The sequence below is a fragment of the Sulfurivermis fontis genome (genome assembly GCF_004001245.1).
Lineage (GTDB): Bacteria > Pseudomonadota > Gammaproteobacteria > Thiohalomonadales > Thiohalomonadaceae > Sulfurivermis > Sulfurivermis fontis.
On the sequence record NZ_AP018724.1, the window covers coordinates 1,975,949 to 2,033,619 of the forward strand.

A 57,671-nucleotide genomic window follows, 5' to 3' on the forward strand; every position below is an offset into this window, starting at 1 on the left:
TCGTTGCGCCGGCTGCTCTCGCGCAGTGCCGCCTCGTTGCGGCGCCGCTCGGTGACATCACGGAAGAACACCCACAAGCCTTCCGCCGACGGATAGAGGTGGGTTTCGAAATATTTCTGCAGCGGCGGATAATAGCCCTCGAACTGCTCCTTGCTCTGCTGGCGCAACGCCTGGGCAAAGCGCTTGTAGAAACTGCTGGCCAGCTCCGGCGCCACGTCCCACAGCTCCTGTCCCAGGGCGTCCTGCCGCGGCACCTCCAGCAGACGCTCCGCCTCGGCATTGAAATAGGTGATGCGCCAGTTGCCGTCCACCGCCAGATAGGCGTCGGTGGTACTCTCCAGCAGGGAGATGATCTGGCGGCTCTTGTCCTGCAACTCCGCCTCGGCACGGCGCCGCTCGGTGGCGTCACGGCCGACGACGACCAACCCCTTGCGGCTGCCGTCATCGTTGTACAGCGGCACCTTGCCGATCTCGAACAGCAGGCTGGGGCCGTCGGGACGCGGGATCACCTCCTCGGTCCACAGCGCCTTGCCGGCCTGCCACACCGCATCGTCACTGCCGGCACAGGCCTGCAGCGCATCGCGGTAGAACGGGCTCAGTTGCGCCAGTTCCTGATCGGTGCGGCCACGATACTCGACCCCGTCCAGCCCGAAGGTACGCAGCCCGAAGCGGTTGGCCACCAGCCAGCGGCCGACACCGTCCTTGAAGCAGACGAAGTCGGGCATGGCATCGAGCAGCGTCTCCAGCCAGTACTGCTGGTTGCGCAGCGCCTCCGTGACGCGGCGTCCTTCGGTGATGTCCTGCACCGTCCCCACCATGCGCAACGGGGTCCCGTCGGCGGCGCGGAATACCTCGCCGCGCTGGCGCACCCAGCGCTCCTCGCCGTCACGGCGCACGATGCGGTGCACGATGTTGAAGGGACGCTGGTGGGTCAGCGCCTGCTCCACCGCCGCACGCACCTCGGCGCGATCGGCCTCGTGCACGAAATTGAGGAAATCCTCGAAGCTGGCCGCCGTGGCCTGGGGCGACAGCCCGAATACGTGATAGATCTCGTCCGACCAGTGGACACGATCGTTGGTGTAATGCCACTCCCAGTGGCCGAGGGAGGCGATGCGCTGCGCCTCGGCCAGCCGCATCTCGCTCAGACGCAGGGCGCGCTCCCGCTCCATGTCGAGGTGATGGGCCTGGTGCAGGCTGCGCGACATGGCATTGAAGGCGGCCACCGCCTGCGCCAGGGCATCGTTACCCTCCACCGGCAACTGATAACCATATTCGCCGCCGGCGATGCGCCGCGCCCCTTCCTTCAGACGACGCAGGTCGCGGAACAACAGCCCCATCAAGCCGAAGACGGCCGCCAGGCCGAACCCAATGAGCAGCAAGGTCCCCCCCGGGACATTGAGGCCCAGCCACTGCACATGGCCGCCGTGATCCAACGCCAGCCCGACCTCCACCCGCCCCCAGGCCTGATCACCGTCGGCGATGAGCGCGTCGGCTACCAGCGCCCGCCCCGCCGCCGGGCGCCCGGCCTCGGCGAGCAGGCCGTCGCGGCCATAGACCCGGACAAAACCCAGCCAACGCCCGTCCGCCAGGCGATGCACCAGCCGCTCCACCGCCGCGATATCACCGCTCATGACGCTCGGCCGCAGCGCCGCCGCCAGCATGTCGGCCGCCACCGTGACGTGGACCTGCTCCTCTTGCTGCAGCTCCGCGCGCTGTACCGCATATTCACGCCACAGCAACAGTGCGAAACCCAGCACCAGCGCCACCAGCACGCTGAGGGTGATCTTGTTGCGGAGCAGAAAGGATAGGCGCATCGATGTCCGGATGGCGTCTTCAGAGTCAGGGGGGATGCGAAAAGACAAATTTTCGGCACAGGTTAACATAAACGGAGACCTGACCGGCCCGCCGGCCACAGCGGGCGGGGACGCCATTTTCTCCCGGCTTCACCAAATATTCACGCGATCTTGACCGCCACTTCACCCTACCCCCATTAAGCTGCAGGGCACGTTCCCAAAGCCCCGTGGAGTCTGCCGTGGCCGTATCCCGTCCTGCCGCCCCCCTGTTCCGCCGCCTCAAGTCGGTGCCGGCCCTGCTGCTGGCCGTGCTGGCCGTGCTGCTGCCCTTCGTCCCCCTGCTCTCCCACCGCCTGGACATGCTGGCCCTGATCGCCCTGCCGCTGTCCCTCATCGCCGCCCGCATGGAACGCGACGCCGCCTGATCCCGCCGCCGCGCCTGCCATCGTGGCCTCGCGGCGGCGACGGCTGCGCCATGTGGTAGTATGCGTCACCCCCGATTTCAGCCTATCCGTAAACCCGTTCTGGTGTGACAGGAGTTTCTATGCGCGCGTTGCTGTCGTTGTCCGGTCTGTTGTCTGCCCTGCTGCTCTCCCCCGCCGCCCTGGCCAGTGAAGGGGCCCCCGCCCTGGACCTGACGGCCACCTGGTTCGGCATCGTCGCCGTCGTGGTCTTCGTGCTGGCCTACGCCCTGGTGGTGACGGAAGAATTCCTCCACCTGCGCAAGTCCAAGCCGGTCCTCGTCGCCGCCGGCATCATCTGGATCCTGGTGGGCACGGCCTATGCCATGCATGGCGACACCCACACCGCCGGCGCCGCCATCCGCCACAACCTGATGGAGTACGCCGAACTGATGCTGTTCCTGCTGGCGGCGATGACCTACATCAACACCATGGAAGAGCGGCAACTCTTCAGCGCCCTGCGCGCCTGGCTGGTGTCGCGCGGCTTTTCCCTGCGCGCGGTGTTCTGGATCACCGGCGTACTGGCCTTCTTCATCTCCCCCATCGCCGACAACCTGACCACCGCCCTGCTGATGGCCGCGGTGGTGATGGCGGTGGGTGCCGGCAACACCCAGTTCATCGTGCTGTCGTGCATCAGCATCGTGGTGGCCGCCAACGCCGGCGGTGCCTTCAGCCCCTTCGGCGACATCACCACGCTGATGGTGTGGCAGAAGGGCATCATCGAATTCAACGAGTTCTTCGCCCTGTTCATCCCCTCCCTGGCCAACTGGCTGATCCCGGCGGCGCTGATGTCCTTCGCCGTACCGCAGGGCCGGCCGCCGGCGGTGTCGGAAAAGATCGAGGTGAAATACGGCGGCTATGTGGTGGTGATACTGTTCATCGCCACCATCGCGCTGGCCGTGTCCATGCACAGCTTCCTGCACCTGCCGCCGGTGCTGGGCATGATGACCGGCCTCGGCGTGCTCAAGCTGTACGGCTACCTGCTGCGCCGCCACGAACTCAAGCACGAGAGCATCCGTGGTCCCGAGACCCTGGACCTGGGCGAGCTGGCGCCCTATGTCAAACCGAGGCACAAGCCGTTCGATATCTTCATCAGCATGAAACGCGCCGAGTGGGACACCCTGATGTTCTTCTACGGCGTGGTGTTGTGTGTCGGCGGCCTCGGCACCATAGGGTATCTGGCGCACGCCTCTGCCTGGCTGTATCAGGGTATCGGCGCCACCTGGGCCAATATCGCCATCGGCCTGCTGTCGGCGGTGGTGGACAACATCCCGGTGATGTTCGCCGTGCTGACCATGTACCCGGAGATGTCCCACGGCCAGTGGCTGCTGGTGACGCTCACCGCCGGTGTCGGTGGCTCGCTGCTGTCCATCGGCTCGGCGGCCGGCGTCGGCCTGATGGGCCAGGCGCGCGGCATCTACACCTTCTTCGCCCACCTCAAGTGGACCTGGGCCATCGCCCTCGGCTACGCCGGCAGCATCTGGCTGCACTTCCTCATCAACCACAGCGTGATGTAGCACAAAAAAAAATAGCCTCCCCGGCTGGCCGGGGAGGCTGCAGTAAATCCACAACAGCGGAGCGAAACAATCAGAGCGGCGCGGCCCTCACACCAGCGCACCAGACGCACGCTCCTGTGCTCGTCATCTCCCGCATGCAGCACATCACACCCCACCTCTTGCACGCGGGCATCGGCAGCTAAGGAAGCTCTGAATAAGTTCAGAGCTTCCGCGGCACAGGGATGTGCCGCCAATTTTCAACGACGATAACTCGTTGGAAAATGAAGCCAAGCGAAAATCACACTTTTCGATGGGCGTGGTTTTGTCCACGGATGGACTTATGGCGCGGAGCCCATGGAGGGGTGGGAGCGACCTGAAAAGTCCAGGATGGACTTATTCAGACCTTCCCTAACTAGCCGCTCCGGGCTGGTAACCGAACGACCTGCGCGAATTCTGTGGTTCGGGCTGAAGTCCGAGCCACAACAACCTGGATACCAATTCGGCACATTCCGCCTGCGAACACGCAACGGTGCCTGGTGTTCAAGCCTGCGCCTGCTGCGCCGCGCCCGGCCGCTGCGCGCATTCGTGGAAGATGCGCGTGGTGCAGCCGCGGCAGACATCGGCGTCCAGGGTCGGGATCACGCTGGACAGTGCCACGGTCTTGCCGGTGAAGATGCGGTCACGGCCGATGTCCTCGATGTAGCCGCCGCGCTCCAGCATCTCCAGCACCGACGGCTTGACACGGATCAGATACAGCCCGCCGCCGGCGGCGCGGCGGCGCTTGGCCTCCTGGGCGAGGAATTCGGCGCCGGCCACATCGATGAAATTGATACCGGTGGCGGAGATCATCAGATGCTTTTGCAGCGGGTGTCCCTCGGTGAGGCGGCGCATGGATTCGGCCACGTGGTTCACGGCACCGAAGAACAGCGAACCATCGAGGCGCAACAGCTTCAGCTGCGGACATTCCGGCAGTGTGCCGTCGGTGACGAACTCGCGACGCGGCGAGGCCGGGTTGGGCACGCGCGGCAACAGCTTGGGCTTGGAGGTGCGGTTGATGTACAGCACCAGCGACAGTATGACACCGGCGAGGATGGCGAACTCCAGTTCCAGGAACAGGGTGGCGAAGAAGGTGACCGCCAAAATCATCGTCTCCTCGCGGCTGGCCTGGATGATCTTGTGGATGTGGTGGAAATCGATCAGCCCCCAGGCCACCAGGAACAGGATCGCCGCCATCGCCGCATTGGGCAGGTAGGCGGCGAGCGGCGCCACCAGCACGATCACGCCGGCGAGCAGCGCACCGGCGAACACCGCCGACAGCGGCGTGCGCGCGCCCGCCTGGAAGTTGAGGCCGCTGCGGTTGAACGAGCCGGTGGCGACATACCCGGAGAAGAAACTGCCGGCCATGTTGGACAGGCCCTGACCGATGAATTCCTGGTTGCCGTCGATGTGCTGGTTGGCGCGGGCGCCGAGGGAACGGGCGATGGACACCGCCTCGGTCAGCGCAAACAGCGTGGTGGCCAGGGCCGCCGGTGCCAGTTGCTTGATGGTGTCCAGGCTGAAGTCGGGGGCCGACAGCGGCGGCAGGCCGCCGGGCAGCGCGCCCACGGTGCGGATGCCGGTGACGTCCTGGCCCAGCCACTGATTGAGGATCGCCGCCGCCACGCTGCCGGCCACCATCGCGGTGATCATGTAGGGAATGCGCGGCAGCCAGCGCTTGCAGGCCAGGCCCGCCAGCAGGGTGAGCACCGCTACGCCGGTGACGTACAGATTGATCTCGCCGAACTGCCGGAACAGGTACAACAGGGTTTCGTGGAAATGCAGGCCGCGCGGCATGTCGAGGCCGAAGAAATGCTTGATCTGGTTGCCGGCGATAAGCAGGGCCGCGCCGGCGGTGAAACCGATCACCACCGAGTGGGAGATGAAGTTCACCAGCGTGCCGAGACGCGCCAGCCCCATCATCAGCTCCAGTACGCCGACCATGAAGGTCAGGGTCAGCGCCAGGCGCACGTAGTCGATGCTGCCCGGTTCGGCGAAGGCCGACAGGCTGGAGAACACCACGATGGAGGCCGCCGTGGTGGGACCGGACACCAGATGCCAGGACGAACCCCACAACGCCGCGACGATGGCCGGGACGATGCCGGCATACAGACCATATTCCGGCGGCATGCCGGCGATGGTGGCGAAGGCCACGCCCTGCGGCAGCACCACCACCGCGCCGGTGAGGCCGGCCATGAAATCGGCGCGCAGGGTGTTGCGGTTGACCATCGGCCACCAGCGGATGAAGGGCAACAGGCGGGCGAGCCAGAGCGGACAGGACAGGGCACCTGCGCTACGGGACGCAGTGAGAGTCTTTGCGGACGACATACGGTTCCTCGACTGGGGCGCGACGGCCGCGCCGTGCGGTGGGGTAAATCACCCCGAGGTTACGGCGGGCGCGGTCAAGCCGCGGTCAAGGAAACGTCAAGAATCGGTCAAGGCTGTGTGCGAAAGACGAGGCGGAAGGTCGCCCCCTGCCCCGCCGCGCTGCTGACGGAGACGCGCCAGCCCTGGCGGTCGGCGATGCGCTTCACCAGCGGCAGGCCAATACCTGCACCGCGGGTGGCGCGGCGCGAATGCGCGGTGTGCTCGAACAGGCAACACAGGTCCTCCGGCGGCACGCCCGGTCCGGTATCGGCGACGGTGATATCGGTACCAGTCAGCGTGATCGCCACCTGCCCCTGCTCGGTATAGGCGAAGGCGTTGCGCACCAGATTGCCGAGGGCGATGGCCAGCAACGGCCGCTCCACCGCCACCTCCGGCCGCGCCTCGATGTGCAACTCCAGTTGCACCGGCTTGTGCTGCAGCAGGTGCTGGTGCTGCTCGATCACCTCGCGCAGCACCTCATCCACCGGGCAGGGGGTGAAGGCCGGGGCCGGGCCGGGGCGCTCGCGCGCCAGCATCAGCAGGGTGGAGGTGAGATCGGCCATGCCGCGCACGGCGCGCGCCATACGCTCGACGCGGGGACGCATCTTCGGGTCGAGCTGCGGGTCGGCCTGCAACACCTCCACCGCGCCCTGGATCACCGCCAGCGGCGTGCGCAGCTCGTGGCTGGCGTCGGCGGCAAAGGCGCGCTCGCGCTCGACGAAGGCGAGCATGCGCGCGAGGTAGCGCTCGAAGGCATGGGCCAGCTCGCCCACCTCGTCGTGCGGCAGGCCCTCGGCGAAGGGGCTCACCAGATCGGCGGCATCGCGCTCACGCACGCGCCGCGCCAGCTCGCCCACCGGCGCAATCACCCGGCCGGCCAGCCACCAGCCGCCCGCCGCCGACAGCAACGCGGTGGCGATGATGCCGAACAGTACCACGGCAATCAGACGGCGCTCGCGGTATTCCACCTGGGCACGGCTGTGCAGCATGTACAGCGTCCAGTGATCGCTGGCGGAAACCGCGACGCGATAACTGGTGCCCTCCACGTCGAGGGTGTGGTAACCGGCGCTGAGCACGCGCAGCGCCGCCGGCAGTTCGTCGGGCGATGCGCTGCGCGGCAGCAGATAACCGCGCACCGTGGCGGTGAGCGGCGGCAGCGATTGCGGATTGCGCGCCAGGCGCGCCTTGTAGTCCTCGAGTTCGGCCGCCAGCGCCTCGTCGATGAGGCGTTCTTCGAGGTCGCGCGAGGTGAAGTAGACCCAGCCGCCGAGGGCCAGGCTGACGGCCACGCACAGCAGGGCAAAACCCGTCGCCACGCGCAGCCGCAGGCTGAGGCTAAACTGCATCGGACTCGCTCAGGCGGTAACCGAAACCGCGCACGGTGTGCAGCAGCGGCACGGCGAAGGGCTTGTCGATGGCATTGCGCAGGCTGTGCAGGTGGGCGCGCAGCGCATCGCTGTCCGGCGGATTGTCGCCCCAGACGGCGCGCTCCAGTTCGGCGCGGCGCACCACCTGCGGGGAACGCTGCATCAACAGTTCCAGCAGTTTGAGCGGGATCGGCGACAGTTCGATGGGCCGACCGCCGCGGGTCACGCGGCAGGTGCCGGTGTCGAGCACCAGATCGGCGACACGCAGCTGGTGCGCACCGCTTTCACTTTCCGGACGCTGGCGCCGGCTCAGGGCCTCCAGACGCGCCTCCAGCTCCAGCAGGGCGAAGGGCTTGATCAGGTAGTCGTCGGCGCCGCTGGCGAAACCGTCCAGCTTGTCCTCCAGACTGTCGCGCGCGGTGAGCATCAGCACCGGCGTGGTGATGCCTTCACGGCGCAGCCTGGCGCACACCTCCAGGCCGTCGATGCCGGGCAGCATCAGATCGAGCACGATGGCGTCGTAGCGTTTTTCCAGTGCAAAGCCGAGCCCGGCGTAGCCGTTATAGGCCACGTCCACGCTATGACCGCGTCCGCCCAGATAGTCGATCAGATTGGCGTTGAGGTCCGGATTGTCCTCGATGACGAGGATATGCATGGGCCCACCTGCGCAAAGGAAAGGGCCATTGTACGCGCACGGGGTAACAACGGGGAGTCCGCCGCCATGGCGGCGCGGCGACCGCCTGCCGCCTCAGTGCGGCAGACGGTTGCGGCACAACGGTCAGGCGGGGTAATCGGCGATGCCGGGATTGCCGGCGACGCCCTTCAGCTTCGGCGTGTTGAACTTCTTCACCTTGGCCACCTTCTGGTCGCGCAGGTAGTCGGCCACCACGTCCCAGATCGGACGGCCCTCCGACTGCGCGCCGACGGTGGCCCAGCCGGCCACCTTGTACTTCTTGCCGGCCTCGACGGCCTTGCCGTTGTCGAGGCGCATCTCGCTGACGCGGCTGCCCATCTTCGCCGTCGGGTCGCACACGTAGTCGAGGCCGGATACGCGCACCATGTCGCCGCCCTGCTGGAAGTAGGGGTCTTCGTTGAACAGGTTGTCGAGCACGTCCTCCAGGATCAGCTTCACCTCGGCACCGTCCATCTCGCGCACGTAGGTCTCCGGGTAGGTGGTACAGGTCTGGTCCAGCACGTGCTCCATGGTGATGTCCTGGCCCGGCAGCACCGTGGTGCCCCAGCGGAAGCCCGGCGACAGGGCGATCTGCGCATCGCCCACCACGCGCTGGGCGTCGCAGATGATCTGGTCGAAGGTGCCGTTGAAGTTGCCACGGCGGTAGAGCAGCTCGCCGGCGGTGGCCAGCTTCTCGTTGAGCTGGCCCAGGTAGGGCTTGCGCACGTTGTCGATGTAGGCCTGCATCTCGGCGTCGGCCGGCAGCAGGTTGGAGAACACCGGCAGCAGGCGGTAACGGAAGTCGCGCACCTTGCCGCCGCGCACGTCCAGGTCCATCACGCCCAGATACTTGCCGTTGGAACCGGCGTTGGTGACCAGGGTCTGGCCGCCGCGGTTCTTGATGATGGACGGCGCCGGCATGCCGTCGTGGGTGTGGCCGCCGAAGATCACGTCGATGCCGGAAACGACCGAGGCCATCTTCAGGTCCACGTCCATGCCATTGTGGGAGAGGACCACCACCAGCTCGGCCTTCTCTTCGTTGCGCACCTTGTCCACCATCTCCTGCATCGCCTCGTCGCGGATGCCGAAGGTCCAGTTGGGGATGAAGCGCGCCGGATTGGCGATGGGGGTGTAGGGGAAGGCCTGGCCGATCACCGCCACCTTCACACCACCGACGTTGCGGATGGTGTAGGGCTTGAAGGCGTGGCCGGTGTTTTCGTCGAAGGACGGGAAACCGTCGAACAGCGCCTCCTCCTTCACGGTAACGTTCTGCGCCAGGAATTCGCCTTTGAGATCCTTGATGTTGTCGAGCACCTCGCGGTCCAGGTAGGTGAACTCCCAGTGGCCGGTCATGATGTCGACGCCGAGCTGGTTGCAGGCGCCGACCATGTCCTTGCCGCGGGTCCAGTAGGCGGTGCCGGAACCCTGCCAGGTGTCGCCACCGTCCAGCAGCAGGGAATTGCCGTCGCCGCGCTCGGCGCGGATCTGCTTGACCAGGGTGGCGAGGTGGGCGAAACCGCCGACCTTGCCGTACTTGCGCGCCTCTTCGGCGAAGTTCAGGTAGGTGAAGGCGTGGGCCTCGATGGAACCGGGCTTGATGCCGAAATGGGCCAGCAGCTTGTCGCCCACCAGGTGCGGCGCCTTGCCGTAGGAGCCGCCGACGCCGAGGTTGACGTTGGGTTCACGGAAGTAGATGGGCTGCAGCTGGGCATGGGTGTCGGTGATGTGCAGCAGGCTGACATTGCCGAATTTGGGCATATCGTACAGGGCGGAACCACCCTTCTTGCCGAAGGCCAGGCCCGGCGCCATGGCGGCGGCACCGGCGATACCCATCAATTGAATGAACTGACGACGCGAAATGGACATTGCAACTCCTCGGACTGATTTTGATTGGGTGACCGCTATGGCAACGGCGCATGTGCCTAGAGTGGCGCGATGGCCGTGGATTATTCCATCGCCTCGATTGTTGAGAAACGTGCTCGGTGGACGGAGTAGCCGACAAATCCCATACTGTGGCTACGGCATATAGCATGCGGCACACTCATGAACAGCTACGACAACATTCGCCACGACCTCTCCGACGCCAGTTTCTCCATCACCACTGCCATTGAACTGCTCAGCGGCATCGACGAGGACGGCGGGGAGAACAATCAAACCCTGCATGACCTCATCGCCCGCCTGGAACGACTGCGTAACGAGCTGGACGACCTGCGCGAGCAGGTGACCGTGGTGGAGAGCCAGCTCCCGGCCTGACGCCCTTTCCCTCCGTAACCCCTCGATTCAGGTTAAACTTGCGGCCCCGCCGGCGAACCAACGGCGGGTTGCTGCCGAGGACGTTTGATTTCCATGTTCGACCACACCACCTCTGCCCTGGCCGGCCTCGCCCTGGCGGCCGTCGCCTGCCAGTGGCTCGCCTGGCGTCTGCGCCTCCCCGTAATCCTGTTGCTGCTGCTGGCAGGCGTCCTGGCCGGGCCGTTCAGCGGCCTGATCCGACCCGACACCCTGTTTGGCGGCCTGCTGCCATCGCTGTTGTCCCTGACAGTGGCCATCGTCCTGTTCGAAGGCAGCCTGAGCTTCCGCCTCAACGACCTCAGCGGTCTCGGCGGCACGGTGCTCCGGCTGGTGAGCCTCGGCGCCCTGCTCAACGGCCTGCTCATCGCCGCCGCCGCCCACCTGCTGCTGGGCCTGCCCTGGCTGGTGGCCGCCCTGTTCGGCGCCATCGCCCTGATCAGCGGCAACAGCGAACTGCTGCCCCTGCTGCGCCGCGCCCGTCCCGGCGCCCGTCTCGGCACCCTGCTGCGCCAGGAGGCCGCCCTGCTCGCCCCCTTCGCCACCCTGCTCGCCGTGCTGCTGCACGCCTGGCTGATGGCCGGCGACCAACACGATCCGCTGCTGGCCTTCGCCAGTGCCCTCCTCGCCGGCGGTGCCCTGGGTATCGCCGGGGCCTACCTGCTGGCATTGCTGCTGCGCAATCACCTGCTGCCGCCGCATCTGGTCAACATCGCCACCCTGGCCCTGGTGCTGGGCAACTTCACCCTCGCCAGCACCCTGGAACAGGAGGCGGGCCTGCTCACCGTCATCGTCATGGGCATGGCCCTGGCCAACATGAAAGACCTGCCGCTGCGCGACCATGTCGGCTTCAAGGAAAGCCTCAGCGCGACACTGCTGTCCCTGCTGTTCATCGTCATCGCTGCACGGCTGGAACCCGCGCAACTCGCCCTGCCCGGCCATGAAGTCCTGCTGCTGCTCGGCATGATCCTGCTCGCCGCACGGCCGCTGGCGGTGTTGCTCGCCACCCTCGGCTCACCGCTCAACTGGCGTGAGCGGCTGCTGGCCGGCTGGCTCGCCCCGCGCGGCATCATGGCCACCGCCACCGCCGCCCTGCTCAGCCTGCAATTGCCGGACACCGCCGCACCTCTGCTCTCCCTGATTCTGCTCCTGGTGCTGGGTGCGCTGCTGCTGCAGCACCTCACCGCCTACCCGTTGGGACGGCTGCTGGGTGTGGCCGAGGCGGCACCGCGCGGCGTGTTGATCATCGGCGCCCACGGCGTGGCCCGCGCCATCGCCCGCACCCTGGAGGCCGCAGGCGTGCGCGCCGTGCTGGCCGACACCGACTGGGAGGACATCCACCAGGCACGCATGGACGGCCTTACCACCTTCCTCGGCCACCCGGTATCGGAACAGGCCGATCGCAGCCTGGATCTCATCGGCATCGGCCACCTGCTCGCCATGTCGCACCGTCCGGCCCTCAACGCCCAGGCCTGCCAGCGCTATGCCAGTGAATTCGGCGCCGGCCGCGTCTACTCCCTGCTCACCGCCGAGGAAAAGCGCTCCAGCAGCAAGAGCGCCATCGGCCGCCACTATGCCGCCACCCGCCTGTGCGGTGGTGAATACACCCTCACCCAACTCGGCGGCATACTGACCCGCGGCGGCCGCCTCGCCGTGCTCAACCCGGCGGAGGCGGAACAGCAGCCACGCCATATCCCGCTGTTCGTGCTCACGGCCGGCGGCGCACTGGAGGTCGTCACCGGCGGCGATATTGCGTTGCATGACGGTGATCGCCTCATCGCCCTGCTGCCGGCAGCGGAGGAGCAGCTTCCCCTGCGCGCCGATTCTGCCGTCACCGGCGCCGCCCTGGCCTGAACCGCAGGAATATCACCATGAAATGCTTCATCTACAAAAGCAGCAAAAAAGATCAGCTCTATCTCTACCTGCCCAGGCAGGACGACTTCAAGGACGTGCCGCCGATCCTGATGGACACCATGGGCCAACCCGTATTCGTCATGGAGCTGGAACTGAATCCGGAGCGCAAACTGGCCCGCGCCAATGTCGCCGAGGTGCTCGCCGGCCTGGCGGACAGGGGCTTTTATCTGCAGATGCCGCCCAAGGACCCGCTCGCCGACATGCGTGTCGGTTCATAAACACGTTGCGGCTGTCACAAACCTCAACAGCGCAGCATCGCAACCCGAAACTGCAACGACAATAACCGACAGGAAAGAGCCATGCCCCTGATTCGCCCCTTCGCCGGTCTGTGCCCCGCCCCCAACCGCGCCGCCGAGGTAGCCGCCCCGCCCTACGACGTGCTCGACAGCAACGAGGCGCGCCAGCGGGCGGCGGACAAACCCTGGAGCTTCCTGCACATTTCCAAGCCGGAGATCGACCTGGCGCCGGACATCGATCCGTATGACCCCCGCGTCTACGCCAAGGGCAAGGAAAACTTCGAGCGCATGCTCAGGGAAGGCGTGCTGCAACAAGACCCGGCACCCTGTTATTACCTCTACCGCCTGATCATGGGCAGCCATCAGCAGATCGGCCTGGTCGCCGCCGCCCGCGTCAGCGACTACGACAACAATCGCATCCGCAAACACGAATTCACCCGTCCGGACAAGGAAGACGACCGCGTGCGCCAGATCGACAGCCTGAGCGCGCAGACCGGCCCGGTGTTCCTCACCTACAAACACAGTACCGTGATCGACGAACTGGTCGCTCACGCCGTGACCGCCGCGCCGGACATCGACATCACCGCCGACACCGGCGTGCGCCACTCCATCTGGCGCGTCACCGACAGCGCGCGCATCGATCTCATCACACGCACCTTCGACGCCATGGACTGCCTGTACATCGCCGACGGCCACCACCGCTCCGCCGCCGCCTCGCGCGTGGCCGCCGCGCGCAAGGCCGCCAATCCCAACCACAACGGCGAAGAACCCTATAACTACTTCCTGTCGGTGATCTTCCCTGACAATCAGATGCAAATCCTCGACTACAACCGCGTGATCAGGGACCTCGACGGCCAGACGCCGGACAGCTTCCTGGCCGCCGTGAGCAAGGCATTCACGGTGGAAAAGACCGGCGGACAGTGCAAACCGGCCCGGGCCGGCGAGTTCGGCATGTACCTGAAAGGCCAGTGGTATCGCCTGACCATCAAGCCGGAACTGGTCCCGCAGGATGACCCGGTGAAGCGCCTCGATGTCAGCCTGCTGCAGGACAACCTGATCGAACCGGTGCTGGGGATAGCCGACCCGCGCCGCGACAAGCGCATCGACTTCGTCGGCGGCATCCGCGGCCTCACCGAACTGGAGCGCCGCGTGAACAGCGGCGAGATGGCCGTGGCCTTCGCCCTCCACCCGACGTCGATGGCGCAGCTGATGGCCGTCGCCGATGCCGGCGAGGTGATGCCGCCCAAGTCCACCTGGTTCGAGCCCAAGCTCGCCGACGGCCTGGTATCGCACCTGCTCGACTAGGGAAGGTCTGAATAAGTCCATCCTGGACTTCTCAGGTCGCTCCCGCCCCTCCCTGGGCTGCGCGACATAAGTCCATCCGTGGACAAAACCACACATCCCTGTGCCGCGGAAGCTCTGAACTTATTCAGAGCTTCCCTAGCGCTGCTGGCGCCGCTTCGCCTCTTCCAGCTCGCGCGCCAGTTCGCGGATGTCGTCGGTGCTGCGGATGGTGAATTCGCGCTCGGGCAGCGGCACGTGGTCTGAAAGCCGCGCCGGCGGGGCCGCGGATGGACCCGGACGCAGCGGGGAGGGGGCGGCGCCGGGCGCCACCGGCGGTGTTGCCGCCGCAGGCGGTGGTGCGACGGGTACGGCGGCGGGAGCCGGTGCGTTCTCCCCCGGGACACCTGCGGCGGCAGGCTGCGCCGCCGCCTCTCCTGGCTCCGTGCGGGAGGCCTCCAGCATGCGCCGCACACTCCCCGCCACATCCAGTTCGGGGATCGCCACCCCCGCCGCGGGAATCTCCTCCTGCGCCACCGCTGCCCCGGCGGCGCACGCCACCCCACAGAACCACAGAATTTGCCAGATTTTTTTCACCACACACTCTCTGCCAGGACGGCGCACCAGCCCTTCCACTCCCCGGGCATGGCGTCCACAATGCAAACATGGACGCGCAGTATAAAGCAGACCTGAGACAGCTACTTGAGCATTTGCAGCCGCGCAGCGTGTTGTGCCTGGGAGCCCCCTGCGACAGCACCGTGCTGGAGTACGTCGCGGCCGCGCCCGGCCGTCTCGCCCAGCATCTCGCCGAACTCCCGCAGGCCCCGGGCCGTTTCGATCTGGTAATCGTGGCCGATCTGCTGGAACGGCTGGACAAGACCCGCGGCACTCGGCTGCTCGCCCGCCTGCGCGACCTGCACGGCGGCCGCTTTCTGCTCCTTCTTCCCAGCGGCCTGCAGGCGGAACGGTCCGGCCCGTGGGACAACAACGAACTACTCGCCCTCGGCCTGATCCTGGTGGGACGCTATCCCGCCGCAAACGGCGCGCATCACCTCTACCGCTTCGACCTCGACGACTACAAGACCACACCGGACTGGCTCAACTCCCGCTTCTGGGCCCATCCCGAGCGCTGGGACAAGGACTTCTGGTGACCGTCCATGGCTGCAAAACAGGACGCCATCGCGTACAGTGTTTGCACCACCGGCAAGACAACAACAACCCCATGCTTCGTCATTTCCTGCTGCTCGTCCTGCTGCTTCTCCCCTGGCCGGCCCTGGCCGCCTGCGATGACGCGCCGGCACCGGGCGTCATCTGGCGCGACTGCGACAAGAGCGGAGTGGATTTGCGTGGTGCCGACCTGCGCGGCGCGGTCCTCACCCGCAGCAAGTTCGGCGCTGCCGATCTGCGCGGGGCACGCCTGGACCGAGCCGACCTGAACTTTGCGGACCTGAGCGGCGCACACCTGGATCAGGCCCATCTGCCCGGTGCCCGCCTCACCGGCGCCAACCTGCGCCAGGCCACCCTGAGCGGCGCCCTGTTGCGCGGCGCCCGTTTCGATCGTGCAGAGATGAACGAGGCCAGCCTCAAGGGCGGCCAACTGGCCGGCGCCAGTTTCTACCAGGCCATTCTCGATAACGCCGACCTGAGCGGCGCCGATCTCAGCGGCGCCGAGCTGCGCCAGACCCGGTTGCAGCAGGCGAATCTGGAGCGTGCCAACCTGTACCGCGCCAACCTGCTGCAGGCCGATCTGGAACGGGCCAACCTGCAGGGCGCCCGATTGGAGCAGGCCCGTCTGGAGAAGAGCAATCTGCAATATGCGGATCTGCGCGCGGCCGACCTGACCCGCGCCTCGCTGGTGGACGCACGCCTGTTCGACACCCGCTTCGAACAGGCCAGTTTGGGCGGTGCCATGTGGGTGGACCGCAAGCGCTGCCGCCTGGACGCCATCGGCACCTGCCAGTAGCCGGTTTGTCACCCCCGAAATGCGAAACGGCCCTGACGGGCCGTTTCGTTTTTCCGGCAAGGGAATGACTCAGGCAGCCATCTTGCGCGCCATGAACTGCAGCCCCTCGCGCATCTGCAACACGGTGCCCAGGGCCGCCTCCGCCTGCTCCTCGGTCAGCCCCACGGCCGCCAGCAGCTCGGCGGACAGGTCGATGCCGGTGGCGTCGCCCATGCCGAAGCGCTTCAGCAGGCGGTTGGCGATGTGTACCAGGTTGGGATAGATGGCGTAGTCGCCACGGTAGTCGCCGTTGTGATGCTCGCGCACGGTTTCGACGATTTCCTTGGGCAGATTCCATGCATCCACCAGCCACAACCCCATCTCGGTGTGGGTCACGCCGACAATCTCCCGCTCCAGGTCGAGAATGGAACGATCCGGCTGCTCCGCCACCGCCTTGTTGAGGCGCTTGAACTGCTCGGGAAACAGATGTCCCAGCAGCAGGAAGCCGAAGTTGTGCAGCAGGCCGGCCATGTAGGCAATGCCGGGAGCGGGACGACGGCTGAACTCGATGGCATTGCACAACGTCTGCGTCAGTGCCGCCGTGTGCAGCGCGTCGCGCCAGAAGGCATCCAATCCCAGCGGGCCGTCCTTGGGATTGCGGAAGGACTTGCCGAGGGCGAGGCCCAGGGAGAAGTCCATCACGAAGTCCATACCCAGCACCCGCACGATGGCCTGCTCCACCGAGGTCAGCTTCCCCTGGTAGGCGTAGAACGGCGAGGCGGCATAGCGCAGCAACTGGGCGGTCAGGCTCGGATCCTGCTCGATGACCGCCGCCAGCTCGTTGGCGTTGGCGTAGGGGTTGTTGCGCAGACCGAGGATCTGGGTGGCGATGCCGGGCATCGCCGGCAGGGCATGCACCTTCTCCACCTTCTCCTTCATGCCCTCGCGCTTGCCCTCGGCCGGAGTCGCCGCCTTGCTGACCGGGTTGGAGATGCGATGGCCGCGCAGGGCCCCTTCGGTGAGGCGGGTGAAATCTTTCTGCTGGGCACGCACGAACAGGTGGCCGATGCCGGGGGTGAAGAACACCTCGTCCAGCTCGTCCACACTGCGGTCAACGATGACCTTGATACCGTAGGGCTCACCCAGCGGCGGCAGGGCCGCGACCTCGCTGTCGGCCAGCAGCGTCTTCAGTTCTTCGCTGCTGCAGGCCACGAAATTGCGACGGGAATTGCCGTTGAGCACGGTCAAATCGAGGCGATGGGTGGCCGGATAGACCGCCATCAGATAACTGGAACCATCCTTGAGCACGGCGCTGCGCACCAGCTTCTGCACCGGCACCCGCGCGGCACGCACCGCGTCGGCCAGCGACAGACCCGCTGTTGCGGCATGTACCTTGTACTGTCCGCCCTTGCGGGCGAGGTAATTACGCACAGTGGTCGGAATGTTCATTGCTCTGCTCCTTCGGGCTTTGTTGCACAGGGGAGCCCGACTTTTCTACGGACAAAGCGTAAGACACTGGCCTGGCCAGGGTTGCGATATCTATCACATATTGCAAAACAAGGAATTACCGCTGTTCAGGGCCGTTCTTGCCGGCCCCCACGCCACGCACGATACTGCCCCGGCCGTAACGCTCCGCCACCTGGTCCATCACGGCATCGAGGCGGCTCTGCCGCTCACGTCCCGCCACGGCAAACAGGTCGTCCTGGCCCGGGACGGCGGCAAAGCCGCTGACTCCGACACCGAGCAGGCGCAGCGGCGGCAGTGGGCGGGGCAGGCGCTGCTCGAACAGAGTCAATGCCACACGACGGATTTCGTCCGTGATATCCGTCGCCTGCGCCAGCGTCTGGGCCCGGGTGAGGGTGGAAAAATCCGCCAGCCGCACCTTCAGGTGCACAGTGCGCCCCTTGAGGCCATGGCGGCGCAAGCGCCACGCCACCTGGGCGGCAAGATCCTGCAGCCAGGCACGCAGCACGCCGGAGTCATCGATGTCGCGGGGAAAGGTGGTCTCCTGGGAGATGGACTTGGCCTCGCGCTCGCTCACCACTGGGCGCTCGTCCCGGCCGTGGGCCAGCTGCCACAACTGCCCGGCGGCATTGCCGAAATGTTGCCGCAGCAGGCGCGGGCTGTAGCAGCGCAACTGGCCGATGGTCGTGATACCCAGGCGCTCGAAGACCTTCGCCCCGACCTTGCCCACCCCCCATAACCGTCCTACCGGCAGGGGGTCCAGAAAGGACTGCACCTGCTCCGGGGCCACCACCACGAAACCATCCGGCTTGTCGATGTCGGAGGCGATCTTGGCGACGAACTTGCTGGGGGCCACCCCCACGGAGGCCACCAGCCCCAGCTCGGCGCGGATTTCCTCCTTGATGCGCCGGCCGATGGCCTCGCCCGGCCCGAACAGCCGCTCGCTGCCGCTGACGTCGAGAAAGGCCTCGTCCAGGGACAGGGGCTCCACCTGGGGGGTATAGCGCTCGAAAACGGCACGGATCTGCTGCGACACCTCGGCGTAGTGGTCATGCCGCGGCGGCAGCAGGACGGCCTGAGGACACAGGCGCAAGGCGGTGGCGGTCGGCATGGCGCTGTGGATGCCGTAACGGCGCGCCGCATAGCTGGCCGCCGCCACCACGCCGCGCCGCTCGGCGGCGCCACCGACGATCACCGGCTGCTGCGCCAGTTCCGGCCGCGCGCGGATCTCCACCGCCGCAAAGAAGGCGTCCATGTCCACATGGAGAATGGTGCGCTGCATGGCGATGTGACCGGATGATTCGGGCACACCAGTTTACGTCAGTCGACGAACAAGGTCTCCAGCCGCTCCAGGTCGTTCAGCACCCGCCAGGAGCCGCCGCCCGCCTCCACGCGCTGGCGCCACTGCGCCAGGCGGTCCATGTATTCGCGCGGGTCGATGTTGTCGGAGCGCAGCTTGCTGACGTTGAGCGCGATCACCTCGAAACCGTCCAGCTTGAGCGGAATGGCGTCGCGCACATAGCCGGCCGCCAGTTCCTCCTTCATGTCGGAGAAGATCAGCACCGTCTTGCGGCCGGGTGCCTTTTCATCCAGATACTCGATGGCCTGCAGCAGGCCGCCGGTGATGTCGGTGTAGGCGCTGGGCTTGACGTTGGCGATGAACTTGTCGATCGCCTCGCGGAACTGGCGTTTCTGCAGGTTGGCACGGCTGGGCTGGCCATCAAAGGTGACACGGGCAATGATGTCCTTTTCGCTGAAGCTGCCGGTCTTGATGCGCGCCACGGCGAAGGAATCGCCCGGCTGCAGCTTGGCCAGCACGAAGTTGATGATCTGCTGCGCCTTTTCCAGCTCCCTGGTATAGGTGCCGGAAGTGTCGAGCAGCATGTAGACACCGCGACTGTGAGAGGTTTCATCGCTGCAGGCGGTCAACAGCAACGCAAACGTCGCGGTCAGGACGAGAATCAGTCGCTTCATGATGCATCCTCCGCGATCTGCCCGGTCGGCGCCATCTGACGCCTTGCCAGAACCCTCTGCTCCACCCACAACGGCAGGAAGATCACCAGGTCATAGAGCCGAATCAGCATGTTGCCGCCGTGGCGGAACACATTGCCGATCAGGCGCAGCAGGAAGGACAATGCGCGCAGCAGCCCCTGCCCGAGGAGGCCGAGCACCGTGCGCGAGGAGTGCACGAAGGACTCCAGCGGAATGGCGACGAAGGTAAGTGCGAAGGGCAGGATGAAGCCCATGCCCATCTGCGCCGCGGTGGTGATCCAGACATTGGCGGCGATCGCATTCATCTCCCCCTGCCCGCCCACCAGCGAAGCCACCAGACTGGCGTCGTCCTGCGCCAGCTTCTCGCGCATGAAGGCCAGACCGGCCTCGATGCTGGCCAGCGCGAGCAGGAACAGGAAGGCCACCCAGATCATGCGCACACGCAGGCGGTCATCCAATGCCGCGATGATGGGGAACAGACGGGTGATGCGCAGCGACTCCATCAGGAACAGCCCCATCGCCACTTCCACCAGGATGATCACCAAAGCGGCGATGTTGGCGGCCTTGTACCCCATGATGTAGCTGCTGCCGCCCACCATCTCCTGCATCGGACGGGCGATGAGATGGAAGTTAATGATGGCGCCGCCGATGGCCACGGCCAGCACGGCACCGGCGATGAAGAACTGTGTCAATGACGACGACGACAGCATACGCTCGGCACGCGGGCTGCGATTGAGGATGTCCTCATAGGCCTCCATGTGTCGGTCTATGGCAGTGGAACGCTCCAGCAGCCGGTTGACGCGCTTGTCCATCTCGCCCAGCACCCGCGCCACCTTGCGCCACAGCGGCATCATGCGGCTCAGGATGCGGTGGCGCTTGCTGTTGTCGTTGCGGTACTGCTCGATGGCGGTGCGCTGGGCACGCACCATGGAATCATGGATGTCCTCCAGGATCTCGCCCACCACCGGCTCCTTGGGCGCAATCTTGGCCACGGCATCCACCACCTTGGCCCAGGCCGGCGGCTCCGGCGGCACCTCGGCACTGGCGTGATAATCCTGTTCGAGTCGCGTGATGGCCTCGCTCATCTGGCGCTGCAGGGCGGGATACTCCGCCAGGTCACGCTGCACGGAGGCATCGATACGCTCGAACTCGCGCTCGATGATGCGCTCGGCAGCCTCACGGCCGGCGGCCAGCAACACCTCGGTGTTGCGCAGCTTGAGGCGCTGCTCCGCCAGCAGCACCGAACGGGCCGCCAGCTTGCAGGCGTGGTGCAACAGGCGCGAGGCCGAAGCGATGGCCTGATGCGCGGCGGAGCGCGCCAGATATAGCAGGGCCACACCGACCACCAGCCAGATGACGCCTGACAGCAGCGGCGAACCCGGCACCAGGACAAACATTTCCCACGACATAGCCACCTCCCTAGCACGACAAGCCCTTGCAACGTTATAGGCTATCCAGGCAGTTGACTGCTATGGCAGTCACAGTTCCCAGGGCGTTCAGATTACGGGAACGGCCGTGGTCACAGGCGGCGGTACAGCTCCGCCAGACGACGCAGGCGCGGCGCCCGGTCCGCCGCCACCTGGTCCCAGCGGAAGCGCCATCGCCAGTTGCCCACGGTGGTGCCCGGAGTGTTCATGCGATGCTCACCGCCCAGTTCCAGCACGTCCTGCAACGGCACGATGGCCAGTCGCGCCACCGAGGCGTAGGCGGCTCGGATCAGCGGCCAGGGCATGGCCTCGGACGGCTGGCCCAGATACTCCAGCACGCTGTGACGCAAAGACTCGCTGCCGCTGTTCCACCAGCCCAGGGTGGTGTCATTGTCATGGGTGCCGGTATACACCACGCTGTTTTCCGTGTGGTTGTGCGGCAGATAGGGGTTGTCGGGGCCGCCCTCGAAGGCGAAGTGCAGGATGCGCATGCCAGGCAGGGCGTATTTATCGCGCAGCGCAGTGACCTCGGCGGTGATGGTGCCCAGATCCTCCGCCACCACCGGCAGCGGATCGAAACGTTCGGCCAAGGCCGCGAACAGCGCATCACCCGGTGCCTTCATCCAGCGACCGTTGATCGCCGTTTCCTCGTGGGCGGGGATCTCCCAGTAGGCCTCGAAGCCACGGAAGTGGTCGATGCGCACCAAGTCGAACAGGCGCAGTTGCCCCTCCAGGCGCTGGCGCCACCAGCCGAAACCGTCGCTCTCCATCCACTCCCAATCGTAGTGCGGGTTGCCCCAGCGCTGCCCGGTGGCGGAGAAGTAATCGGGGGGGACCCCGGCCACTACCGTGGGGCGGCCGCTTTCGTCGAGGTCGAAGCACTCACGCTGCGCCCAGACATCGGCGCTGTCGTGCGCGACGAAGATCGGCATGTCGCCGAAGATGGCGATACCCTTGCCATTGGCATGGCGCTTGAGTGCCTGCCACTGCTGGTCGAATACGAACTGTTCGAACTGCAATACTGCCAATTCGTCTGCGTATTGCTGACGCAAAGCGGCCAGCGCTGCCGGATCGCGATCACGCAGCGGCGCCGGCCACTCGGTCCAGCCGCGGCCATTTTCCAGGCGTTTGATGAGAGAAAACAGGATGTAATCATCCAGCCAGTGCGTGTTGTCTATGAATTGCTGCAGGTCCGTCCGGGCCGTCGCATCGGCCCGGGCCTGGAACCCCTGCCAGGCATGGGCCACGAGCGGTGCCTTGGCCTCACGGCGCGGATCGGGGATGACCGCCTCCAGCCATCCCTGTGCCTGCAAGGCTTCGATGCTGATCAACTGCGGATTGCCGGCGTGGGCCGACAGGCTTTGATAGGGCGACAGGTCCTCGTGGGTGGGTCCCAGCGGCAGGATCTGCCAGACCTGCTGCCCCGCCGCGGCGAGAAAATCGACGAAGTGCCATGCCTCTGCGCCGAGATCGCCGCAGTACCACGGCCCCGGCAGCGACGTTGGGTGCAACAGGACACCGGCCTGGCGTCGCTGCAGCGGGGTGTGGGCGATGTGTTGAGTCATGCAGACCTTGCTGGTGCTGTGGAGAAGCGAGAAGTCTTCATCCCTGTAATGTTCAGGTACGAGAGACAGGGTGCGAGATACGAGGGATGCATGTGCTGCGCGCACCGTCTCTCGTACCTTTCACTTCGAATCTCGTACCTATGTATTCTCCTGGCCGCGGCGCATCACACCGCCCATCTGTGGCGTACCGCCGCCGTGAAACAGAACGTGAGTGATGGACGCAGGTGGCTCCTCACCGATGAGGCGGTAGAGCTTGGCGAGTTGCATGCGAAACAGGCGATCGAAGTCGCGCACCGAATCGGCGGGATTGTAATCGCCGAACCACCAGAACCAGTCGGAACCTTCGCATACCCCCAATTGCAGCTCCGCCTCGCGCAGGCGTTCGCCGCTCAGCCGACCGGCTGCCACGGCTGCATCAAAGGCACGCTTGGCATCACCTAGCAGATCCCAGGCGTGATTTTTGTCCACCTCGCCGATCCAGGTAGAGAAGGTGCCGTAAACCCAGCTGCCGGCCACCAGTTGCGATAGCGGAGTGGGAACCAAGCCAGCATCGACACAATCGCCGAAGGTGGTGAGCTCCAGTCCGGGATGCGTGGCGAGCCGACGATACAACGCCGACAGGAAATGAAAGCCGTTTTCCGGATAATACTCCCAAGCGTTTTCACCGTCCATGATGATGGACACCACGCGGTTGGGCTCCTCGGCACAGGCGGCGGCGATGTTCTCCAGATGATGGACAAGATTGTTCACCGCATCGTCGGCATGCCAGTTGGCATAGGTAAAGCCGATCAGATCGGACAGACCGTCATCGCGGAAGAAGCAATACATGGCGGCACCGTCTACCTGATAGGGACGATGGATGCACTGGCTGCGCGGCACAGCGGCACGATGCAGGCTGTTGCGCAACACGCTTTCACCGCTCGCCGCCCAGACAAATCCCTCCTCGGCCAGCAGGCGTACGGTAGCGGTGCTGACACCGCCCTCGGAGGGCCAGCAGCCACGCGGCCGTGAACCAAAATGCTGCTCGAACACACGTATGCCCTCGCGCACATGCCAGCGCACGCGCGCCTCGCCGCCGGGATATTTTTCCAGCAGCGGCAAGCGTGCCTCAGGCATCGCCTCGCGCGCCGACTGGATATCGAGCAGCAGCGGCATGATCGGATGGGCATAGGGCGTCACCGACAGCTCGATGCGACCGTCTTGTGCCAGACGGCGGTAACGCGGCACCACGCTGTCGAGCAACTCGCCGATGAGTTGCAGCAGCAAACGGCGATCCGCCTGGGTGTAACCGGAACCACGCTCCATCAACTGCTGCACGCGACTGTCACCGCGGCGCACGGTTTCACCCATCCAGGCCAGGTGATACCAAACCAGCAGGTCGATAAGGTACTGCTCGTCGAGATAGCGCACCATGCGCGGCGCACCCTCCACGCAGCGAGCGATATCGGCCAGCAGACGGAACTGCGGGAAACGATCGATGAGACGGATCTCGTTGGCACGCAGACAGTTCTTGATCAGCAACAGGCGCTGCTCGGCATCTCCCGGCAGGGCCGGCGCCACCAGCGCCGCCAGCAACGGGTCGCGTAACGGCGCTCCCCGGTTCAGATAGTCACGCACCATCAGTGCATAGTCGTCGAGCTGTTCGAGCAGGGTGGGTGCAAAATTGATCACCGCGCGTGCGCCGGGCACCGCCTCGATGATCGCTGCCATGTCGACGTAATCCTTGATGGCGTGCAGATAGGTCCACGGCAGCTGATACTGGCCGCTTTCCAGATCGAAATACTGTGGCTGGTGCATGTGCCAGCACAGCACCACCTTGAGGCGTGGATTAGCGGACATGATGCAATTCTTGCCCCAGCATATCCGGACACACCAGCACCACACCGCCCTCGCTGACATGGAAGCGTTTGGCGTCCTGTTCCAGATTTTCGCCGATGATGGTGCCGTCAGGAATGATGCAACGCTTGTCGATCACCGCCTTGCGGATGCGGCAGCGCTCGCCGATGATGACATCCGGCAGGATCACGGAATCCTCCACTTGGCTGTAGGAGTTGACGCGCACGTTGGAGAACAGCAGCGAGTGACGCACGCTGCCGCCGGAGATGATGCAACCACCGGACACCATGGAATCCACCGCCTGGCCACGCCGATCATCGTCGTCGAACACGAACTTGGCCGGTGGCAACTGCTCCTGGTAGGTCCAGATAGGCCACTCGTTGTCGTACATGTTCAATTCCGGCGTCACGCCGATCAGCTCCATGTTGGCCGCCCAGTACGAGTCTACGGTACCCACATCACGCCAGTAGGCCTGACTGCCGGTGATGGGGTCGCGGAACGGATAGGCGTACACGCGATGGTTGTGGATCACGTTGGGGATGATGTTCTTGCCGAAATCGCGCTCGGAACCGACGCTCTCGGCATCGCGCACCAGCTGCTCGAACAGGAATTTGGTGTTGAACACATAAATGCCCATGGAGGCCAGTGCCTCCTTCGGCCGGCCGGGGATACACTCCGGCTGCGGCGGTTTCTCGGTGAAGCCGGTGACGCGCCATTCGCCATCCACTGCCATGACACCGAAGGCCTTGGCGGTTTCCAGCGGCACCTCGAAACAGCCGATGGTGAGGTCGGCCTCGTGCTCGACGTGATAGGCCAGCATCGGGCCATAGTCCATCTTGTAGATATGGTCGCCGGCGAGGATCAGCACATATTCCGGGTCGTGGGCGCGGATGATGTCCAGATTCTGGAACACCGCATCGGCGGTACCTGCATACCAGCTACCGCCGGTGCGCTGCTGGGCCGGCAGCAGTTCGACGAACTCACCCAGTTCGGTACGCTGGAAGCTCCAGCCACGCTGCACGTGACGGATCAAGGAATGGGCCTTGTACTGGGTGATCACACCAATGCGACGGATGCCGGAGTTGAAACAATTAGACAAGGGGAAATCAATGATGCGGAATTTACCGCCGAACGGCACCGCGGGCTTGGCGCGCCAATGCGTCAGCCCCTTCAGACGGGTGCCGCTGCCACCGGCAAGAATCAGCGCCAGAGTGTCGCGGGTGAGACGACTGACGAAACGCGGAGTACGGAACTCGGGCATGGGGCCTCCTTGAATTCGTTATAGTAATAGTTATGCGTCATCCTGCCGTTGCTCGACAAGTTCCCTGCGGAACGGAAACGGCAAATCATGCAGGGTGATTTTTCGCCACAACGCGGGAGAGGAACATCATGACGAAAAAACGGATGATTTACTGACTTCATACCCGATTGCCTCACCTGCCGCAAGAGCGAATCGCAATCGCGCAATAAATCGATACCACAGACCTGTCGCTGTGTTATTAATTAGCCTTTGAACAACTACTGCCGGATAAGCCGAATCTGTCATGAGCGAACTGCCCGACGCCCACCGCCGCATCCTCGAAGCACGCCATCACGACCCCTTCACCGTTCTGGGCCGGCACCAGGAAGGTGACAGCATGGTGATCCGTGCCCTGCTTCCCGGTACGGCAGAGGCAGCGGTGGAAGGCAATGACGGCCTGCTGCCGATGACGCGGCTGTACAACAGCGACCTGTTCGAGTGGCGCGGCGACGGCAACCGGGTTCCCCTGCGCTACCGCCTGCACTGGCGCGATGGCAGCGGCCATGCCCAGGCCCTGCACGACCCCTACTGTTTCCCTCCACAATTGGGTGACTTCGATCTCTATCTGTTCGGCGAGGGCCGCCACCATCACGCCTACCGCTTCCTCGGTGCCCATCCGCGCTGCATCGACGGCATCGACGGCGTGCAGTTCGCGGTCTGGGCCCCCAATGCGGAGCGCGTCAGCGTGGTCGGCGACTTCAACCGCTGGGACGGCCGCTGCCATCCCATGCGCACCCGCGGTGGCGGCGGTGTGTGGGAACTGTTCATTCCCGGCCTGCAGGCGGGTACCCTGTACAAGTTCGAACTGCGCCACCGCGATAGCGGCGCCGTGATGGTAAAGACCGACCCCTACGGCCGCCGCTTCGAGCTGCGCCCGGCCACCGCCGCCATTGTCGATGCCGAGAGCCGCTATCCCTGGCAGGACGGCGACTGGCTGCGCAACCGTGCCAACCGCGACTGGCTGCACACACCGATGACCATCTACGAGGTGCACCTGGGCTCCTGGCAGAAAGACGACAATTACCATTTCCTCAGCTACCGCGAACTGGCCCAGCGCCTGGTGGATTATGTCAAGCCCATGGGGTTCACCCACATCGAGCTGCTGCCCGTCACCGAACACCCGCTGGACGGCTCCTGGGGCTACCAGAGCACCGGCTACTACGCCGCGACCAGCCGCTTCGGCCACCCCGATGACCTGCGCTACCTCGTCGACCTGTGCCACCAGAACGGCATCGGCGTGATCCTCGACTGGGTGCCGGCCCATTTCCCGCGCGACGCCTTCGCCCTGGCCCGTTTCGATGGCAGCCCGCTGTACGAACACGAAGACCCGCGCCGCGGCGAACACCGCGACTGGGGCACATTGATCTTCAATTACGGCCGCAACGAGGTGAAGAACTTCCTCATCTCCAGCGCCGTGTACTGGTTGCAGGAGTTCCACATCGACGCCCTGCGCGTGGATGCCGTGGCCTCCATGCTCTATCTGGACTACTCGCGCCAGCCCGGCGACTGGCTGCCCAACGTCTACGGCGGGCGCGAAAACCTGGAGGCCATCGCCTTCCTGCAGGAACTGAACAGCGTGGTGCACGAGCAGTTCCCCGGCGCCCTCACCATGGCCGAGGAATCCACCGCCTGGCCCATGGTGTCGCGCCCGGTCAGCATGGGCGGCCTGGGTTTTTCGATGAAATGGAACATGGGCTGGATGAACGACACCCTGAACTACATGCACAAGGAGCCGGTGCACCGCGCCTACCACCACGACTTGCTCACCTTCGGCCTGCTCTACGCCTTCAGCGAGAACTTCATCCTGCCCTTCTCCCACGACGAGGTGGTGCACGGCAAACGCTCCATGCTGGACAAGATGCCGGGCGACGACTGGCAGCGCTTCGCCAACCTGCGCTTGCTCTACACCTACATGTACACCATGCCGGGCAAGAAGCTGCTGTTCATGGGCAACGAGTTCGGCCAGGGCAGGGAATGGGACGATGACCACGCCTTGGACTGGTATCTGCTGGAACGGCCGCAACACCAGGGCGTGCACCGCCTGGTCGGCGACCTCAACCGCCTGTACCGCGAGCAGCGCGCCCTGCACTACTACGACTTCGAGGGCCAGGGCTTCGAGTGGATCGATTGCCACGACGCTCGCGCCTCCCTGCTCAGCTACGTGCGCCGCGCCGGCGAGGAGTTGGTGGTGGTGGCGCTCAACTTCACCCCGGTGCCGCACCATCACTTCCGCCTCGGCGTACCGCGCCCCGGCAGCTACGAGGTGGTGTTCAACTCCGACTCCGGCTACTACGGCGGCAGCAACATCGGCAGCGCCGGCCCGCTCTCCAGCGAGGCCATACCGCACATGGGACGGCAGTGGTCGGTACAATTTCCGCTTCCGCCCCTGGCCGGCGTCGTACTAAGATTGAAGCCCTAGGTTTTTCCCGGCCATTACGGCCCCGCCGCCCCCGGGCGGATACCGCAGGGAAGCAGCATAACGAGATACAGGGTTCCCGTGCCGAACGGGAACCGGCAGCTACCGGACCATCGCCATGTACAATGCCCCCCGCCTGCGCCATTTCCTGTTCGGCGCCCTGCTCGCCCTCGGCAGCGCCCACGCCGACATCACCCTCGACGCCCAGATCGTCTCCGACGAGAAGGAACGCCTCATCGGCTATGTCACGGCCATCGCCGCCGGCGACAACGGCAGCTTCTATACCGCCGACAGCCGTGACGGTCTGCTGGTGCACTTCGCCGCGGAGGGACGCAGCGCCGTGGCCCTCGCCGGCAAGGAGCACGCCTTTTCCTCCAGCCGGGTGCGCGGCCTGGTGCGCCTCGGCCGCGACCGTTTCGCCGTGGCCAACGAGGGTGACGGCAAGGTCGCCATCATCGACGGCAAGGGCTCGGTAATCCAGAAATTCGGCGACAGCGGCAATGCCGAGGGCCGCCTCGGCGGCCCCGCGGGTCTGGCCTGGTCGCAGAATCGCCGCCTCTACGTGGCGGACAAGGGTGCCAACCGCATCAGCGTATTCGGCCCCGACGGCGTCTACATCCGTACCCTCGGCGGCCAGGAAGGGGCCCGGCTGGACACTCCGGAACAGGTCTATGTGGATCACCGCGAGCGGGTCTACGTCTTCGAGCGGCGCAACCGCGGCACCCTGAGCGTGTTCGCCCACGACGGCGCCCTGCTGCACCGCACCGATGGTGACACCCTCGGCAAGGCCGCCAAGGCCTCCCTGCGTCTGACCACCCTCGCGGTGGACCCGGTCACCGGCTATGTCTACCTGGGCGACAGCGAGAACGGACGTATCTACATGTACGACTGGGAGAGCGGCGCCCTGCAGTCCGGTTTCGGCACCAAAGGCCGCCAGCGCGGCCAGTTCGCCGACATTTCCGCCCTGGCACTGCTGACCGATGGCCGTCTGGCGGTGGCCGACAATGAAAACAAGAAGATAGAGATCTACCGCCTGCCGCCCAGCGACCGCACGCCGCTGCCACGGCTGCACCTGCCCACCATCACCCAGGCCGGCCACCTCACCCTGGAATGCGACCTCGCCTACCACGCCGCAGACGGCAAACACTGGTGCCTGAGCCGCCGTAGCGGCGGTGTCCTGCGCGACGGCGACGGTAACACCCTGCTCACCCTGCAGGACACCCTGGACAAACCCCGGGCCGCCAGCTTCGGCAGCGACCGCATCGCCCTCATCGACGACAGCAAACTGAAGATCTTCGCCCCGGACGGCAGCCTGCTGTTCACCTCCGGCGACAACCGCGCCCCGGCCAGCGACCCCTTCGGCACCGGCGGCGGCCAGTTCGACGCCTCCACCGACGGCAAATTCGATCGCCCCGCCGACGTCTACCTGCGCGGCGAGCGCATCTACGTCATCGACAGTTCCAACCGCCGTCTGCAAATCTTCTCCCACGACGGCCTGTACCTGGACAAGATCGCCAACCCCAAGTCGCGTCCCTGGCTGTTCGAGGAGCCGGTGACGGTGGCGGTGGACTCCCGCGGCACCCTCTATGTCGGCGATCAGGCACTCAAGCAGGTGCTGATCTTCGGCCGCAACAAGCAGCTCATCGGCCAGATCGACGGCGGTGAACTACCGGGCGAGAAGTTCAGCGAGATATTCGACCTGGAGGTCGACGCCGACGACAACCTGTATGTCCTGTGCGCCACGCCCAACAACGCATCAACCGTCCAGGTCTACCGCAACCGCCAGCTGGCCTTCACCTTCGGCGCCCGCTCCGCCGATGCCAGCGGCTTTGACGCCCCGGTCAACCTGACCCTGCCACCCAGCGCGCAGCGCGTCGTCTCCCTCTATGACCGCGCGCGCAAACAACTCATCGATTTCAACTACCAGCAGGTACCGCCGGCAGTGGCCGACATCGCCGTCAGCGGCGGCACCCAACACAGCGAGCTGCGCTGGGGCGCCCTACGCAGCAGCTACATCACCGCCTACCGCGTGTACGGCGCCGCCACCCAGGAAGGCCCCTATCGCCTGATCACCGAGGTGCAGGAACCGCGAGCCCAACTGGAACACAACGGCCACCCCCACAGCCTGTACTACCGCATTGCGGCCGTCAGCGGCTTCGGCGTGGAAGGCCCCGCCTCCGAGCCGGTGCTGGACCTGTTCCAGGCCGGCTACGGCCACTATCAGGCCAAGGCCTGGGCCGAGGCCGAGACCGCCTTCCGCCGCCAGCACGAGGAACATGCCAGCCACGCCGAAACCAACAAATACCTCGGTCTGACCCTGATGGAGCAGCAGCAGTACGCTGCCGCACGCCCGTACTTCGAGCTCCTCGCCCAGCAACCCGGCCACGAGGCCGAGGGTGCCCGTCTGTTGGTCGACGCCTGGCGCGCCGCCGGGGACGATGTCGCGGCCAAGGGCGTGATAGACCGCGTGCTGGCCCGCGGTACTGCCACCCCGGAACTGCGCCTGCTGTGCGGCGAGCTTAGTCTTGCTCTCAACGACGCCATCGGCGCGGTGCAATGCCTGGAAGAGGCACTCAAGCAGGACGGCAACAACGTCCAGGCCCGCCTGTTGATGGCCGATGCCTACATCCGCCTCGGCATCACCGAACAGGGGCAGGCCGAACTGGCCTTGGCACGGGAGCTGGCGCCGGAGAATCCGCTGGTCTGGCGCCGCAGCGCGCAGATCCAGCAGCGCCTCGGCTCCCACGCCGCAGCCATCGAGTTCTATACCAAGACCCTGGAGCTGGCGCCGGACGACCTGGACAGCCGCCTCGCCCTGGCGCGCAGCCACCGCGCCCTGGGCCAGCACGATCAGGTGCGCAACATCGCCCTCGCCCTCACCGGCCATGCCGAGACGGAAGGCGACGGTCACTACCTGCTCGGCACCCTCGCCCTGGAGGAGAAGAAATACGGTGAGGCCCTGCTGGCCCTGACCAAGGCCACCCGCGCCGCGCCGCACCACGCCGCCGCCTGGCTGGCCCTGGCCGACGCCTACGTTCCGATGAAGCAGGAGCAGATGATTCCTGCCGCACTGGAAAAGGCCATGCAGGCCGACGCCAACTCCTTCGATGCCGCCTGGCGCCTGGGCCAATACCAGCACCAGCACGGCCAGTACGCCGCCGCGGCCGCACCGCTGGCCCACGCCGTGGCCCTGCAACCCGACAATTACGACGCCAACTACCTGCTGGCCGATACCCTGCTGCGCCAAGGGGAACTGAAGGAAGCCTTCCAGCACGCCAGCGAGGCGGCGCGACTGTCCCCGGCCCGGGCCGAACCCCTGGCCCTGCTCGGTGCGATCTCGGCACGTCAGGGCAAGAATGGCGCCGCCATCAATTATCTCAAGCAGGCCCTCGCCAAACAGGCCAACGACCTCGACCTGCTGCTGCAACTCGGCGCCCTGTACGTGGACAACAACATGTTCGATCAGGCGCGCACCACCCTGGACAAGGCCGCCCTGGTCGATACCACCCGTGCCGAACCCCACGTCCTGCTTGGCAAGTTGTACATGAAGCGACGCCTGTTCGACGAGGCCATTGCAGCCCTGGACAAGGCCGTCACCCTCAATCCGTCCGACGACAACCGCCTGCTGCTCGACACCGCCTATGCCGAGAAGAACAAGGCGCTGGAGTTCAAATCCAACGCGCCGCAGATCGTGCTCAAGGACTTGCAGTTGCAGCCGGTGTTCACCGCCACCTACAAGCAGTACGCCAACGAACCCATCGGCACCATCCGCGTGCACAACACCAGCGGCATCGACTACGGCAACCTCAAGCTGACCTTCGACATCAAGGGCTACATGGACTTCCCCACCGCGAAGGATATCCCGGAGCTGAAGGCCAACAGCATCATCGACGTGCCGCTGCACGCCTCCTTCAACAACCGGGTGCTGGAGATCGACGAAGACACCGGCGTGCAGGTGGAGGTGGCGCTCAAGTTCGTGCGTGACGGCCGCGACGACGCCATCACCCTGACCCAGCCGATGACCCTGTACGGCAAGAATGCCATCCTGTGGGCGCGCAGCCACATGGCCGGCGCCTTCGTCACCCCGCGTGACGACACCCTGCGCGACTTCGTGCGCCAGGCCATCAACGAGAATCGTCCGGAGGCCGGGCCGCTGAATGCCCATCTGGTCACGGCGATGACCCTGTTCGACGTGCTCTCCGCCCACGGCATCAAGTACGTCACCGACCCCAACAGCCCCTATGCCAAGCTGGCGGCGGATCAGGTCGACTACGTGCAGTTTGCGCGCGAAACCCTCAAGCTGAAGAGCGGCGACTGCGACGATCTTTCCGTGCTGCTGGCCGCCGCGCTGGAAAACCTCGGTATCGAAACCGCCCTGCTCGATATCCCCGGCCACCTGCTGCTGATGTTCAACACCGGCCTGCCGGCGGAGGATGCGGACATTATCAGCCTGCAGGACGACCTGCTCGCCATCCGCGACGGCCAGGTGTGGATCCCCGTCGAGGCCACCATGATCGCCACCTCCTTCGCCGAGGCCTGGGCGGAAGGCGCTCGCAAGTACCGCGACAACCTCGCCGCCGGCAAGCTGAAGGTAATCCCGCTGCACCGCGCCTGGGAAGAATACGTCCCGGTCACCCTCAAGCAGGCCGATTACCGTATCGCCGTGCCGGCGCAGGAACGCGTCGCGCCGCTGGTACAGCGCGAATACAACCTGCTGCTGGAAAAGAGCCTCGACCGCCTGGTGCGCCCCTACCGCGCCATGCTCGCCACCAAGCCGGCCAACGAGCGCGCACTGACCCAGATCGCCATCATCTACGCCCGCAACGGCCTGTACGACAAGGCCTTCCAGGCATTCGACGAACTGCTGCGCAAAAATCCCGACAGCAGCGCCGCCTACAACAACCGTGGCAACATCTACTTTGCCCGCGGCGAATTCGACCGCGCGCTGCAAAGCTACAGCCAGGCCGAACTCATCGACGGCAGCGACGCCGGCATCAAGGTCAACCTGGCGATGACCCACTACAAGCTGGGCCGCCTCGATCAGGCCAAGGAAAAATATGCCGAGGCGCTGGCTTTGAACGGCGACATGAAAAACCGCTACGGCGAGTTCGCCCGCCTGCTGGCGAATTGATAGCCACCTACAAGTGAGGATGTGACATGAACAAGATCATCGCGATCATGCTGCTGGCGGTGCTGACGACGGCTATCGCCAGTGCCGAGACGCCCGCTCGGCCCGCCGCCGGCGAAACCAAGACCCAGCCGGAAAGCCGCTTTAAAGGTGCCGTATTCGATGCCCTGCGCAACCTGAGCGCCATGCTGCCGAAGCAGAACGGCCGCAACGCCGACCCGCGCCAGAGTGCCACCATGGGCATCCGCGGCGCCGAAACCACCACCACCCTGATCACGCCCTACTGGAAGGACGATCGCAGCGAAGACCCCGCCTTTCAGGCCGAGGTGCAGAGCTACGGTGCGGCGCAGCAGCTGCTCGAAGAGGGCAAGCTGAAGGAGGCCGAGGCCGCCTTCGGCAGCTTCATCCAGGCGCATGGCAACAGCGACCTGCTGCCCAATGCCCGCTTCGGCCAGGCCCTGGCCCTCGCCGCACTGGGTGACGGCAAAAAGAGCAAGGCGGCGATGGAGGCGTTCCTCAAGGATTACCCGCAGCATCCCCTCGCCGCCGATGCACAAAAGGTGGCCGCCGAGCTGAAGTGATCATGCGGCGCCGATCGGCGGCGGGCATCGCATGAAGCGCATGGCCGTCATTGTTCTGCTGTCCCTGCTGGCCAGCGATGTATTGGCTGAAACAGCCCCGCAGGCCGCCGTTGCCGGCCCATCAAAATCAGCGGGGCCCCGTTTCCAGGGTGTGCTGTTCGACGCCCTGCGCCACCTCAGCGCCCTGCTGCCGAAGCAGCACCGCAGCAGCGGCGATCCGACGCAGATCATGGCCCTGGGCATCCGCGAGCGACGCAGTCCCTCCAGCGAGCCCGGTCTTGGCGAAGATATGGCGGAAGACCTTGCCCGACAGCGTGTAATGCGGAACTACACCAGCGCACAGCGGCTGCTGGAAGAGGGCCAGCTGGAGGCAGCAGAGGCCGCCTTTGCCACCTTCGTGCAGAACCATGCGGACAGCGATCTCCTGCCCAACGCACGCTTTGGCCAGGCCCTGGCCATGGCCGCCCGGGGCGACGCCCAGCGCGGCAAGGCGGCGATGGAGGCCTTTGCCCACGACTACCCGCAACATCCGCTGGCAGGTGACGCCCGCAGGGTTGCCGCCGCGCTGCAGTAGTCTCCTGCCGGATGGTTTGCTTCCTCCTCCTGCGTGGGGTAACGTAGCCGCCCATCAACGGGGTACCGCACGTGGCCAAGAAGAGCACATCAAACAACGACACCTTCGATTTCGAGCAGGCACTGGCCGAGCTGGAGCAACTGGTCGAACGGATGGAGCAGGGCGATCTTTCCCTGGAACAGTCCCTCAAGGATTTCGAGCGCGGTATCGCGCTCACCCGCGCCTGCCAGACTGCGCTGAAGGAAGCGGAGCAAAAGGTGCAGATCCTCACCAGCCAGGGCGGCCAGGAGGAACTGGAGCCCTTCGCCGGCGACGAGTAAGCCCCGATGGACCTGCAACACTTGCTGCGGGCCCACGCCGCCCGCGCCGAGGCCGCGCTGCAACAACGCCTGCCGCCCGCTGACGAACTCCCTGCCCACCTGCATGCCGCCATGCGCTATGCCGCGCTGGATGGCGGCAAGCGCGTGCGCCCGGTGCTGGTCTACACCACCGGCGGGGTGCTCGGCGTCCCGCTGGAGCAACTGGACGGCCCGGCCTGTGCGGTGGAACTGATCCATGCCTACTCGCTGGTGCACGACGACCTGCCGGCCATGGACGACGACGACCTGCGCCGCGGCAAGCCCACCTGCCACAGGGCTTTTGATGAGGCCACCGCCATCCTCGCCGGCGACGCCCTGCAGACCCTCGCCTTCCAGGTGCTGGCGGAAGACCCGGCCATGACCGCCGAACCCGCCCAGCGCCTCGCCATGGTGCGCGAGCTGGCCCTCGCCTCCGGCTCGCGCGGCATGGCCGGCGGCCAGGCCATCGACATGGCCGCCACCGGCGGCGCGCTGACCCTGCCCGAACTGCAGCGGATGCACAGCCTCAAGACCGGCGCCCTGATCCGCGCTGCCGTGCGCCTTGGCGCCCTCAGCCGTCCCGGCCTCGCCCCGGCGCTGTTCGCCGCCCTGGACGACTACGCCGCCGCCATCGGCCTCGCCTTCCAGATCCGCGACGACATCCTCGACGTCGAGAGCAGCACCGAGCAGCTGGGCAAGCGCCAGGGCGCCGATCAGGCCCTGGCCAAGAGCACCTACGTCGCCCTGCTCGGCCTCGACGGCGCCAAGGCCAAGGCCCGTGAAGTTCATGCCGCCGCCCGCGCCGCGCTCGCCCCGCTGGGGCAGGACGCGGAGCCGCTGGCGACCATTGCCGACTTCATCGTCGAACGGGTCAGTTGACCCGCGGCGCCCGGCGTTCCATCATTAGCGGCTTTCCCGCCGCCCCAGGACCGTAATGCCCAGCTCGCGCGCCTATCCGCTGCTAGAACAGGTCGACACGCCGGAACAGCTCCGCCAGCTCGACCTCGCCCAGCTCAGACAGCTGGCGGACGAGTTGCGCGACTACATGATCCGCTCGGTCAGCCACACCGGCGGCCACCTGTCCGCCGGCCTCGGCACGGTGGAGCTGACCATTGCCCTGCATTACGTCTACGACACCCCCAACGACCGGCTGGTGTGGGACGTGGGCCACCAGAGTTATCCGCACAAAATCCTCACCGGCCGCCGCCGGCGTTTCCACACCCTGCGCCAGAAGAACGGTCTGTCCGGCTTCCCGCGCCGTGAGGAAAGCCCCTACGACACCTTCGGCGTCGGCCATTCCAGCACCTCCATCAGCGCCGCCCTCGGCATGGCCCTGGCCGCCCGGCGCGAGGCCGCCAACCGCAAGGTGGTGGCCGTCATCGGCGACGGCGCGATGACCGCCGGCATGGCCTTCGAGGCGCTGAACCATGCCGGCGACCTGGACGCCGACCTGCTGGTGGTGCTGAACGACAACGACATGTCCATCTCGCCCAACGTCGGCGGGCTGTCCAACTACCTCGGCCGCATCCTCTCCGGCAAGCTCTACTCCACCATGCGCGAGGGCTCCAAGAAGGTGCTCAAGACCATGCCCTCGCCGGTATGGGAACTGGCACGGCGCATGGAGGAGCACGCCAAGGGCATGGTGGTGCCCGGCACCCTGTTCGAGGAGCTGGGCTTCAACTACGCCGGCCCCATCGACGGCCACGACATCGAGCAGATGATCAAGGCCCTGCGGAACCTGCGCGCCCTGTCCGGCCCGCAGTTCCTGCACATCGTCACCCGCAAGGGCAAGGGCTTCGCCCCGGCGGAGGAGAACCCCTGCGCCTACCACGGCGTCACCGCCTTCGATCCCGCCACCGGTACCATGCGTGCCGCCAAACGCGCCACACCCACCTATACCGAGGTGTTCGGCCAGTGGCTGTGCGACATGGCCGGCCATGACGAGCGCCTCATCGGCATCACCCCGGCCATGCGCGAAGGCTCCGGCATGGTGGAGTTCTCGCAGCAGTTCCCGGACCGCTACTTCGACGTCGGCATCGCCGAGCAGCACGCCGTCACCCTGGCCGCCGGCCTGGCCTGCGAAGGCCTCAAGCCGGTAGTAGCCATTTACTCCACCTTTCTGCAGCGGGCCTACGACCAGCTCATCCACGACGTGGCCCTGCAGAACCTGCCGGTGCTGTTCGCCATCGACCGCGGCGGCTTGGTCGGCCCGGACGGCGCCACCCATGCCGGCAGCTTCGATCTCAGCTTCCTGCGCTGCATCCCCAACATGCTGCTGATGGCGCCGGGCGACGAGAACGAATGCCGCCAGATGCTCAGCACCGGCTTCCGCCACAACGGCCCGGCGGCCGTGCGCTACCCGCGCGGCGGCGGCCTCGGCACCGCCATCGACCCGGCGCTGACCACCCTGCCCATCGGCAAGGGCGAGCTGCGCCGCACGGGCAAGGACGTCGCCATCCTCGCCTTCGGCGCCCCGCTGGGCGCCGCCCTGACAGCGGCGGACATGCTGGACGCCACCGTGGCCAACATGCGCTTCATCCGCCCGCTGGACGCCGAACTGGTGCTGCAACTGGCCGCAAGCCACAAACTGCTGGTAACGGTGGAAGACAATGCCGTGCTGGGCGGTGCCGGCAGCGCGGTGAACGAATGCCTGGCGGCACACGGCATACAGGTGGCAGTGCTGAATCTGGGACTGCCCGATCGATTCCTGGAACAGGCCAGCCGCGAGGAACTGCTGGCGGATTGCGGGCTGGATGCCGATGGTATACTGCGGGCGATTCAGACGCGCCTGTCGGGAACGCTTGCCATCCCCCCCGCCGCTGATGTAAATTCTTAGAAAATCACTCAACTATTAAAAAGACCATGTATATCCTCAAGGTCGTCACCGACTTTGCCTCCGCCCATTCCCTGCGGGATTACCCCGGGGACTGCTGCCGGCTGCATGGTCATAACTGGAAGGTGGAAGTGGAAGTGCAGGCCAACGCCCTGGATGAGCTCGGCATGGTACTGGATTTCAAGACGATCCGTCAGGCCGCCCGCAAGGTGGGCGACGAGCTGGACCATCGTTACCTGAATGAAATCCCGCCCTTCGATCGCCTCAATCCGACGGCGGAAAACATCGCCGCGCATTTCTTCCGCCGCCTGACCGAAGAGCTCAACGACACCCGCGCCAAGGTTCACGCCGTCACCCTGTGGGAAACCGAACGCGCCTGTGTCCGCTACACAGAGGAAACCTGAGCATGACCCATGCCTGCGAGACCATCGCCGACGTCCAAAGCAGTGAGGATACGCGCCGCATTCCCATCAACAAGGTCGGCATCAAGGACATCCGCCACCCGATGCGCATCCAGGAACGCAGCGGTGGCGAACAGCACACCGTCGCCAACTTCAACATGTACGTGAACCTGCCGCACAACTTCAAGGGCACGCACATGTCCCGCTTCGTGGAGATACTGAACCGCCACGAGCGCGAGATATCGGTGAAGACCTTCAAGGAAATGCTCAAGGAGATGGTGCAGATCCTCGAGGCCGAGGCCGGCCATATCGAGATGTCCTTCCCCTACTTCGTCAACAAGGCCGCCCCGGTATCCGGCGTGCAGAGCCTGATGGACTACGAGGTCACCTTCATCGGCGAGATCAGCAACGGCGAGCCGGTGCTGACCCTCAAGGTCGTCGTGCCGGTCACCAGCCTGTGCCCCTGCTCCAAGAAGATTTCCGATCGTGGTGCCCACAACCAGCGCTCCCACGTCACCGTGGCGGCACGCCTGCGAGGCTTCATGTGGATTGAGGACATCATCGACCTGGTGGAAAAGCAGGCCTCCTGCGAACTGTACGGCCTGCTCAAGCGCCCGGACGAAAAGTTTGTCACCGAACGCGCCTACGACAATCCCAAGTTCGTGGAAGACATGGTGCGTGACGTGGCCGTGCAGCTGAACCGCGACGAGCGCATCGAGGCCTATGTGGTTGAATCGGAGAATTTCGAGTCCATCCACAACCACTCCGCCTACGCGCTGATCGAGAAGGACAAAACCAAGAAATAGTTCCCAGTTTGAGTTTCTTGTTTCAAAACCTGGAACTCGAAACTTATTTCAGTATTTCTCCCGCAGCACCATCGCCTCGTTCTCGCGCCGCATCTCCAGGCGGTTGAGGAAGGACTGGCCGAGCAACACATCCGACGGCTGCGTCCCCTCGAATACCACGGCAGTCACCTGGCGCAGGGTGATGCCGCCGAGCTGTACCCGGTCGAGGGTGACACGAAATACCGGCACCACATCCGAGGCGGTACTGGCCATGCCACGCTCACCGCGCACGCGGTAATCGATACCGAGACGACGCGCCTGCCTTGCATTCATGGCGATGTGGGTGGCTCCGGTGTCCACCAGAAAATCCACCGTCTGGCCGTTGATGCTGCCCGGCATGCGGTACATGCCGCGGGTGTCGGGCCAGACATGGACCTCGGCGCGCGGCGGCGCCTGATAGCTGCCGCTGATATGGCCGCCCAGGGCCATGCGCTGTTCCTTGCCGTCGATCTCCAGCAACGCGCTCTCGCTATCCGCCGCCAGCAGTTTCACCCCCTCCGGGCTGGTATCTCCGACCTTGAGCACCCGCCGCGCCCCGTCGATCTCCAGTACGGCGCGGCCGCTGAACAATCCGACCACCGACACCTGGTCCACCGCCAAGACAGGCAACGACAGCAGTAACAGCAACACCAGCAACGGGTATTTCATAACCGCCTCCCGCGACGACCCGACAGGATGGGCCTGCCTCACTTTGCCCATCCTACGCACTTGCCAACAGCGCCACACCCTGCAACACCAGCCAGGCCAGCGCACCGGCCAGGATATCGTCCAGCATGATGCCAAGACCGTCGTGCACATGACGATCGATCCAGCGTATCGGCCAGGGCTTGAGGATATCGAACAGGCGAAACAACACAAAACCGAGCAGCAGCCACTGCCAGCCGGAGGGCGCGGCGGTCATGGTGATGAAATAACCCACCACCTCGTCCCACACGATGGCCGGATGATCGTGTTCGCCCAGGGCCTCTGCCGTGTAGTCGCACAACCAGACGCCGAGGAAGGCGGCGGCCATCACCAGCGCCAGATACGGCGCCAGCGCCAGATCGCTGCACAGCCAGTACAGCGGCACCGCCGCCAGCGTGCCGAAGGTTCCCGGCGCCTTGGGCGCGAGTCCGCTGCCGAAACCGAAGGACAGCAGGTGGGCCAGGTTGCGCAGCATCTTTACGTTGGGACGCATGATGTCAGCCGAAGTGATCGAAGCCGTGGGGCAAGTCTTGCAGCAACGCACCGTCGGCCTGCACCAAACGCAGACCCGCTTCCGCTTCAATGCGGCCGATACAATGACAGCTGCATTCCAGTGTGGCGCACACCAGCTCCGCTGCATCACGCCGTGCCGGCGGCACGGTAAAACACAGCTCATAGTCGTCGCCGGACGCAAGCGCATAACGCCAGCGTTCCGCGGCCTCCGGCAGTACATGCTGCATCGCCGGCGAGCAAGGCAACTGCGCCAGTTCCAGCCTTGCGCCCACACCGCTGCGTTCAAGAATATGGCCGAGATCGGCGGCGAGGCCGTCGGAGATATCGATGGCGGCGGAGGCGATACCGCGCAACGCCAGTCCCGCCGCGACACGCGGCTCGGGACGGTCCAGCCGCGCACGCAAATAGTCGGCATGTGCCGCAGCAGTACTGCGTTGCCCCAAGGCGAGTTCAAGCCCGAGTCCGGCATCACCCGGCGTGCCGGTGACATAAATGAGATCGCCAGCCTTGGCGCCGTCACGACGCAGGGCCTGCCCTTGGGGAACGAAACCGTGCAACTGCAGGGAAATCACGCGCGGCCCGCGCACGGTATCGCCACCGACCAGTTGCACGCGAAAACGCCGCGCAAGGGAGAACAGGCCATCGGCGAAGCCCTGCAGCCACCCCTCATCGGCCTCGGGCAGACTGAGCGCCAGCGTCGCCCAGGCCGGCTCGGCCCCCATGGCGGCGAGATCACTCAGCCCCACGGCCAGCGCCTTGTGTCCCAACGCCGCCGCATCGGTGCCTTGGGGATAGTGGCGTCCTTCCACCAGCGCATCGATGGACACCGCCAGTTCCATGCCGGCAGGCACGCGCAGCAGGGCGCAGTCGTCGCCCACCCCGAGGACAACGTCATCGCGCCGCACGCCGCGTGCGGTGAAATAACGTTCGATGAGGTTGAACTCGGACAGGCTCATGGGAAAGTCCGGTGTATGGTGCGGCGGAACTCAGACACCTGCCACGGTGATGAATTGGTGGGCCGCTGCGCTTTGCCCACCTTACATCTAGCGCGCCTTGACTTCCACCGCGCGCACCTGGCGCGCCACCTTGTCCAGCACGCTGTTGACGTATTTGTGGCCCTGTTCGCCACCGAACATCTTGGCCAGTTCCACCGCCTCGTTGATGACCACACGGTAGGGCGTGTCGAGATGGAACTTCAGTTCATAGCAGCCCATGCGCAGGATGGCGCGCTCCACCGGGTCCACCTGCGGCAGCGGCCGATCGAGCAGCGGCGTAAGCAGGCCGTCGAGCTCGTCCAGACGGGCCGGCACCTCGTGCAGCAGCTCATGGAAAAACTCCAGATCGGCCTTGCCCATTTCGCGTTCTTCCAGGAACTGGGTTTCAATCTCGCCCAGATTCTGCGCGGTGAGCTGCCATTGATAGAGTGCCTGCACCGCCCGCTGGCGGGCACGGCTGCGCGCCTTGCTCATGGTTACTGCATCTGTCCCAGCAGGTTCACCATCTCGATGGCTGACAACGCCGCCTCGGCCCCCTTGTTGCCTGCCTTGGTGCCGGCGCGCTCGATGGCCTGATCGATGGTATCCACCGTGAGCACGCCGAAGGCCACCGGCACGCTGTGCTGCATCATCACCGCGGCCAGCCCCTTGGTGCATTCGCCGGCCACGTATTCGAAGTGCGGGGTACCGCCGCGGATCACCGCACCGAGGGCGATGATGGCGTCGTACTTGCCGGCCTGGGCCATGCGCTGCGCGGCCAGCGGGATTTCGAAGGCGCCGGGAACGCGGACGATCTCGATGTTCTTGTCCACCGCACCATGACGACGCAGGGTATCGAGCGCGCCTTCCAGCAGGCTTTCGACGATGAAACTGTTGAAGCGGCCCACCACGATGCCGAAGCGGGCATTGTTGATCACCATGCTGCCTTCGTAAGTCTTGATCTCGCTCATGATGCATTCCTTGTTGCTGGTTAATTATGTTCTTGTCTCGCCCCGCGCAGGGCTGGTCGTGTTCGCGGCAGGCAGCCCCTGGTCCGCGCCTACTCCTGCGCTATGTATTCCACCACTTCCAGCCCGAAGCCCGGCAGGCCATGCATGCGCTTGGGCGAACTCATCACCCGCATGCGGCGCACGCCGAGGTCGAGCAGGATCTGCGCGCCGATACCGTAGGTGCGCAGGTCCGCCCCCTTGCCCTCGCGCGGCAGGCTGACACCCTCGTCCTCCAACTGGTAGTCCTTGATGTGGCGCAGCAACTCGTCAGCGCTTTCCTGCTGCCGCAGCACGATGGCTATACCGCTGCCCTGCCTGGCAATGTACTCCAGGGCACTGTGCAAGGGCCAGCCACAGTCACTGCGCTGGTTGGCGAACAGGTCACACAGGGTGTTCTGCATGTGTACGCGCACCAGCGTCGGCTGTTCGGCAGAAATGTCACCCTTGACCAGGGCCAGGTGCATCTCGCGCTCGATGAGGTCGCGGTAGGCCACCAGCTTGAACTCGCCGAAGGCGGTAGGCAGTTTACACACCGCCACGCGCTCCACCGTCGGCTCGTTCTGCAGGCGGTACTGGATCAGATCGGCAATGGTACCCATCTTGAGACCGTGCTGCTGGGCGAAGATCTCCAGGTCGGGGCGGCGCGCCATGGTGCCGTCCTCATTGAGAATCTCGACGATCACCGCCGCCGGCTCCAGCCCGGCGAGGCGGGTCAGGTCGCAACCGGCCTCCGTGTGGCCGGCACGGGTCAGCACACCCCCCGGACGGGCCATCAGCGGGAAGATGTGCCCCGGCTGCACGATGTCCGCCGGCCCGGCATTGGGCGCCACTGCCGTGCGCACGGTGTGGGCCCGGTCATAGGCGGAGATACCAGTGGTCACACCATGCGCTGCCTCGATGGACAGCGTGAAGGCAGTACCGTGCTTTTCGTTGTTGTTGCTCACCATCAAGGGCAGGCGCAACTGCTCGCAGCGCTCCTTGGTGAGGGTAAGGCAGATCAGGCCGCGGCCGTAACGGGCCATGAAGTTGATGTCCTCGGGACGCACCAGCGAAGCAGCCATGATCAGATCGCCTTCGTTTTCGCGGTCCTCGTCGTCCATCAGGACCACCATCTTGCCGTGGCGGATATCCTCGATGATTTCTTCTGTCGTATTCAGTGCCATTGTCGTATTCAGTCCGGTGCTCGTTACTCAGATCGCGCTCTGCTGGCGCTGTTATTTCAGAAAGCCATACTGGGCGAGAAATTCCATGGTCATGCCGCGTGTCGGCGCTTCCGCTGCCCGCTCACCGAGCAGCAGACGCTCCAGATAACGGGCGATGACGTCCACTTCGAGATTCACGCGCCGCCCCGGCGCGAAATCGGCCAGGGTGGTTTCCTGCAAGGTGTGGGGCACGATATTCAGTTCGAACTCGGCGCCGTGCACAGCATTTACCGTCAGACTGACGCCGTCGATGGTGATGGACCCCTTGGCGGCGATGTAGCGGGCCAGTTCGGCCGGCGCCTTGAGACGAAAACGCACCGAACGGCCGTCGCTGCCGCGGCTCACCACCTCCCCCACACCGTCGACGTGGCCGCTCACCAGGTGGCCGCCGAGGCGCGAGGTCGGCAGCAGCGCCTTTTCCAGATTGACGCGACTGCCCACGCGCAATTCGGCAAAGCTGGTATGCGCCAGGGTCTCGCCGGAGACGTCGGCCCAGAAACCGTCGCCCGGCAGTTCCACCACCGTCAGGCAGACACCGTTGACGGCGATGCTGTCGCCGAGTTGCACATCGCCCAGGTCCAGCGCGCCGCTGCGGATGCGCAGGCGGTAATCGACACCCTGATGCTGCAGGGCGGCAACCTCGCCGATGGCCTGGATGATGCCGGTGAACATGATTTATGCGTTCGCCTTCTGCTCAATCTTGGCGGTGATACGCCAGTCCCGCCCCACCGCACGCAGGTCGGTGATGTTCAGTTCGATGCGCTGCGCCATACGCTCCATGCCGGGCAGACGGAACAGGCCGCGCGCGGCATCGCCCATCAAGAGCGGCGCCATATAGATGACCAGCTCATCGATGAGTCCCGCCTGCAGCATGGCGCCACTCAAGGTCGCACCGGTCTCCACCAGCACCTCATTTACTTGGCGCTCGGCCAGCAGACGCAGAGTTCCCTCCAGATCGACACGATCCAGGCCCTGGGGCAGGTACACCACCTCGGCACCGGCCCGTTCCAACCGCTGCCGCGCCGTCGTCTCGTTACAGGCCGTGATCACCAGCACACCGCCCGGCTGCTGCAACAGACGCGAACTCTCCGGCATGGACAGGCGCGGGTCCAGCACCACACGCAGCGGCTGCCGCTCACGCCCGCCCGGCAAGGGAAAGCGCACCGTCAGATTGGGATCATCGGCCAGCACGGTGCCGATACCGGTGATGATGGCACAGCTGCGTGCGCGCAGGCGCTGCACGTCTTCGCGTGCCTCACTGCCGGTAATCCATTTGCTCTCGCCCGAGGCCATCGCCGTGCGCCCGTCCAGGCTCATCGCCAGTTTGCAGCGCACATAGGGCCGCTCGTCACGCATGCGACGGATGAAGCCGGGATTGAGCGCCTCGGCCTGTACGTGCATCAGACCGGAGGCCACCGCGATACCAGCCTCGTGCAGACGCCGCAACCCGTTGCCGGCCACCAGCGGATTGGGATCCTCCATCGCCGCGACCACACGACTCACACCGGCGTTCAGCAGTGCATCGGCGCAGGGCGGCGTGCGGCCATGATGGCTGCACGGCTCCAGCGTCACGTAGGCGGTGGCGCCACGTGCGCGCTCGCCCGCCTCTGCCAGGGCATGCACCTCGGCATGAGGACCGCCGGCGAACTCGTGCCAGCCCTCACCCACCACCGTATCATCCTTGACGATGACACAGCCGACACGCGGATTCGGCGTGGTGGTATACAGGCCGCGCTCGGCCAGTTGCAGGGCACGGGCCATATAGGCGTGATCGGCAGCGGAAAACTCAGACATCCGGTTACCCTAAGAAAAACCGTTTAATCCGCAGATGAACGCCAATGGGCGCGAATCCAGGCATAGGAGCAGGGCCATCACATCGATCCGCCCGCCGGGCATGAACATTCGCGTATATTTGCGTTCATTCGCGGACTGATTAGGTTCTACTCCTTTTCGCCATCGAGCAGCGTGAGCTGGCTGCGCTTCACCTGTGCCGGCGGCTCGTTCTGCAGGCGCTCGATCTCTTCACGAAAGGCATTCACATCCTGGAAGCGGCGATACACCGAGGCAAAGCGCACGTAGGCCACCTCGTCCAGTTCGCGCAGCTCCTCCATCACCCACTCCCCTACCAGGCGCGTCGGCAGCTCGCGCTCGCCGCTGCTGCGCAGGCGGTGCAGGATGCGGCTGATGGCCGCCTCGATGGCCTCGGTGCCCACCGGACGCTTTTCCAACGCGCGCAGGAAGCCGGCACGCAGTTTGTCCTCGTTGAACGGCTCGCGTGCTCCGCTCTGCTTCACCATGCGCGGCATCACCAGCTCGGCGATCTCGAAGGTGGTGAAACGCTCGCCGCAGGTCAGGCATTCGCGCCGACGCCGCACGGCATCGCCGTCATTGGCCAGACGCGAGTCGATGACCTTGGTATCGGGGGCGTCGCAGAAGGGGCAGCGCATCGTTGAGTTCCAAGTGGCAAGTTACAAGTTGCAAGTTATTTTCTTGCCACTTGTCACTTGATACTTGTTACTTGCCGTATACAGGCAACCGCTTGCACACATCCAGCACCTTGGCCTTCACCTGTGCGATCACGGCGGCGTCGCCGCGCGCATCGATCACATCACAAATCCAGCCCGCCAGTTCGGTGGCCTCGGCTTCCTTGAAACCGCGGGTGGTGATCGCCGGGGTGCCGATGCGGATACCGCTGGTGACAAAGGGCGACTGCGGGTCATTGGGTACGGAATTCTTGTTCACGGTGATGTAGGCACTGCCCAGCCAGGCATCGACGTCCTTGCCGGTCAGGCCCTGCTTGATGAAGCTGACCAGGAACAGGTGGTTGTCGGTACCACCGGACACCACGTCGAAACCGCGCGCCAGAAAGACCTTGGCCATGGCGCGGGCGTTGACCACCACCTGCTGCTGGTAGGCCTTGAACTCCGGTTGCAGCGCCTCCTTGAAGGCCACCGCCTTGGCGGCGATGACGTGCATCAGCGGACCACCTTGGATACCGGGGAACACCAGCGAGTTGAGCTTCTTCTCCAGGTCCGGGTTGGACTTGGCCAGGATGATGCCGCCGCGCGGGCCGCGCAGGGTCTTGTGAGTGGTGGTGGTGGTGACGTCGGCGATCTGCACCGGGTTGGGATACACACCGGCGGCGACCAGTCCTGCCACATGCGCCATGTCCACGAACAGATAGGCACCCACCTTGTCGGCGATGGCGCGGAAGCGCTGCCAATCCACCACGCGGGAATAGGCGGAAAAGCCGGCAACGATCATCTTCGGCTTGTGCTCCAGGGCCAGGGCCCCGACCTGGTCGTAATCGATCTCGCCGGTCTTCTCGTTCAGCCCGTACTGCACGGAATGATAAATCTTGCCGGAGAAATTGACCTTGGCGCCGTGGGTCAGGTGGCCGCCGTGGGCCAGCGACATGCCCAGTACGGTGTCGCCCGGCTCCAGCAGCGCCATGTACACGGCGGCATTGGCCTGGGAACCGGAGTGGGGCTGCACGTTGGCGTAATCGGCGCCGAACAGCTGCTTGGCGCGGTCGATGGCCAGCTGCTCGGCCACGTCGACGTATTCACAGCCACCGTAGTAGCGCTTGCCGGGATAGCCTTCGGCGTACTTGTTGGTCAGGGAGGAGCCCTGGGCCTCCATCACGCGCGGGCTGGCATAGTTCTCGGAGGCGATGAGTTCGATGTGCTCTTCCTGACGCACCCGCTCCTGCTCCATCGCGTTCCACAGTTCGTCGTCAAACCCGGCAATGTGCATCTGCTTGGTAAACATCCGGCATCCCCTGGCAAAATCGGTAGAAGAATCAGAAATATGCACGCCGGCCCATGCACCGGCGGAAAGGGTACGCATATTACCCGATCCGGGCCGATATTGCATGGTATGCCCCGGAGAGGCGCCGCCGGCCACCCCGCCCCCGGAAATGAAAAAGCCCCGCCGAAGCGGGGCCTTGCAATGAATACCTGTCCGATGGTCAGCTTCCCTGGGCCCTGACGGGCTTCTCTTTCTCTCCTCCCCCCTTTCCGGGTTGTATTTGTCCGCCTACTCCGACGGATTGGGGAAGCTCTGAATAAGTTCAGAGCTTCCGCGGCACAGGAATGTGCCGCCATTTTCCAACGACGATAAGTCGTTGGAAAATGAAGCCAAGCGAAAATCACGCTTTTCGCTTGGCGTGGTCTGAGAAGTCCAGGATGGACTTATTCAGACCTTCCTTAGAACAGCGCCTCCTTGTAGGTATCATCCGCCACCTCGGTCAAGGCATTCTTGATCGCATCCGGGCTCTTCATGATGTTCATGAAGCTGTTGTCACCCATCATGGACAGGTCCGGGAAATTGATGGCGATACGGAAGCGGGCATACAGCGAGTACACCTTGCGATCGGAGACCAGGATTTCATAGGGCAGATGCGCGGTCGAGCGCAGCGGCTTGAAGTCGATTTCGCTCATGATGAAGGACTCGTCCATGTCCTTCTTCTTGTCATTGGGCGCCTTCATCGACACACCGAACACCACCTCGTCCTTGCCCGGGATATCGATACGGTACACCTGGGTCACGCCGGCCGTTCCCTTGGCCAGGCGCTCCGCGACCGCCTTCACCGCCTTCTCATGGCTCGGATACATGGCGTGGGTGGACGGTTCATCGAAATACTCCATGCCGAACATGTAGTGGTACTTGCGCAGCTGCTTCGGGGTCAGACCCTCGGCGGGACCGAACTCCTCCTGCTTGCCCAGCACCTGCGCCAACTGCGCGCTGACATCGGCCAGATCGCCTGCCATGCGATAGGCATGGGCCATGTAGGTGGGATTGGTATAGGCCACCTGCAATTCACCGTTGACGTCGGTCACCGATACGCGCTGCGCGGCACCATAACCACCGAACTCGGATTTGGCTGCCGTCTGCTTCAGCTGTTCATTGGTCACGGCGATGATGGTTGCAGTATCGTAGGGACGGTAGCTGCCCACCACCTCGAAACCGCCGGCGGTCAGCTTCTGCTGCACCTCGGCCGCCACCGCCGCCATGTCGCCCTTGGTCTTGTAGGCCAGAACGAACGGCTTCAGCTTGTCTTCCGCCTGCGCGGACACCGCCAGGGCCAGCAGCCCCAGCACGATTACCATCTGCTTGATGCTCTTCATGACTCCCTCTCCAATATTTTTATATTCGCTACAAAAAATACGGGGCAGCAAGTCGGTAAACCTGCTGCCCCGCAACCATCGTCCTAACTATGCAGTCCTCCAACCGGAAAAACAGCTTCCCGGATTAGAAGTTCATGCGCAGGGAAATGGTGTAGCTGGTCTGGGAGTGGGTAACTTTGTGAGTAGTACCATCCACCGGCATACCTGCAGGACCAAAACCACCCATGACAGAGGAAATGGTACCGGTATTTACCGTCTTGGTAATTTCGTCAGCAATCACCACAGCACCTTCCAGCATCATGTTCTTGCCGATGGCATAACCACCACCAAAGGTGATGTGATCTTCCACGATACCGGGGAACAGGTGATTGTTGAACATATTGACGGCTTGATTGCTGTAACCAGTCATGGTCTGCTCGCTCGGCAACACCTTGATCGGGTCTTCGCCATGGTTGTAGCCCACACCTACCCAGTAGCCATTGCCGGTGTATTTGGCACCCAGAGCGTAGACATTCTGGTCATCCCAGTTGAAGTCCTTGTAACCATCGGCAGAGCCCCACTTGATCTGCTTGTAGTCCGCCGTGAACATCCAGGCGTCCATGGCATAGGCCACACCTACCTTAATCTGGGCCGGCTGCTCCAACTTGTCAGAAGTGATGGTCTGCATGCCATTGGGGCCGATACCGAAACCATCTGCCGCCACGGTAAGCTGATCCTTATAGGTCATGCTGATGGCCGACTGGTAGGCCAAGGCCACGGTCAGCTGGCTGTTGACATCGTAGTACACACCGATGTTGTAGCCGGTGCCCAGGTCGGAGGACACGCCGTTGCCGATGGTATCGATATCACCATCACCATCAGCATCTGTCTTGTAGTTGATGTCCAGCGCACCGTACTGCAGCACCGGGGCGAAACCAAAACCGAAATTGTCCTTGTTGTAGGCCAGGGTCGGTGCAAACTTCATCAGTTGCAGGTTGGTGTAACCTTCGATGAGACCACCATTGCCGCGATAGTCCACGCCCATGCCGGCGGTGCCGTACATGCCGATGCCAAAGGTCAGGTTGTCGTTGATCCGGGTGGACATGGACACTTCCGGAATGACGCTCTGATCGGCATCGCTGGTCTTGCTAGCCAGTGCACCGGAGAAATTGGATTCAGCCTTCACATCCGGCATGAACACAGTACCGCCAAAGGCAAACTCGGTGCCCTTGGACTTGCCCAGCAGGGCGGGATTGGTCAGCGCGTTTTCAGAGCCAAAGAAAGCAGCGGTACCGGTACCACCCAGTGCGCGGGACTGGGCGCCCAGACCGATGAGCTCGTCGCCGTTGGTGGCGAAGGCCGCGACAGGAAGGGTGGAGCAGGCGGCGGCGATGGAAGCGGCGAGCAGACGCTTGGAATTCTTCATTCGGGATCTCCTTGGTTTAACTGTGGGAACGATGTTTGTTGTTTATTGTCTTGTTAGGTTTTTATGCGACGGGCACACGATATTGCCAGCGTTTATGGGGTGTCAAGAGAACGAAAGCATTTAAGCATCTGTGAATATTAATGTTTTCTTATCATCAAGATGTGACAATGAGTTAGTAACATTACATTCAATACGGTTTATTAATTTTTGCCAAAACTCAAAGTATCCATGATCAGTCCAGACAGTATGCATACAACAGCGGCCCTCCTTGCGCGCACAAAAAAACCCGCCGAAGCGGGTTTTTTTGTGGCTCGCTGCCGCAACGCTTACATGTACAGGCAGATGTCCGACTCACCGGCAAATTCAAAGAACTTGGCGGCACCGGCGTACTCCATCCCGTCGATGAAATCGCTGTGGTCGAAACCGAACAGCTCCACGGTCATCTGGCAGGCGGTAAAACGAACCTCTGCCTCCTGGCACAATTCACGCAGCTCTGCGATGGTGGCCACGCCATTGTTGGCGATGGTTTTCTTCATCAGCGCAGTGGCCAGTGACTCGAAACCGGGGATGTTGGCCTGGACGATGTTGGGGATGTTCCAGTTGATGTCGCGGAACCACTTCGGGCCGAACGGCATCTTCATCGGCATGCCGGGATTGCCCAGCGGGCTGACCTTGAGACCGCTCAGGTCCTTGCGCACCAGTTGCAGGCCGTAGAAGGTGAAGAATATCTCCACTTCATAGCCCAGGGCTGCCCCGGTGGAGGCTAGGATGAACGGCGGGTAGGCCCAGTCCAGGGTACCCTTGGTGGCGATGATCGCCAGTTTCTTCTGATCGGACATTGGGAGCCCCCTCCTCGTAAATGGATTTTTGTTTTATGCCTTCTTGATCAGGAATACGAACTTGCCGCCTTCTTCGCCGGAGGACAGCAGGGTGTTGCCGGTCTGCTTGGCAAAGGCTTCGAAATCCTTCACGGAACCCGGGTCGGTCGCCACAATCTTCAGCACCTGGCCGGAACCCATGCCACCCAGGGTCTTCTTGGCACGCAGGATGGGCAGCGGGCAGTTCAGGCCGGAAGCATCCAGTTCTTGATCGAAGTTCGCCATTGTTACTCTCCTCAGGACTTTGACGTCGGTTGAAAAAAGGGCCAAGACAGACCCAACTATAAGAATACAAGAGCGAACTTATATGACAAACCCTGGGGGTAACGCAAGTTCGGAAGCACCTACCCGAAAGGGGTAGAAGGAACCGGTGCGGAACAAAAAGCTTTGATAAATCCAGAGCTTACAGAAAAACCTGCCGCCCGGCGCCGGACGGCAGGTTCGGGGTCGGGGTTAGGCCACTGCCAGCCCGCCCTGCATCCAGGCCATAATGCCACCACGCAGATTGTAGACATTATCCTTGCCCAGGGAAGTCAAATAGGCACAGGCCTGGGCGGAACGGGCACCGGTGCGGCAGTAGATCACGATATCGGAGTCATGGGGGATCTTCTCCACACTCATGGGCAACAGGTGCAGAGGAATATTGGTGGCGCCGGGGATAATGCCGGAGGCGACCTCCATCGGGCTGCGCACATCGATGAGATGTACCCGTCGGCCCTCCCCCTCCAGCATGAGCTTGACGTCGAAGATTTCAATCTCGCGGAAATTGAACATGGTACGGTACAACCCCTAGTAAATTAGAAATTGCTTATATTCTAGGGACTCCATCCCGTGGTTTTCAATATCCCACCGAGGTAACGGGACGTTGCAGCGAACCTATTGCCCCGTCCGCCGGTCACAAAGCTGGTACGATCGCCCTTCCATCACGCGGTGCCTGACTCTTGAAATTCATTATCTATATATGCGCCTTGCTGCTGGTCTTCGCCCCGCCGGCCGGTGCCACACCGGACAGCCTGGCCCTGCCGGACATCGGCGACAGCTCCGCCACCGCCTTCACACCCGCCGACGAGGAACGTTTCGGGCGCGAAATGATGCGCGCCATCCGCCACTCCGGCCGGCTGCTCAGCGATCCAGAGGTGGAGGAATACATCCAGCAGTTGGGCTACCGTCTGGTTTCCACGAGTGCACAGTCCGCCGCCGGTTTCACTTTCTTTGTAGTCAGTGACCCCAGCATCAATGCCTTCGCCATGCCCGGCGGCTACATCGGCGTCCACACCGGCCTCATCACCGCCAGCCGCAGTGAAAGCGAACTGGCCGGAGTCATAGCCCATGAAATCGCCCATGTCACCCAACATCATCTGGCACGCAGCTTCGAGCGCGCCGGCGACATGAACCTGCCGATGACAGCCGCGGTCATTGCTGCCATTCTCCTCGGCGGCAGCAATCCCCAGATGGGTGAGGCGGCCCTCGCCGCCACCATGGCCGGCAGCGCCCAAATGCAGCTGGACTTCAGCCGCAGCAACGAGCGCGAGGCCGACCGCGTCGGTATCCAGATGCTGGCCCGCGCCGGCTTCGATCCCCAGGGCATGCCGGGATTCTTCGAACGGCTGCAGCAGGAATACCGTTACACCAGCACCGGCATACCAGAGTTTCTCAGCACCCATCCGGTCACCCTGGATCGCATTGCCGACGCCCGCAACCGCGCCGAGCAATATCCGGCGTTCTCCGCCTCCGACAACCTCAACTACCGCCTGGTGCAGACCAGGCTGCGCGTCCTCGCGGCGCGCAATCTCGACATATTGGCCCGGCAGTATCGCGACACCCTGGCGGCCAGCAACGGCAATGATGATGCTGCCGACCGTTACGGTTACGCTCTGATATTGGCCAAGCAGCATGACTATGCACAGAGCCGGAAACTGCTTGCCGCGCTACGCCGTGCCGACCCCGGCCGCATCGCCTACATGCTGGCGCTGGCACAAGTGGAAAGTGAAGACCACAGGCCGGCGGCAGCCGAACAGATCTACCGCACCGGCCTGCAACTGCATCCCAACAACAGCCTGCTGACCCTCGCCCTCGCCGAGCATCTGTTGCTGCAAGGCGCGCATGCGGAAACCACCGCCTTGTTGCGTGAACATACGCGCAACCGCAAAGTGGCGCCGCGGGCCTATGAACTCCTGGCGGAGGCGGAGACACGCAGCGGCAACAAGGGCATCGCCCACATCGCCCTGGCCGATTACTACCACAGCCTGGGCGAGACCCAGACCGCCATCGAGCAACTCAATCTGGCGCGCCGCAGTGGCGGACTGGATTTCTATTACCAGTCCCTGCTGGAAGCCAAACTGGCGCAACTGCAGGAAGAAGCCGCCGCCATGGCACGGCGCTGACGCCTGCGGTTCACTGCACAATCCCCTTAGCCTCAGCCTCCGAATTCCGCAATTTTTTCATCACGCCGGGAATAAAGCCGCGCGCTCTTTCCACTATGAGAAGTAGGCATACCGGGCATTTCCCCACGGCCACACCAGAAGCAATTCATTGTTTTCTAATATGCAGATGCTGAATTGTTTATATTTCCGGTCGGGGTTGTTCCAGGCTGCATAACGTTATATATGTAAAAAACAGCCCTGCCTGGGGCCATGAATACAACAACGCGCACCACGAGTGCATCGAAAACCAACGAGGAGGCAACAATGCGGAAGCCCGCCAAACTGATAACTGCCGCCAGTGCCGTTGCGGCAATGCTCGGTGCCCTGACCGTTTCGGCGCCGGTCCTGGCTGCCGATGCAGCGGTCATCGCCGAAGGCAAGAAGATCGTCGAGGACCGCCGTCTCGGCAATTGCCTGGCCTGCCACATGATCGAAGGCGCCGACATGCCCGGCACCATCGGTCCCCCGCTCGTCGCCATGAAGGCCCGCTTCCCGGACAAGGCCAAGCTGCGTGCACAGATTTGGGACGCCACCAAGGCCAATGCCAACTCCATGATGCCACCCTTCGGCAAGCATCGGATCCTGACCGAGGATCAGATCGACAAGGTGGTCGAATACATCTACACCCTCTAATTTCAGTGAGCGATAGGAGTCCGACAACGTGAACACCAAGCGCAGAATCTTTCTCAAGGGCACCCTGGCCGGCAGCGCCGTTGCCGTCGCCGTCGGCGCCGGCCTGCTCTCCCCCCGTCAGGTGCTGGCCGCCTGGCCCAAGGAGGCCTTCGAGGCCAAGGACATCGCTGCCAGCCTGAAGGGCGTCTACAACGCCGACATGACCACCCCCAGCAACGACATCGAGATCAAGGCCCCCGACATCGCCGAGAACGGCGCCGTGGTCCCGGTCACCGTCAATGCCAACATCAAGGGCATCGAGTCCATCAGCCTGTTCGTCGAGCAGAACGGCACTCCCCTCACCGCCGTCTTCAACCTGGCCCCCAATGCCCTCGGCACCGTCTCCACCCGCGTCAAGATGGGCAAGACCTCCAACGTGGTCGCCGTGGTCAAGGCCGGCGGCACCCTGTATGCCGGCCGCAAGGAAGTGAAGGTCACCATCGGCGGCTGCGGCGGTTAAGCCACGGCACACACTGACGAATTGATACAGAGGACTATCTAAATGGCAGATTCAATCAAGATCCGCGCCACCCTCAAGGGCGATGTCTGCACCGTCAAGGCGCTCATCAAGCATCCGATGGAGACCGGCCAGCGCAAGGACAAGAAGACCGGCCAGGTCATCCCGGCCCACTTCATCCAGGAAGTCGTCTGCACCCACAACGGCAAGAACGTGCTGACCTCCGCCTGGGGCGCCGCCATCTCCGCCAACCCCTATCTCTCCATCGAGTTCTCCGGCGCCAAGAAGGGGGACAAGATCGCCCTCGCCTGGGTCGACAACAAGGGCGAGAAGGACTCGGCTGAAACCGACATCGGCTGACGGGTGTCTCTCTATAAAAACCACTACATGCCAGATGTAAGAGGAGTCAGGACATGAAAGCATTGCTCACCACGGCAACCGCACTGGCCCTGCTGGCCGGCGTACCGCTGGCCGCCCAGGCCACGCCGCAGCAGGATCTGAAGGAGTTTCGCGAGTACTACATGAAGAAGTTCCCCGGTGTATCGCTGAACGAGTTCGGTAATGGCGTCTATGCCATCGACCCGGTATCGCGCGTCACCTGGGAAGCGCTGGAAGAAGACTTTCCGCCCTATGAGGATGACCTGAAAAAGGGCGAAAAACTGTTCAAGACGCCGTTCGCCAACGGCAAGACCTACGCCAGTTGCTTTCCCAACGGCGGCATCGGCATCAGCCAGAACTACCCCTACTTCGACGCCGCCAACAACACCGTGAAGACGCTGGAGCAGGAAGTTCAGGAGTGCCGCGTCAAGAACGGCGAAAAGCCGTTCGCTTCGGAAAAAGGTGATATCGCCGCCATCACCGCCTACATGGTGTACACCTCGCGGGGCAACAAGGTGAACGTGGTGGTACCGAACGATCCACGCGCCCTGGCTTGGTATGAGCGCGGCAAGCGCCACTTCTACATGAAGCGCGGCCAGCTCAACCTGTCCTGCGCCAACTGCCACAAGGACAGCGCCGGCCTGTATATCCGCGCGGAAATGCTCAGCCCGGCCCTCGGCCACACCACCCATTTCCCGGTGTTCCGCCAGACCTGGGGCAATCTGGGTACGCTGCATCGCCGCTATCAGGGCTGCAACGAACAGGTGCGTGCCAAGGGCTTTGGCAGCCAGAGCGACGAATACCGCGCACTGGAGTATTTCCATACCTACATGAGCAACGGTATCGAAGTGAACGGCCCCGGCAGCCGCAAGTAAGCACGGCCCGACCCAATAAAAAACCCGGCCTCGGCCGGGTTTTTTATTGGGCGGGAGCAATACTTGGCACCGACATCACCCCGCAACGTGGCCGGCACAATGGCACAGCAGGGGGGTTTTCAGTATCATGACCAACCGTCCGCGCCATACCGGCCCCCCGGCCCGCGCGAACACTATCGTTCCCGCATACTGCCTGTCCGTCCAGCGAACAGCGCGGCCCACCACTAAAACAGAAGGAGCAGGACGTTGGAAAATCTGACCCTCACCACGGAAATGATGTGGGTGATGGCGTTTCTTGCCTTTACCATTTATCTGTTCGTCTCGGAAATCGTGCGTGTCGACGTGGCCGCCGTGCTGGTGATGGTCCTGCTCGGCCTCACCACCGTCATACCCGACGCTATCGTGCCGTCGCTGGTGGACACCAAGCACCTGTTCGACGGCTTTGCCGCCAACGCGGTGATCTCCATCATCGCGGTGATGATCATCGGCGCCGGCCTGGACAAAACCGGTGTGATGACCAAGGTCGCCGCGTTCATCATGAAGATCGGCGGCTCCACCGAGCAGCGCATCATCCCGCTCATTTCCAGCACCGTGGGCTTCATTTCCAGCTTCATGCAGAACGTCGGCGCTGCCGCCCTGTTCCTGCCGGTGGTAAGCCGTATCTCCACGCGCACCGGCCTGCCCATGTCGCGCCTGCTGATGCCGATGGGCTTCTGCGCCATCCTCGGCGGCACCATGACGATGATCGGCTCCAGCCCGCTGATCCTGCTCAATGATCTGATCCTTACCTCCAACAGGTCGCTCACCGCACAAGGTTTGCCGGAGATGGAAACCTTCGAGCTGTTCGCGGTCACTCCCATCGGACTCGCCCTGGTCGCCACCGGCATCATCTACTTCGTGCTGGCCGGCCGCCTGGTACTGCCGTCCATCAAGAGTGAGGGCGGCGAAGGCATGAGCACCATGGAGTATTTCCGCAGCCAGTACGGTCTGGCCGGCGATATCTTCGAACTGGCGGTCGCGGCGGGTAGCCCCCTGGCCGACAAGACCATCGAGGAGATGGAAGCCGCTCTGGGGCACGATGTCTCCATCATCGCCCTGCGCATCGGCGATGACGTGCGCGTCGCTCCCTCGCGCGATGTGGCCGTTCCCGCCGGTGCTGTCCTGGCCCTGATGGGTACCAATGAGGCGGTGCAGCGCCAGGCCGACACCTATCGCCTGGAGCGCACCGGCGGCCTGAGCAATTTCGCCGACATGCTGACCCCGTCCCGCGCCGGCATCTCCGAGATCGTCATCCCGCCCAATTCGCGTCTGGTAGGCAAGTCGCTGCAGGATATCCGCCTGCGCAAGAGCTATGGTCTCAACGTACTGGCGGTATACCGTGGCAGTGAAGTCATTCGCGAAAATCTGCGCCAACTGGTATTGCAGTCCGGTGACACCCTGGTACAGCACAGCCGCTGGGACGATCTGGCCGCTGCCGAGAAGAACCGCCGCGACTTCCTGGTCATCACCACCGATTACCCGCATGAAGAACTGCGCCCGCACAAGGTCCAGTTTGCCCTCGGCTTCTTCCTCATCGCCCTGGGGCTGATCCTGTTCACCGACGTGCGCCTGTCCGTCGCGCTGCTGACCGGTGCGGTGGGCATGATCCTGAGCGGTGTGCTGACCATGGATGAGGCCTACGGCGCGGTAAGCTGGAAGAGCGTGTTCCTGCTCGCCAGCCTGATCCCGCTGGGGCAGGCCGTGGAATCCACCGGCACCGCCAACTGGATCGCGGTACAGACCCTACAGTTATTGGGCGGCGATGTTAACCACATCCTACTACAGGCGGTCATTGCCATCCTGGCCACCTTCTTCACCCTGGTGATGTCGAACGTGGGCGCTACCGTACTGTTGGTACCGCTGGCGGTGAACATCGCCATTCAGGCCGGCGCCAACCCGGCGGTATTCGCCCTCACCGTGGCCATCGCCACCTCCAACTCCTTCTTCCTGCCCACCCACCAGGTAAATGCCCTGCTGATGGGGCCCGGCGGCTATCGCGTCGCCGACTATATGCGCGCCGGCGGCATCATGACCGTGCTGTTCCTGATCGTGGCGCTGACCATGCTGAACGTCGTGTTCTGATGAGTCACGGAAAACGGGACGCGACAACGCGTCCCGTGCCCGGAAAAGGACAAAAAAGCCCGCTTGCGCGGGCTTTTTTGTGCTTGATTGGTGGGTCGTCAGAGATTCGAACTCTGGACCAACGGATTAAAAGTCCGCTGCTCTACCGACTGAGCTAACGACCCGGGGTAACCTTCAAGAATCCGCGAGACGAGCATTGCATCTCCTGGCGGACCATCCGGGTTGAAGAAGGCGCATATGCTACCGCACTCAGCAGAAATGGCAAGCAGCAAGCTGAACGGCGTTGCCACACAGGGCTGGTCTGGAAACTCGGCGTTGGCTACGGTGCAGAGCTTAAGGCTGCAACCGGTATGGACGGGAGCCCATACGGGCTCTCGTCACAGTCTTATACCGCC

52 protein-coding genes and 1 tRNA gene (2 of these 53 running past the window's edge) are annotated in these 57,671 nt (G+C 64.2%); 23 read left to right on the forward strand and 30 right to left on the reverse strand.

What is annotated here, in order from left to right:
- Positions 1-1,814, reverse strand: the beginning of a protein-coding gene (locus EP379_RS10025) for a PAS domain S-box protein (RefSeq protein ID WP_172600438.1). 2,071 nt of this gene lie to the left of the window's left edge; 1,814 of the gene's 3,885 nt are visible here — the first part of the coding sequence; its start codon is at positions 1,812-1,814; its stop codon lies beyond the left edge, outside the window.
- Between the two features lie 218 nt (positions 1,815-2,032).
- Between EP379_RS10025 and EP379_RS10030 the strand changes: the two genes are divergently transcribed.
- Both EP379_RS10030 and nhaD read left to right on the forward strand, forming a co-directional pair.
- The gene (locus EP379_RS10030; protein WP_127477678.1) at positions 2,033-2,218 is read left to right on the forward strand and encodes a hypothetical protein; all 186 of its coding nucleotides are present in this window, start codon (positions 2,033-2,035) and stop codon (positions 2,216-2,218) included.
- Positions 2,219-2,337: 119 nt separating this feature from the next.
- Positions 2,338-3,771: a sodium:proton antiporter NhaD gene (gene nhaD, locus EP379_RS10035; protein WP_127477679.1), complete on the forward strand. Its 1,434-nt coding sequence runs from the start codon at positions 2,338-2,340 to the stop codon at positions 3,769-3,771.
- A gap of 519 nt (positions 3,772-4,290) precedes the next feature.
- Here the strand turns inward: nhaD and EP379_RS10040 are convergent.
- The 4 genes from EP379_RS10040 to soxB all read right to left on the reverse strand — a co-directional run bounded on the left by EP379_RS10040 (position 4,291) and on the right by soxB (position 10,059).
- Entirely contained in the window at positions 4,291-6,114 is a 1,824-nt protein-coding gene (locus tag EP379_RS10040; protein ID WP_127477680.1) for a SulP family inorganic anion transporter, read from the reverse strand.
- Between the two features lie 107 nt (positions 6,115-6,221).
- Entirely contained in the window at positions 6,222-7,499 is a 1,278-nt protein-coding gene (locus EP379_RS10045) for a sensor histidine kinase (protein ID WP_127477681.1), read from the reverse strand.
- Positions 7,489-8,175: a response regulator transcription factor gene (locus tag EP379_RS10050; RefSeq protein WP_127477682.1), complete on the reverse strand. Its 687-nt coding sequence runs from the start codon at positions 8,173-8,175 to the stop codon at positions 7,489-7,491. The genes EP379_RS10045 and EP379_RS10050 overlap by 11 nt, the downstream gene beginning before the upstream one ends.
- Before the next feature lie 123 nt (positions 8,176-8,298).
- Complete coding sequence (gene soxB, locus EP379_RS10055) at positions 8,299-10,059, reverse strand: thiosulfohydrolase SoxB (protein WP_127477683.1); 1,761 nt, start codon at positions 10,057-10,059, stop codon at positions 8,299-8,301.
- A 177-nt stretch (positions 10,060-10,236) separates the two neighbouring features.
- On the opposite strand from soxB, the gene EP379_RS10060 reads away from it, so the two are divergent.
- The 4 genes from EP379_RS10060 to EP379_RS10075 all read left to right on the forward strand — a co-directional run bounded on the left by EP379_RS10060 (position 10,237) and on the right by EP379_RS10075 (position 13,937).
- Positions 10,237-10,446 (forward strand): hypothetical protein, encoded by a 210-nt coding sequence (locus tag EP379_RS10060; RefSeq protein ID WP_127477684.1) that lies wholly within the window; start codon positions 10,237-10,239, stop codon positions 10,444-10,446.
- A 93-nt stretch (positions 10,447-10,539) separates the two neighbouring features.
- Positions 10,540-12,336: a cation:proton antiporter domain-containing protein gene (locus EP379_RS10065; protein WP_127477685.1), complete on the forward strand. Its 1,797-nt coding sequence runs from the start codon at positions 10,540-10,542 to the stop codon at positions 12,334-12,336.
- 17 nt (positions 12,337-12,353) lie between these two features.
- Positions 12,354-12,614 carry a YcgL domain-containing protein gene (locus tag EP379_RS10070; protein ID WP_127477686.1) on the forward strand — a complete coding sequence of 87 codons (261 nt, stop codon included), beginning with the start codon at positions 12,354-12,356 and terminating at the stop codon, positions 12,612-12,614.
- A gap of 81 nt (positions 12,615-12,695) precedes the next feature.
- Positions 12,696-13,937, forward strand: a complete 1,242-nt coding sequence (locus tag EP379_RS10075) for a DUF1015 domain-containing protein (RefSeq protein WP_127477687.1) — start codon at positions 12,696-12,698, stop codon at positions 13,935-13,937.
- A 135-nt stretch (positions 13,938-14,072) separates the two neighbouring features.
- Here the strand turns inward: EP379_RS10075 and EP379_RS10080 are convergent, their stop codons facing one another.
- A complete protein-coding gene (locus EP379_RS10080) occupies positions 14,073-14,576 on the reverse strand; it encodes a hypothetical protein (protein WP_127477688.1) in 504 nt (167 codons plus the stop codon).
- A gap of 2 nt (positions 14,577-14,578) precedes the next feature.
- Here EP379_RS10080 and EP379_RS10085 point away from each other — a divergent pair, with 2 nt between their 5' ends.
- Together EP379_RS10085 and EP379_RS10090 are read left to right on the forward strand one after the other, a co-directional pair.
- Positions 14,579-15,064: a DUF6231 family protein gene (locus EP379_RS10085; RefSeq protein WP_145987906.1), complete on the forward strand. Its 486-nt coding sequence runs from the start codon at positions 14,579-14,581 to the stop codon at positions 15,062-15,064.
- Positions 15,065-15,135: 71 nt separating this feature from the next.
- Positions 15,136-15,876 (forward strand): pentapeptide repeat-containing protein, encoded by a 741-nt coding sequence (locus EP379_RS10090; RefSeq protein ID WP_127477690.1) that lies wholly within the window; start codon positions 15,136-15,138, stop codon positions 15,874-15,876.
- Between the two features lie 69 nt (positions 15,877-15,945).
- Here EP379_RS10090 and EP379_RS10095 read toward each other — a convergent pair whose 3' ends face one another.
- From EP379_RS10095 to glgC, 7 genes are all read right to left on the reverse strand, one after another.
- Complete coding sequence (locus tag EP379_RS10095; protein ID WP_127477691.1) at positions 15,946-17,304, reverse strand: HDOD domain-containing protein; 1,359 nt, start codon at positions 17,302-17,304, stop codon at positions 15,946-15,948.
- 115 nt (positions 17,305-17,419) lie between these two features.
- Positions 17,420-18,628, reverse strand: a complete 1,209-nt coding sequence (dinB, locus tag EP379_RS10100) for a DNA polymerase IV (RefSeq protein WP_197722771.1) — start codon at positions 18,626-18,628, stop codon at positions 17,420-17,422.
- 11 nt (positions 18,629-18,639) lie between these two features.
- Entirely contained in the window at positions 18,640-19,293 is a 654-nt protein-coding gene (locus tag EP379_RS10105; protein ID WP_172600439.1) for a VWA domain-containing protein, read from the reverse strand.
- A complete protein-coding gene (locus tag EP379_RS10110; protein WP_127477692.1) occupies positions 19,290-20,720 on the reverse strand; it encodes a class I SAM-dependent methyltransferase in 1,431 nt (476 codons plus the stop codon). The genes EP379_RS10105 and EP379_RS10110 overlap by 4 nt, the downstream gene beginning before the upstream one ends.
- A 110-nt stretch (positions 20,721-20,830) precedes the next feature.
- On the reverse strand, positions 20,831-22,303 hold the full coding sequence (malQ, locus tag EP379_RS10115) for a 4-alpha-glucanotransferase (RefSeq protein WP_127477693.1): 1,473 nt from the start codon (positions 22,301-22,303) through the stop codon (positions 20,831-20,833).
- Positions 22,304-22,441: 138 nt separating this feature from the next.
- A complete protein-coding gene (locus EP379_RS10120; protein ID WP_127477694.1) occupies positions 22,442-24,142 on the reverse strand; it encodes a glycoside hydrolase family 57 protein in 1,701 nt (566 codons plus the stop codon).
- Positions 24,132-25,400: a glucose-1-phosphate adenylyltransferase gene (glgC, locus tag EP379_RS10125; RefSeq protein WP_127477695.1), complete on the reverse strand. Its 1,269-nt coding sequence runs from the start codon at positions 25,398-25,400 to the stop codon at positions 24,132-24,134. The genes EP379_RS10120 and glgC overlap by 11 nt, the downstream gene beginning before the upstream one ends.
- Before the next feature lie 283 nt (positions 25,401-25,683).
- Here glgC and glgB point away from each other — a divergent pair, with 283 nt between their 5' ends.
- From glgB to folE2, 9 genes are all read left to right on the forward strand, one after another.
- Positions 25,684-27,858: a 1,4-alpha-glucan branching protein GlgB gene (gene glgB / locus EP379_RS10130; RefSeq protein ID WP_127477696.1), complete on the forward strand. Its 2,175-nt coding sequence runs from the start codon at positions 25,684-25,686 to the stop codon at positions 27,856-27,858.
- A gap of 115 nt (positions 27,859-27,973) precedes the next feature.
- Positions 27,974-32,986 (forward strand): tetratricopeptide repeat protein, encoded by a 5,013-nt coding sequence (locus EP379_RS10135; protein WP_127477697.1) that lies wholly within the window; start codon positions 27,974-27,976, stop codon positions 32,984-32,986.
- Positions 32,987-33,012: 26 nt separating this feature from the next.
- A complete protein-coding gene (locus EP379_RS10140; RefSeq protein ID WP_127477698.1) occupies positions 33,013-33,564 on the forward strand; it encodes a tetratricopeptide repeat protein in 552 nt (183 codons plus the stop codon).
- Positions 33,565-33,595: 31 nt separating this feature from the next.
- Complete coding sequence (locus EP379_RS10145) at positions 33,596-34,138, forward strand: tetratricopeptide repeat protein (protein WP_127477699.1); 543 nt, start codon at positions 33,596-33,598, stop codon at positions 34,136-34,138.
- Between the two features lie 71 nt (positions 34,139-34,209).
- Positions 34,210-34,458, forward strand: coding sequence for an exodeoxyribonuclease VII small subunit (locus EP379_RS10150; protein ID WP_127477700.1), 249 nt, complete (start codon positions 34,210-34,212; stop codon positions 34,456-34,458).
- 6 nt (positions 34,459-34,464) lie between these two features.
- Entirely contained in the window at positions 34,465-35,355 is an 891-nt protein-coding gene (gene ispA / locus EP379_RS10155) for a (2E,6E)-farnesyl diphosphate synthase (RefSeq protein WP_127477701.1), read from the forward strand.
- A 55-nt stretch (positions 35,356-35,410) separates the two neighbouring features.
- Positions 35,411-37,312, forward strand: coding sequence for a 1-deoxy-D-xylulose-5-phosphate synthase (gene dxs / locus EP379_RS10160; RefSeq protein WP_127477702.1), 1,902 nt, complete (start codon positions 35,411-35,413; stop codon positions 37,310-37,312).
- A 26-nt stretch (positions 37,313-37,338) separates the two neighbouring features.
- A complete protein-coding gene (gene queD, locus EP379_RS10165) occupies positions 37,339-37,713 on the forward strand; it encodes a 6-carboxytetrahydropterin synthase QueD (RefSeq protein ID WP_127477703.1) in 375 nt (124 codons plus the stop codon).
- A 2-nt stretch (positions 37,714-37,715) separates the two neighbouring features.
- Positions 37,716-38,516, forward strand: a complete 801-nt coding sequence (folE2, locus tag EP379_RS10170; RefSeq protein WP_127477704.1) for a GTP cyclohydrolase FolE2 — start codon at positions 37,716-37,718, stop codon at positions 38,514-38,516.
- Positions 38,517-38,564: 48 nt separating this feature from the next.
- On the opposite strand, the gene EP379_RS10175 is transcribed toward folE2, so the two are convergent.
- The 15 genes from EP379_RS10175 to EP379_RS10245 all read right to left on the reverse strand — a co-directional run bounded on the left by EP379_RS10175 (position 38,565) and on the right by EP379_RS10245 (position 51,124).
- Positions 38,565-39,203 (reverse strand): retropepsin-like aspartic protease family protein, encoded by a 639-nt coding sequence (locus tag EP379_RS10175; protein WP_127477705.1) that lies wholly within the window; start codon positions 39,201-39,203, stop codon positions 38,565-38,567.
- A 52-nt stretch (positions 39,204-39,255) separates the two neighbouring features.
- Entirely contained in the window at positions 39,256-39,732 is a 477-nt protein-coding gene (locus EP379_RS10180) for a phosphatidylglycerophosphatase A family protein (protein WP_127477706.1), read from the reverse strand.
- Positions 39,733-39,736: 4 nt separating this feature from the next.
- A complete protein-coding gene (gene thiL, locus EP379_RS10185) occupies positions 39,737-40,708 on the reverse strand; it encodes a thiamine-phosphate kinase (protein WP_338055792.1) in 972 nt (323 codons plus the stop codon).
- Positions 40,709-40,795: 87 nt separating this feature from the next.
- Positions 40,796-41,221, reverse strand: a complete 426-nt coding sequence (gene nusB / locus EP379_RS10190) for a transcription antitermination factor NusB (protein ID WP_127477707.1) — start codon at positions 41,219-41,221, stop codon at positions 40,796-40,798.
- A gap of 2 nt (positions 41,222-41,223) precedes the next feature.
- Positions 41,224-41,697, reverse strand: coding sequence for a 6,7-dimethyl-8-ribityllumazine synthase (ribH, locus tag EP379_RS10195; RefSeq protein WP_127477708.1), 474 nt, complete (start codon positions 41,695-41,697; stop codon positions 41,224-41,226).
- 89 nt (positions 41,698-41,786) lie between these two features.
- On the reverse strand, positions 41,787-42,899 hold the full coding sequence (gene ribBA / locus EP379_RS10200) for a bifunctional 3,4-dihydroxy-2-butanone-4-phosphate synthase/GTP cyclohydrolase II (protein ID WP_127477709.1): 1,113 nt from the start codon (positions 42,897-42,899) through the stop codon (positions 41,787-41,789).
- Positions 42,900-42,950: 51 nt separating this feature from the next.
- Positions 42,951-43,610, reverse strand: a complete 660-nt coding sequence (locus tag EP379_RS10205; protein WP_127477710.1) for a riboflavin synthase — start codon at positions 43,608-43,610, stop codon at positions 42,951-42,953.
- A 3-nt stretch (positions 43,611-43,613) separates the two neighbouring features.
- Complete coding sequence (gene ribD, locus EP379_RS10210) at positions 43,614-44,732, reverse strand: bifunctional diaminohydroxyphosphoribosylaminopyrimidine deaminase/5-amino-6-(5-phosphoribosylamino)uracil reductase RibD (protein WP_127477711.1); 1,119 nt, start codon at positions 44,730-44,732, stop codon at positions 43,614-43,616.
- A 146-nt stretch (positions 44,733-44,878) separates the two neighbouring features.
- The gene (gene nrdR, locus EP379_RS10215; protein WP_127477712.1) at positions 44,879-45,385 is read right to left on the reverse strand and encodes a transcriptional regulator NrdR; all 507 of its coding nucleotides are present in this window, start codon (positions 45,383-45,385) and stop codon (positions 44,879-44,881) included.
- Between the two features lie 67 nt (positions 45,386-45,452).
- Positions 45,453-46,709, reverse strand: coding sequence for a serine hydroxymethyltransferase (gene glyA / locus EP379_RS10220; RefSeq protein WP_127477713.1), 1,257 nt, complete (start codon positions 46,707-46,709; stop codon positions 45,453-45,455).
- 437 nt (positions 46,710-47,146) lie between these two features.
- On the reverse strand, positions 47,147-48,067 hold the full coding sequence (locus tag EP379_RS10225) for a hypothetical protein (protein WP_127477714.1): 921 nt from the start codon (positions 48,065-48,067) through the stop codon (positions 47,147-47,149).
- Positions 48,068-48,191: 124 nt separating this feature from the next.
- The gene (locus tag EP379_RS10230) at positions 48,192-49,472 is read right to left on the reverse strand and encodes an OmpP1/FadL family transporter (protein ID WP_127477715.1); all 1,281 of its coding nucleotides are present in this window, start codon (positions 49,470-49,472) and stop codon (positions 48,192-48,194) included.
- Positions 49,473-49,798: 326 nt separating this feature from the next.
- Complete coding sequence (dsrE2, locus tag EP379_RS10235) at positions 49,799-50,311, reverse strand: sulfur carrier protein DsrE2 (protein ID WP_127477716.1); 513 nt, start codon at positions 50,309-50,311, stop codon at positions 49,799-49,801.
- A gap of 33 nt (positions 50,312-50,344) precedes the next feature.
- Complete coding sequence (locus EP379_RS10240; protein ID WP_127477717.1) at positions 50,345-50,575, reverse strand: sulfurtransferase TusA family protein; 231 nt, start codon at positions 50,573-50,575, stop codon at positions 50,345-50,347.
- 228 nt (positions 50,576-50,803) lie between these two features.
- Complete coding sequence (locus tag EP379_RS10245) at positions 50,804-51,124, reverse strand: rhodanese-like domain-containing protein (RefSeq protein ID WP_127477718.1); 321 nt, start codon at positions 51,122-51,124, stop codon at positions 50,804-50,806.
- A 167-nt stretch (positions 51,125-51,291) separates the two neighbouring features.
- On the opposite strand from EP379_RS10245, the gene EP379_RS10250 reads away from it, so the two are divergent.
- The 6 genes from EP379_RS10250 to EP379_RS10275 all read left to right on the forward strand — a co-directional run bounded on the left by EP379_RS10250 (position 51,292) and on the right by EP379_RS10275 (position 57,276).
- Positions 51,292-52,734, forward strand: coding sequence for a M48 family metalloprotease (locus EP379_RS10250; RefSeq protein WP_127477719.1), 1,443 nt, complete (start codon positions 51,292-51,294; stop codon positions 52,732-52,734).
- Between the two features lie 303 nt (positions 52,735-53,037).
- Positions 53,038-53,406: a sulfur oxidation c-type cytochrome SoxX gene (gene soxX, locus EP379_RS10255; RefSeq protein WP_127477720.1), complete on the forward strand. Its 369-nt coding sequence runs from the start codon at positions 53,038-53,040 to the stop codon at positions 53,404-53,406.
- A 28-nt stretch (positions 53,407-53,434) separates the two neighbouring features.
- On the forward strand, positions 53,435-53,905 hold the full coding sequence (gene soxY / locus EP379_RS10260; RefSeq protein ID WP_127477721.1) for a thiosulfate oxidation carrier protein SoxY: 471 nt from the start codon (positions 53,435-53,437) through the stop codon (positions 53,903-53,905).
- Positions 53,906-53,947: 42 nt separating this feature from the next.
- Complete coding sequence (gene soxZ / locus EP379_RS10265; protein ID WP_127477722.1) at positions 53,948-54,262, forward strand: thiosulfate oxidation carrier complex protein SoxZ; 315 nt, start codon at positions 53,948-53,950, stop codon at positions 54,260-54,262.
- Between the two features lie 53 nt (positions 54,263-54,315).
- Complete coding sequence (gene soxA / locus EP379_RS10270) at positions 54,316-55,155, forward strand: sulfur oxidation c-type cytochrome SoxA (protein ID WP_127477723.1); 840 nt, start codon at positions 54,316-54,318, stop codon at positions 55,153-55,155.
- A 273-nt stretch (positions 55,156-55,428) separates the two neighbouring features.
- Positions 55,429-57,276, forward strand: coding sequence for an SLC13 family permease (locus EP379_RS10275; RefSeq protein ID WP_127478887.1), 1,848 nt, complete (start codon positions 55,429-55,431; stop codon positions 57,274-57,276).
- Positions 57,277-57,364: 88 nt separating this feature from the next.
- Here EP379_RS10275 and EP379_RS10280 read toward each other — a convergent pair.
- A tRNA-Lys gene (locus EP379_RS10280) sits at positions 57,365-57,440 on the reverse strand.
- 221 nt (positions 57,441-57,661) lie between these two features.
- Positions 57,662-57,671, reverse strand: partial view of a YeeE/YedE family protein gene (locus EP379_RS10285; protein WP_127477724.1) — the 3' end only. Its footprint extends 1,265 nt past the window's final position; the window shows 10 of its 1,275 coding nt (coding positions 1,266-1,275); its start codon lies off the right edge, out of view; its stop codon occupies positions 57,662-57,664.

Bases quoted from the DNA above. Each gene is read 5' to 3' on its own strand.
- nhaD (WP_127477679.1), top strand. From the start codon at position 2,338: ATGCGCGCGTTGCTGTCGTTGTCCGGTCTGTTGTCTGCCCTGCTGCTC.
- EP379_RS10040 (WP_127477680.1), bottom strand. From the start codon at position 6,114: ATGTCGTCCGCAAAGACTCTCACTGCGTCCCGTAGCGCAGGTGCCCTG.
- EP379_RS10045 (WP_127477681.1), bottom strand. From the start codon at position 7,499: ATGCAGTTTAGCCTCAGCCTGCGGCTGCGCGTGGCGACGGGTTTTGCC.
- EP379_RS10050 (WP_127477682.1), bottom strand. From the start codon at position 8,175: ATGCATATCCTCGTCATCGAGGACAATCCGGACCTCAACGCCAATCTG.
- soxB (WP_127477683.1), bottom strand. From the start codon at position 10,059: ATGTCCATTTCGCGTCGTCAGTTCATTCAATTGATGGGTATCGCCGGT.
- EP379_RS10060 (WP_127477684.1), top strand. From the start codon at position 10,237: ATGAACAGCTACGACAACATTCGCCACGACCTCTCCGACGCCAGTTTC.
- EP379_RS10065 (WP_127477685.1), top strand. From the start codon at position 10,540: ATGTTCGACCACACCACCTCTGCCCTGGCCGGCCTCGCCCTGGCGGCC.
- EP379_RS10070 (WP_127477686.1), top strand. From the start codon at position 12,354: ATGAAATGCTTCATCTACAAAAGCAGCAAAAAAGATCAGCTCTATCTC.
- EP379_RS10075 (WP_127477687.1), top strand. From the start codon at position 12,696: ATGCCCCTGATTCGCCCCTTCGCCGGTCTGTGCCCCGCCCCCAACCGC.
- EP379_RS10085 (WP_145987906.1), top strand. From the start codon at position 14,579: ATGGACGCGCAGTATAAAGCAGACCTGAGACAGCTACTTGAGCATTTG.
- EP379_RS10090 (WP_127477690.1), top strand. From the start codon at position 15,136: ATGCTTCGTCATTTCCTGCTGCTCGTCCTGCTGCTTCTCCCCTGGCCG.
- EP379_RS10095 (WP_127477691.1), bottom strand. From the start codon at position 17,304: ATGAACATTCCGACCACTGTGCGTAATTACCTCGCCCGCAAGGGCGGA.
- EP379_RS10105 (WP_172600439.1), bottom strand. From the start codon at position 19,293: ATGAAGCGACTGATTCTCGTCCTGACCGCGACGTTTGCGTTGCTGTTG.
- EP379_RS10110 (WP_127477692.1), bottom strand. From the start codon at position 20,720: ATGTCGTGGGAAATGTTTGTCCTGGTGCCGGGTTCGCCGCTGCTGTCA.
- malQ (WP_127477693.1), bottom strand. From the start codon at position 22,303: ATGACTCAACACATCGCCCACACCCCGCTGCAGCGACGCCAGGCCGGT.
- EP379_RS10120 (WP_127477694.1), bottom strand. From the start codon at position 24,142: ATGTCCGCTAATCCACGCCTCAAGGTGGTGCTGTGCTGGCACATGCAC.
- glgC (WP_127477695.1), bottom strand. From the start codon at position 25,400: ATGCCCGAGTTCCGTACTCCGCGTTTCGTCAGTCGTCTCACCCGCGAC.
- glgB (WP_127477696.1), top strand. From the start codon at position 25,684: ATGAGCGAACTGCCCGACGCCCACCGCCGCATCCTCGAAGCACGCCAT.
- EP379_RS10135 (WP_127477697.1), top strand. From the start codon at position 27,974: ATGTACAATGCCCCCCGCCTGCGCCATTTCCTGTTCGGCGCCCTGCTC.
- EP379_RS10140 (WP_127477698.1), top strand. From the start codon at position 33,013: ATGAACAAGATCATCGCGATCATGCTGCTGGCGGTGCTGACGACGGCT.
- EP379_RS10145 (WP_127477699.1), top strand. From the start codon at position 33,596: ATGAAGCGCATGGCCGTCATTGTTCTGCTGTCCCTGCTGGCCAGCGAT.
- ispA (WP_127477701.1), top strand. From the start codon at position 34,465: ATGGACCTGCAACACTTGCTGCGGGCCCACGCCGCCCGCGCCGAGGCC.
- dxs (WP_127477702.1), top strand. From the start codon at position 35,411: ATGCCCAGCTCGCGCGCCTATCCGCTGCTAGAACAGGTCGACACGCCG.
- queD (WP_127477703.1), top strand. From the start codon at position 37,339: ATGTATATCCTCAAGGTCGTCACCGACTTTGCCTCCGCCCATTCCCTG.
- folE2 (WP_127477704.1), top strand. From the start codon at position 37,716: ATGACCCATGCCTGCGAGACCATCGCCGACGTCCAAAGCAGTGAGGAT.
- EP379_RS10175 (WP_127477705.1), bottom strand. From the start codon at position 39,203: ATGAAATACCCGTTGCTGGTGTTGCTGTTACTGCTGTCGTTGCCTGTC.
- EP379_RS10180 (WP_127477706.1), bottom strand. From the start codon at position 39,732: ATGCGTCCCAACGTAAAGATGCTGCGCAACCTGGCCCACCTGCTGTCC.
- thiL (WP_338055792.1), bottom strand. From the start codon at position 40,708: ATGAGCCTGTCCGAGTTCAACCTCATCGAACGTTATTTCACCGCACGC.
- nusB (WP_127477707.1), bottom strand. From the start codon at position 41,221: ATGAGCAAGGCGCGCAGCCGTGCCCGCCAGCGGGCGGTGCAGGCACTC.
- ribH (WP_127477708.1), bottom strand. From the start codon at position 41,697: ATGAGCGAGATCAAGACTTACGAAGGCAGCATGGTGATCAACAATGCC.
- ribBA (WP_127477709.1), bottom strand. From the start codon at position 42,899: ATGGCACTGAATACGACAGAAGAAATCATCGAGGATATCCGCCACGGC.
- EP379_RS10205 (WP_127477710.1), bottom strand. From the start codon at position 43,610: ATGTTCACCGGCATCATCCAGGCCATCGGCGAGGTTGCCGCCCTGCAG.
- ribD (WP_127477711.1), bottom strand. From the start codon at position 44,732: ATGTCTGAGTTTTCCGCTGCCGATCACGCCTATATGGCCCGTGCCCTG.
- nrdR (WP_127477712.1), bottom strand. From the start codon at position 45,385: ATGCGCTGCCCCTTCTGCGACGCCCCCGATACCAAGGTCATCGACTCG.
- glyA (WP_127477713.1), bottom strand. From the start codon at position 46,709: ATGTTTACCAAGCAGATGCACATTGCCGGGTTTGACGACGAACTGTGG.
- EP379_RS10225 (WP_127477714.1), bottom strand. From the start codon at position 48,067: ATGAAGAGCATCAAGCAGATGGTAATCGTGCTGGGGCTGCTGGCCCTG.
- EP379_RS10230 (WP_127477715.1), bottom strand. From the start codon at position 49,472: ATGAAGAATTCCAAGCGTCTGCTCGCCGCTTCCATCGCCGCCGCCTGC.
- dsrE2 (WP_127477716.1), bottom strand. From the start codon at position 50,311: ATGTCCGATCAGAAGAAACTGGCGATCATCGCCACCAAGGGTACCCTG.
- EP379_RS10240 (WP_127477717.1), bottom strand. From the start codon at position 50,575: ATGGCGAACTTCGATCAAGAACTGGATGCTTCCGGCCTGAACTGCCCG.
- EP379_RS10245 (WP_127477718.1), bottom strand. From the start codon at position 51,124: ATGTTCAATTTCCGCGAGATTGAAATCTTCGACGTCAAGCTCATGCTG.
- soxX (WP_127477720.1), top strand. From the start codon at position 53,038: ATGCGGAAGCCCGCCAAACTGATAACTGCCGCCAGTGCCGTTGCGGCA.
- soxZ (WP_127477722.1), top strand. From the start codon at position 53,948: ATGGCAGATTCAATCAAGATCCGCGCCACCCTCAAGGGCGATGTCTGC.
- soxA (WP_127477723.1), top strand. From the start codon at position 54,316: ATGAAAGCATTGCTCACCACGGCAACCGCACTGGCCCTGCTGGCCGGC.
- EP379_RS10275 (WP_127478887.1), top strand. From the start codon at position 55,429: ATGATGTGGGTGATGGCGTTTCTTGCCTTTACCATTTATCTGTTCGTC.